Genomic DNA, 57,671 nt, shown 5'->3' with positions numbered 1-57,671 from the left:
TTCAAGCAGGCGCTGCAGTTCCTCAACACGCTGGTGACGGAGAAACTGCTCGACCCGGAGAGCTTCACGCAGCAGGACGACCAGGCGATCCAGAAGCTGGTGTCCGGCAAGTCCTTCGCGATCAGCACCAACGCGCAGACGCTGGTCAACGAATACCGTCCGCCGTTGAAGAAGGCGGACCCGAAAGCCAGGCTGATCAAGATCCCGGTGCCCATCGGGCCGCTCGGCCCGATCAAGGCGGGGTCCAACACCACCCGCCTGGAGAACGGCGTCATGATCTCCAAGAAGGCCCGGGACAGCAAGAACTTCGTCGCGATGATGCAGTTCATCGACTGGCTCTGGTACTCCGACGAGGGCCAGGTGTTCGCCAAGTGGGGTGTCGAGGGGACGACGTACACCAAGGACTCCTCCGGCAAGTTCCAGTTGGCGAAGGACGTCGACTTCGTCGGGCTCAACCCCGGCGCGCCCAAGCACCTGCAGAAGGACTTCGGCTTCTCCAACGGCGTGTTCGCCTACGGCGGCAGCACCGAACTGCTCCAGTCGACCTTCTCCGACGAGGAGATCGAGTTCCAGAAGACGATGAACGCCAGGAAGGCGTTGCCGGTGGCGCCTCCCCATCCGCTCACCGACGAGGAGCGCGAGCAGGCCTCGCTGTATGAGACGCCGCTCAAGGACCACGTCAGCCAGAACATGCTCAACTTCATCCTCGGCAAGCGGAGCTTCGACGAGTGGGACGCGTACGTCAAGGAGCTCGAGGCGAAGAACGTGTCGTCCTACATGAACCTCGTGAACGGCGCGTACGAGCGCTACAAGAAGGAGCACGGCTGACCGGCCCGGGCCGGCCGTGCCTGTCCCACGGCCGGCGCGCGCTGTCGGCAACGGTGAGTGAAGGATGACGATGCGCGATCCTGTCCCCGATGTTCCGGACGAGACCCCCAACCGGCTCACGGACGCCTGGCGGTTCTGCGTGGGCACCGGCCGCTTCGACCTGGCCCTGCGGCGCGACTACCAGGAGTCGCTGGCGCTGGTGCAGCGGGAGATCGGCTTCCGGCACATCCGGGGGCACGGGCTGCTGAGCGACGGGGTGGGCGTCCACCGGCCGTACGAGTATCGGGGGACCCGGCACGTGCGGCACGTGTTCACCTACGTGGACCAGGTGATCGACGCCTACCTCGGCCTCGGGATCAAGCCGTTCGTCGAGTTGGGCTTCATGCCGTCCGGGCTCGCGTCCGGCGACCAGACCGTGTTCTGGTGGCGCGGCAACATCACCCCGCCCCGCGACTGGCAGGAGTGGGCCGCGCTGGTGCGGGCCACGGTGACGCACCTGGTCGACCGGTACGGCCTTGAGCAGGTGCGCACCTGGCCGATCGAGGTGTGGAACGAACCCAATCTCAAGGAGTTCTGGCTCGACGCGGACCGGGACGCCTACCACCGTCTGTACGAGGTGACCGCGAACACCGTCAAGGACGTGGACGCCTCGCTCCAGGTGGGCGGGCCTGCCATCTCTCCCGGCTCCGACGACTGGCTGGTGCGCTTCGCCGACTTCGTCGTCGAACGGTCCCTGCCGATCGACTTCGTCAGCCGGCACGCCTACACCTCCGGCCCGGCCCAGCACGTGCCGTTCGGCGTGCACCAGACGCTGGCCCCGCCGTCGCGGCTGCTGGAGCAGTTCGCCACACCCCGGCGGCAGCTCCGGGGCGGTCCGCTGGCGGACCTGCCCGTGCACATCACCGAGTTCAACTCCTCCTACCGGCCCGACAACCCGATCCACGACACGGCCTTTCACGCCGCGTACCTCGCGCCGGTGCTGGCCGCCGGGGGAGACCTGGCCGACTCCTTCTCCTACTGGACGTTCTGCGACGTGTTCGAGGAGGCAGGGGTGCCGACGTCGCTGTTCCACGGCGGCTTCGGGCTGCTGACCCACCGCCAGATCAAGAAGCCGACCTACCACCTGTACGCCTTCATGGCCCGCATGGGCGAGGAGATCCTGGCGCGCGGACCGGACCACCTGGTCACGCGGGACGACTCCGGCCGGGTCACCGCGCTGGCATGGGCGCCGGTGGACGTCACCGGCGGCCCGCCCGTCGACGGGCACAACGTGCGGCTGTCGATCCCGGTCGGCTCCCTCTCCGGGTCACGGCCCGGCCGCGCCTTCCTGCTGCGCTCGTCGGTGAGCGAGGAGAAGGGCAACGCCTGGAGGGCGTGGTGCGAGATGGGCCGCCCCGCGTCCCCCCGGCCCCGGCAGCTCGACGCGCTGCGGGAGGCGGCCGAGCCGGTCCGCAGCCATCGCAGCCTGCCGGTCGAAGGCGGGCGCGTTGGTCTGGACATCACCCTCGACCGCCACGAGGTCACCCTGCTGGAGATCACGCCCGTCGTGGACGAGACCCCGCCCTGGGGGGACGGATGGGACGACGGCCGCCTGCTGGGCCTGGACGCGCTCGCTTCGAATGGGGAAGCCGCGCCATGACCGAGACGACGATGCGGCGGTTCGGCCAGGGACCGCTCTCCCGCGCCTCCGCGCTGGTCTACACGCTGCTCGTGGTCGAGCTCCTGGTCCTGGCCACCACCGTGCCCGGCCTGGCCGGGCTCGTCCTGCTCGGCCACGACGCCGCCAACGTCCCGCTGGCCGCGGCCTGCGCGCTCCCGGCCGGCCCGGCGCTGTCCGCCGCGCTGTACGCGGTGCACCACCGCCGGCTCGACCTGACGGACCTCCATCCGGCGGCGGCGTTCTGGCGCGGCTACCGGATGAACGTCCGCGGGGTGATGAAGCTCTGGATCCCGTGGCTGGCGTGGCTGACCGTCGTCGGATCGACGCTCGCGAACTTCGGCGCCGCCGGGGTCCCGGGGTGGTGGGCGATCCTGCTGGTCCTCATCGCGCTGGCGGCGGCCCTCTGGGGCGCGAACGCACTTGTGATCACATCGCTGTTCGCCTTCCGGGCGAGGGACGTCGCCCGCCTGGCCGCCTACTTCCTCTTCTCCTCGCCCCGGGTCGCGCTGGCCAACGCCTGCCTGCTGGTCGTCGCGGCCGGCGTCACGCTGGTCGCCACCGAGGCCGCGCTGGCGCTGCTGGCCTCGGTGTTCGCGTCGGCGCTGCTGCTGAACAGCCGCCCGATGATCACCGAGGTCACCGAGCGGTTCACCGTCGAGGGGGCCTCGTGACGACTCCTGATGCCGTCCACCCGGCGTGGCTGCCGCCGGAGGCGTTCCGGGCGATCGGCTCGCGCCGCACGCTCGTGCTCGGCGACGGGCTCCTCGTCGAGACCGTGCGCGACGAGGTGGCGCGGGCCTGCGCGCAGTACGGCGGACGCGTGCGCCGCGGCGCCGACGGCGGGGCATATGATTTCGTGCTCGCGCTCACGACGGCGGAGCCTCAGGCGGCGATCGGGGTCCGGCCCGATTCCGCGATCGGCACCGAGGGATACCTGCTCGCGCGGCACGACGGCGTCACGGTGGTCCTTGCCGACGATCCCGCCGGGCTGCTCTACGGCCTGTTCCACGTCGTACGGCTCGGGGAGTCGGCGTTCACGGGCGAGCGGCAGGCCGAGCACCACCGGCCCGCGACGCGGCGGCGCACGCTCGACCACTGGGACAACGTCGATGTGCACCCGGTGATGGGCCAGGTCGAACGCGGCTACGCGGGCGGGTCGATCTTCTGGCACGACGGCGGGCCGCGCGGCGACCTGACCCGGGTGCGCGCCTACGGGCGGCTGCTGGCCGCCTGCGGGATCAACGCGGTCGCGGTCAACAACGTCAACGTGCACGCCACCGAGGCCCGCCTGCTGACCGACCGGCTCGGCGACGTCGCCGTGATCGCGGACGTGTTGCGGCCGTACGGGATTCGGGTCCACCTGTCGGTGAGCTTCGCCTCGCCCGTCGTCCTCGGGGGGCTGCCGACCGCCGACCCCCTCGACGAGGACGTGCGCAAGTGGTGGACGGACGTCACCGATCGGGTCCACGACGCGATCCCCGACTTCGGCGGCTACGTGGTGAAGGCCGACTCGGAGGGTCAGCCCGGCCCGTTCGCGTACGGGCGCGACCACGCCGACGGCGCGAACGTGCTCGCCGAGGCGCTGGCGCCGTACGACGGGGTCGTGCACTGGCGCGCCTTCGTCTACAACCACCGGCAGGACTGGCGCGACCGGACGACCGACCGGGCCCGCGCCGCGTACGACCACTTCGCCCCGCTCGACGGGCGGTTCCGCGACAACGTGATCCTGCAGGTGAAGCACGGCCCGATCGACTTCCAGGTGCGCGAGCCGGTGTCGCCGGTGATCGCGGCCATGCCCGCCACCCGCCTGGCCGTCGAACTCCAGGTGACGCAGGAGTACACCGGCCAGCAGCGGCACGTCTGCTACCTCGCCCCAATGTGGCGCGAGGTGCTCGGCTTCCGCCCTTGGGGACCGGACGGAACCGCCGTGGCCGACGTCGCCGGGGGAGCCGACGGAAACGGCGGCGGGCTCGTCGGGGTCTCCAACGTGGGCGACGACCCCTACTGGACCGGTCATCCGCTCGCCCAGGCCAACCTGTACGCCTTCGGCAGGCTCGCCTGGGACCCGTGGTCGGACCCGGCGGCGATCCTCGACGAGTGGATCGACCTCACCTTCGTGCCCGTGAGCGAGTCCGGGACGAGCGCAGACGTCGAGCGTTTGCGCCGCACCGTGCATTCGATCATGGACGACTCCTGGCGCACTTATGAGCGGTACACCGCGCCGCTGGGCGTCGGGTTCATGGTCCGTCCCGGCCACCACTACGGGCCCGACGTGGACGGATACGAGTACACGCCGTGGGGCACCTATCACTTCGCCGACCGGGACGGCGTCGGCGTGGACCGCACCCGCGCCACCGGGACCGGCTTCACCGGCCAGTACCCGCCGCCGTGGTCGGAGGTGTACGAGTCGCTCGACCGGTGCCCCGACGAACTGCTGCTGTTCTTCCATCACGTCCCGTACGGGCACGTGCTGCACAGCGGATCGACCGTCATCCAGCACATCTACGACACCCACTTCGCCGGGGCCGAGCAGGTGGAACAGGCCCGGCGACGATGGGAGGAGGCCGCCGGACTGTTCGACCCGTCCCTGCACGCCCGGGTCAAAGAGCTTCTCGACGAGCAGGTCCGCTGCGCGGAGGAGTGGCGGGACCAGATCAACGCCTACTTCTTCCGCAAGTCGGGCATACCCGACGTTCGCGGCCGCCACATCCCATGACGGAACCACGACGCGACGGCGTCTTCAGGGCAGAAGGACGCTGGGTCGCGACCTGGACGGCGATGCCGCAGCTGACGGAGCCGGACAACATGCCGCCTTGGCCGTTCGCCCGGGACGACCTCGTTCTCGCCGATGCCACGCTGCGGCAGACGGTCCGGGTCTCGGTGGGCGGGCGGCGGACACGGCTGCGGTTCTCCAACGCCTTCGGCGGCGCCGCGCTGCCCATCACGAAGGTCACCGTCGCGCTGCCGGTCGGCGGGCGGGCCGGGGTGAGCGCGATCCGGCCGGAGACGGTGCGGCCGGTGACCTTCCACGGCCGCCCGTCGGTGACCGTCCCGGTCGGGGCACAGGCGGTCTCCGACCCGCTGACCGTCGAGCCGGCGCCTGGGTCGAACCTGACGGTGACGGTCCATCTGGCCGACGGCCAGCGCTCGGCGAGCATCACCTCGCATCCGGGCTCGCGAACCACCTCGTTCCTGCTGGCCGGCGACCACGCCGACGCCGCGGACCTGCCCGGCGCGACCGCGGTGGACCACTGGTACTTCCTCAGCGGGGTGGAGGTGTGGGCCGAGCCGCCGGTCGCCGCGGTGGCGGTGGTGGGCGACTCGCTCACCGACGGCCGGGGCTCGACCACCAACGGCAACGACCGCTGGCCGGACCGGTTGTTCGACCGCCTCCAGTCCCGGCGCGCCACCTCCGGTGTGGCGGTGGTCAACCAGGGGGCGGGCGGCAACCGGGTGCTCAACGACGGACTGGGCCCCAACGTGCTGGCCCGGCTGGACCGCGACGTGCTCGCCCAGAGCGGCGTGGCCTGGCTGGTCCTGTTCGAGGGGGTCAACGACATCGGCACCGCCGAGGCGAGCCCGGCCGCGCAGAAGCAGGTGACCGACGAACTGATCTTCGCCTACGACCAGATCGTCACGCGGGCGCACGCGCGGGGCGTCCGCGTCTACGGCGCCACGCTGACGCCGTTCGGCGGCAACGCCTCCTACGACGACGCGCGGGGCTACCGGGAGGCGGCCCGGCAGGCGGTCAACCGGTGGATCCGCACCGGCCGCCGGTTCGACGCGGTGATCGACTTCGACCGCGCCGCCCGTGACCCGGCCGATCCCCGCCGGCTGCTCGCGGCGTACGACGTGGGCGACCACCTGCACCTGAACCCGGCGGGCTACCATGCCCTCGCCGACGCCGTGCCCGCCCATCTGTTCCGGCGGGAGCCGCTGCCCCCGGGCTTCGGATTCGACTGACGCGGTGGCTAGAGTGACGTCCTGCTGTGGGTTCCCCGGCCACCGATCACCGAGCACCCTGGATGAGCGAGCGCGATGAGAATCGTCGAGGACGACCTGTCCGGCCCGCAGATCGCCGAGTTCCTGCGGGAACACGTGCGGGAGATGCGGTCCATCACGCCCCTGGAGAGCAAGCACGCCCTCGACCTCGACGGCCTGCGCACGCCCGATGTCACGTTCTGGTCGGTGATGGACGGCGACACGATCGTGGGCTGCGGTGCGATCAAGAGGCTCGACCCGGCGCACGCCGAGTTGAAGTCGATGCGCACCTCGGCGGCGCGCAAGCGCAGCGGGATCGCGTCCCTGCTGCTGGCGCACATCATCGCCGAGGCCGGGCGGATGGGCTTCACGCGGCTGAGCCTGGAGACCGGCTCGGCCGACTTCTTCCTGCCCGCCAGGAGGCTGTACGAGAAGTTCGGGTTCGGCTACTGCGAGCCCTTCGCCGACTACCGGCCCGATCCGCACAGCGTGTTCATGACCAGGCTGCTCTGACGACCTCGTCAGTACGCGTCGGGGCGTAGGGCCCGCGCGCACACGGTGAGGCCCTCCCTGAGGGTCTCATGGGTCGCGTCGTCGACCTTCTCGAGCATGACCGCTTCGATGTCGTCGAGCGAATCGTCGCACCGCCGCAGCACGGCCACCCCTTCGGGAGTGAGGCGGGCGCACAGCGTGCGGCCGCCGTCCGGGTGCGGGTCGCGGCGGATCAGGCCGCGCCGTTCCAGGTCGCGGATGACGAGGTTCATCGCCTGCGGCGTGACGAAGGCGATGCGGGCCAGCTCCGCCGACGACACCCCGTCGCGCGTGCGCAGTTCGCTGAGCGCCATGTATTCGGTCGTGGTGACGCCGTGCCGGGCGAGCGCGTCGTCCAGGCGGGCGCGGATGCGGCGTTCCAGGCGGAACACCAGGTAGCTCAAGCGTGCCGCGGGCGCGGACGGCTGGGCGGCGGGACGGGAGCGGCGGGCGGTCACCGGACGACCATACCGCGCGATCTCCGGAATGTAAGTTTCGCGATTTGCTATCAAGTCACTTGATAGCAAGTACCTTGATAAGCAGGAGAAACGCCTGTTTGATCGCCGGAGCCCTTGGGGCCGTGTCTTGACCGCCGGGCGCCTCCGCTCCTATACCGGCTGACGTCACTACCTGCGAGTGAGCGGCGGTTCCGCGAACGTGCGTGGAAAAGGCGCGAAAAGAGGGAACCGCCGCCGATCGGAAAAGGAGGAGCGGATGAAGCGATTACTCACGGCGCTCGCCGGCGCGGTCACCGCGGTGCTGTGCGCCGCCGCGGTCCTGGTGTCGGCGCTGGTGTCCGCGCATCCCGCCGCCGCTGCGACGCTGACCGAGGTGACGAACTTCGGCGCCAACCCCGGCAACCTGCGCATGTACGTGTACGTCCCGAACAGCGCCCAGCAGAACCCGGCGATCGTGCTGGCCATGCACACCTGCGGCGGCTCGGGGCCGGGCTTCTACTCGTCCACGGAGTTCGCGTCGCTGGCCGACCGGTACGGCTTCATCGTGATCTATCCGTCGGCGTCGAAGAAGATGAACTGCTTCGACAACTGGTCCGACGCGTCCAAGGTGCGCGGCGGCCAGACCGACCCGGTGTCGCTCATGTCGATGGTGACCTATGTCGAGCAGCAGTATCACGGCGACCCGAACCGGGTGTTCGCGACCGGCGCCTCCTCGGGCGCCATGATGACCAACGCCATGCTCGCCCTGTATCCCGAGGTGTTCAAGGCGGGCGCGGCGTTCATGGGCGTGCCGTTCACGTGCTTCCCCAACGAGGCGGCCTACAGCCCGGGGGGCAACTCCTCCCCGTGCGTGGGCAAGACCGCGCAGCAGTGGGGCGACGCGGTCCGCAACGCGAACCCCAATTATCGGGGGCCGTGGCCGCGGATGCAGCTGTGGCACGGCACCAGCGACACGGTGGTCTCCTACGCCGAACTGGAGGAGGAGATCAAGCAGTGGACGAACGTGCACGGCCTGAGCCAGACGCCGACCTCCACGGACACGCCGCAGTCCGGGTGGAGCCGCCGCCGCTACGCCGACGCCTCGGGGACGGTGCGGGTCGAGGCGTACACCATCCAGGGCGCGGGCCACAGTCTCCCCATGAGCGGCATGGCCGCGGTCGCCATCCAGTTCTTCGGCCTCACCGGTAGCAGCCCGAGCCCGAGCGCCACCGTCAGTCCGTCCCCCAGCCCGTCCGCCAGTCCGTCCGCGAGCCCGTCGCCGAGCCCCTCGCCGTCCGCGAGCCCGTCGAATCCGCAGCAGGGCGGCGCGTGCCGGATCACCTACAGGGCCAATTCCTGGAACAACGGCTTCACGGCGGACGTCACGATCACGAACACCGGCACCGCTCCCGTCAACGGCTGGACCGTCACCTGGACGTGGCCGGGCAACCAGCAGATCACCAACGCGTGGAACGCCGGCGTGACCCAGTCCGGCGCCCAGGTCACCGCGCGCAACGTCTCCTACAACCCCGCCATCCCCGCCGGAGGCAGCACGAGCTTCGGCTTCCAGGCCTCCTACAGCGGCAGCAACACCGCACCGGCCGGTTTCGCCCTCAACGGCGCGGCCTGCACCGTCGCCTGACCGGGCCTCGGCCCCACCCTGTCCCCTGCCGTCCCCTGCCGCGCCGCGAGCCGTCAGGGGGCGGCGCGGCCGGGTGTCAGACGGCCAGCGTGTCCAGGACGGTGGCGGCCAGCTCGGCGGCGGGCGGCTCGTACCGCTGGGCGAGCGCCTGGAAGGTCTGCTCGGCCTGGATCGCCGGCCAGTCCCGGGGCAGGTGCTCGGCCGGCAGGTGCGGGTCCTGGCGGACGAGCTGCAGCCAGTCGGTGTGCAGCAGCAACTGCCGCGCGAGGTCGTCGGCGCCGGGGAGCGGCCGGGAGACGTCCCACTGGGCAAGGAACGCCCGGTAGCGCGCGGCGATCTGCTCGATGTCGAACGCCTTCCCGACGAGGTCGGCCGCCTCGGTCGGCTTGAACGCCCTGGCGGTCAGCACGGTGACGTGGTCGCCCAGATCCAGAGAGGCAAGGACGTCGCTGACGTCCTTGACGCCCGGCGCGATCCACAGCCCGCTCTGCAGCAGGCCGAACCCGTGCCAGATGAGCCGGGACCGCAGGTCGTGCCGGGTGCTGCGGCGGCTGTCCGGAATGGAGAAGCCGACGAGCGTCCAGGTGCCGTCCCAGTCGCGGTTCACCGCGCCGGTCTCCCACACCCGCCTGCGCCCGTCCTCCAGGACTTCGACGGCACGCGGGGTGAGCCCGAAATACACCTTCCGTCCCTGCCGGTGCCGCGCCAGCAGGTTCCGCTTCACCATCCGCGCGAGCGTCGACCGTACGGCCTCCTCGGAGACGCCGAGGCGGGCGAAGACGTCGATGACGCTCCCGGAGTAGACGGCGATGTCGCGATGCAGCACGTAGATGCCGAGGAAGCTGAACATCAGGGACTGCGGGCGCAGGGATGGCGCCGTCTGGTCGTCTTCGCCGCCAAGGGTCACAGCAGAAGGGTAGACCGTCTCCGACGTCATGCAAATCTTTGACGACCGTCACATAGTTGCCATACATTCGACGAAGTCACGCTGCCGAGCGAAGGGCGCAACTATGGATCTTTCCGGCAAGGTGGCCGTCGTCACCGGCGCGGGCCGCGGCCTCGGCCGCGCGTACGCCGAGGCGCTGGCGGCGGCGGGGGCGGCGGTCGTCGTGAACGACGTGGACGGCGACGCGGCCACGGGGGTCGCCGGCGGGATCACCGCGAAGGGAGGCAGGGCCGCGGCCGTCGTGGCCCCGGTCGGCTCCGCCGAGGTCGCCGAGCGGCTGGTCGACACGGCCGTCAAGGAGTTCGGCCGGCTCGACGTGATGGTCACGAACGCCGGCATCCTGCGCGACCGCGTGCTGTGGAAGATGACGGACGACGACTTCGACGCGGTGATCGGCGTGCACCTGCGCGGCACGTTCACCTGCGCCCGGGCGGCGGCGGTGCGCATGCGCGAGCAGGGGAGCGGAGGACGACTGATCCTCGTCTCCTCACCGGCGGGCCAGCGCGGGAACTTCGGCCAGACGAACTACGCCGCCGCCAAGGCGGGCGTGGTCGCCATGGCCAGGACCTGGGCGATGGAGCTGGCCAGGGCGAACATCACGGTGAACGCGGTGGTCCCGGTGGCGGCCACGGAGATGACCAAGACCATTCCCGCGTTCGCCCCGGTCATCGAGGAGGCCGAGCGGACCGGCCGCCCGTTCCCCGACTGGCTGCGCAGGGACGAGGGGTTGGGCACGGTCGAGGACGTCGCCCCGCTCGTCGTCTTCCTCGCATCCGACGCCTCCGCGGGTGTGACCGGCCAGGCGATCGGCATCGGGGGCGACCGTCTGGCGCTGTGGGCCCACCCGAAGGAGAAGGCCGTGGCGTTCGCCGACGGCGGGTGGACGGCCGAGGCCATCGCCGCCGCCTGGGAGGCGGGTGTCGGCGCCGACCCCGAGACGTACGGCATCCCCGCACCCGGGAACCCCGTGCCGGAGGCGCCGAAGACGACGGAGGCCCGGTGAACATCGAGGACCTGGTCGCGATCGACGTGCACACGCACGCCGAGGTCTCGGCCGCCGGGCACGCCTCGCTGAGCGCCGAGCTGTTCGGCGCCTCCGAGAAGTACTTCAAGGAGCACCCGAGACCGACCATCCCCGAGATCGCCGCCTACTACCGCGAGCGGAGGATGGCCGCGGTGGTGTTCACCGTCGACGCGGAGCACGCCACCGGGCACCCCCGCATCTCCAACGAGGAGGTGGCCGAGAGCTGCGCCGAGCATCCGGACGTGCTGATCCCGTTCGGCAGCGTCGATCCCTGGAAGGGCCGGGCGGGGGTCCGGGAGGTGCGCAGGCTCGTCGAGGAGTACGGCGTGCGCGGCTTCAAGTTCCACCCCAGCATCCAGGGATTCGCGCCCGACGACAGGATGGCCTACCCCCTCTACGAGGCGATCCAGGAGCTCGGGGCGGTCGCCCTGTTCCACACCGGCCAGACGGGCATCGGCGCGGGAGTCCCCGGCGGGGGCGGGATCCGGCTGAAGTACTCCAACCCAATGCTGGTGGACGACGTCGCCGTGGACTTCCCCGAGCTGCGGATCATCCTGGCCCACCCGTCGTTCCCCTGGCAGGACGAGGCGCTGGCCGTGGCCACGCACAAGCCGTACGTCTACATCGACCTGTCGGGGTGGTCGCCCAAGTACTTCCCGCCGCAGCTCGTCCGGTACGCCAACACGCTGCTCAAGGACAAGGTGCTGTTCGGGTCCGACTACCCGGTGATCAGCCCGGACCGCTGGCTGGCCGACTTCGACAAGCTCGAGATCAAGCCCGAGGTCCGGCCCAAGATCCTCAAGGACAACGCCGTACGCCTGCTCGGGCTCGGGACGGGAGAAGGCGCACAGGACGGCTCCACGGAAGGGACGGCAGGCACATGACCATCACGGTGAACGGGCTCGACGAGATCAAGGCGCTGGCTGGTAAGGATCTCGGCCACAGCGGCTGGCTGCAGATCACCCAGGACCGGGTGAACACCTTCGCCGACGCCACCGACGACCACCAATGGATCCACGTCGACCCCGGCAGGGCCAAGGACGGGCCGTTCGGCGGCCCGATCGCCCACGGTTATCTGACGTTGTCCCTGGTCATCCCGCTCTTCACCGAACTGCTGGAGATCCGGGGCGTGAAGATGAGCGTCAACTACGGCCTGGAGAAGGTGCGCTTCCCCAGCCCCGTGAAGGTCGGCGGCAAGATCCGCCTCGCGGCCGTCGTCGTCTCCGTCGAGGATGTCCCCGGCGACGGCGTCCAGATGCTGCTCGACTTCACCGTCGAGACCGACGGCTCCGCCAAGCCCGCCTGCGTGGCACGGGTGATCTACCGGCACTACGCCTGACGCCTGACGCCTGAGACCCGGTGGCCATCCCGGCCGCCGGGTCGTCCGCGTTTGTTCTCATCCACAAACCTGCCCCCGACTCTCCGTTGCTGCACCAATTGCCGGTTTAGTCCGTTTGCGTGCAGACTTGCCCATCCATAAGCCCCTGACCTGGGGCTTCGCGGCGGAGAGAAAGGATCAGGTATGAGCGTGCCCCGGGGGCCCGTCGACTCCTCACGGGTTCCGCGATTCGCCGGGCCGGCGACCTTCGCGCGGCTGCCGCGGCTGGACGAGGTCGGGCACGCCGACGTGGCGGTGGTGGGCGTGCCGTTCGACAGCGGGGTCTCCTATCGCCCCGGCGCCCGGTTCGGCCCCTCGGCCGTCCGCGAGGCCAGCCGCCTGCTCCGGCCGTACCACCCGGGCCTGGACGTCTCGCCGTTCGCGGCGATGCAGGTGGCGGACGCGGGCGACATCGCGTGCAACCCGTTCGACATCCGCGAGGCGGTCGAGACCGTCGAGGAGGCCGCCTCCGGGCTGATGGAGGCCGGCACCCGGCTCGTCACGATCGGCGGCGACCACACGATCGCGCTGCCGCTGCTGCGGGCGGCCGCCCGGCGGCACGGCCCGGTCGCGCTGCTGCACTTCGACGCGCACCTCGACACCTGGGACACCTACTTCGGGGCCGAGTACACGCACGGCACGCCGTTTCGCCGGGCGGTCGAGGAGGGCATCCTCGACACCGAGGCGGTGTGCCACGTCGGCACCCGCGGCCCGCTGTACGGCAAGAAGGACCTCGACGACGACCGCCGGCTGGGCTTCGGCATCGTGACCAGCGCCGACGTGATGCGCCGGGGCGTGGACGAGGTCGCCGACGCGCTGCGGCAGCGGATCGGGAACCGGCCGCTCTACCTCTCGATCGACATCGACGTGCTCGACCCGGCGCACGCGCCCGGCACCGGCACCCCCGAGGCCGGGGGGCTGACCAGCCGGGAACTGCTGGAGATCCTGCGCGGCCTCGCGGGCGCCGACCTGGTCGGCGCCGACGTCGTGGAGGTCGCGCCCGCCTACGACCACGCCGAGATCACCTCCGTCGCGGCCTCCCACGTGGCCTACGACCTGATCAGCCTGCTCGCACTCAAGGAGGAGAAGTGAGCGACACGAACGCGACGAAGGGGCTGCCCGCCGCCTTCGCCTGGTCCCCGAAGGGCTGGCCCTCGGAGCGTGCCTTCAGCACCCCGGACGCGGCCGAGGTGTGGTGTTACACCGACCGGTTCTCGTACTTCCCCGGGGAGACCGTCCGCTTCCATCTCAGCACGAGCGTCCCGTCCTTCGACCTCGAGGTGGTGCGCGACGGGCTGGAGCCGCGCGTCGTCTGGTCGCGCGAGGGGCTGTCGGCCGGCCGGTTCGAGGCGCCGGCCGACGCCCACGCCGTCGGCTGCGGCTGGCCGGTCGGGCTGGAGCTGGAGATCCCGGACGACTGGCGGAGCGGCTTCTACATCGTCACCGTGCGCGCGGTCACGCCGTCCGGAGAATTGTGGGAGCGCGAGCACTTCTTCGTCGTCAAGGCACCGGCCGGGCGGCGCGCCCCCGCCGCGCTCGTGCTGACCACGGGCACGATGCTGGCCTACAACGACTGGGGCGGCGCCAACCACTACCGTGGCCTGGGCGACGACCCGCGTTCCGACAACGGATCGCCGCTGGCCTCGACGCAACGCCCGATCGCCCGCGGAATGATCCGCAAGCCGGCGGGCGCGCCCCGGGAGGCCAACCCCGGCACGCTGCCGATCAACGGCGCCCCCCGCTACCCCTCGTACGAGTGGGCGCGCCTGTTCGGGTACAGCCGCCACCACGCCGACGCGTTCTGGGCGACCTACGAGCGGCACTTCGTGGTGTGGGCCGAGCGCAACGGCTACGAGATCGACTACCTGACCCAGCACGACCTGCACTTCGACCCTCACGCGCTGGACGGGTACTCCTGCGCGATCGTCGTCGGGCACGACGAGTACTGGTCGTGGCGGATGCGCGACACGGTCGACGCGTTCGTCGACGCCGGCGGCAACCTGGCCAGGTTCGGCGGCAACTACCAGTGGCAGGTGCGCCTCAGCGACGACGGGACCACGCAGTACTGCTACCGGCTGCCGTCGCTGGACCCCGAGGCGGCCACGACGCCGCACCTGGCCACCACGGTGTGGGAGGCGAAGTCGGTCGGACGGCCCGGTGCCACCACCATCGGGCTCAACGGCCTCGGCGGGATCTACAACCGCTACGGCGTCGCCACGCCCCGCTCGTCGGGAGGCTTCACGGTCTACCGGCCGCACCACTGGGCCTTCGAGGGGACCGACCTCTACTACGGCGACCTGCTCGGCGGGCCCCCGTACTTCCTGGCGGCCTTCGAGCTCGACTCGGTCGAATACACCTTCCGGCGCGGCCTGCCGTACCCGACGTTCGAGGACGGCGCCCCGGAGACGCTGGAGATCCTGGCCCTCGCGCCGGCCGTACGCGGGGAGGAGGACCGCTTCGGCGGCCGGGTGCCGATCGGCGGGCCGGAGGAGGAGGTCTACAACTACAACGCGGACCTCGGCGACGACCTGCCCGACTACGTGCACGAGGGCGAGATGCGGGGCGCCGGGATGATCGCGGCGTTCACCCGCGGCGACGGCGAGGTCTTCAACGGCGGCACCACCGAGTGGTCCCACGTGCTCGGCCTCGGCGACCCCTTCGTGGAGCGCATCACCCACAACGTCCTGCGCCGCTTCGGCCTGCGCGGCCGCGTTGAGAACAGCCACGTGAAGAACCAGGGAGGAACCGCATCGTGAGCGACCCGCAGAGCCGGACGGGCATCGACGCCGTCCGCGCGATCACGGCCGGGAACGGCGAGCGCTTCGTGCCCCCGCTGAGCGACTACCATCTGCTGTCCGCCGAGTGGACGGAGGCGGAGTTCCGGGTCTTCGGCGGCACCGCGAGCTCGTTCACCGGCGGTTTCTGGACCGGCGAGCCCGGCGCCGTACGGTTCGACTCCTGGCCCTATGACGAGATCTGCTTCATCCTCAAGGGCCGCGTCGCCGTACAGGACGAGTCCGGGCGGCGCAAGGAGTTCGGCCCGGGGGAGTCGTTCCACATCCCGCAGGGCTTCCGCGGCGACTGGATCACCCTGGAGCCGAGCGAGAAGGTCTTCGTCGCGGTCAGCCGCTGAGCTCCCCCCTTCCTGCCTTCGGGCCCCACCCGCCTTCAGCCCCGAGCCGACCCGCAGTAAGGAGCACACACACCATGCCAGGTCATCCCCCCGGGAGCTCCGCGAACGCGCCCGACTCCCTGGCCAGCAACGCCATGGGCACCAAGGACCTCGTCTTCACGGTCCTGGCCGCGCTGGCCCCGCTGACGCTCATCGTCGCGGTCGCCCCCCTGCACTTCCTCAAGGGCGGTGCCGCCGTCCCCGGCGGCTACCTGGTCGCCGGGGTGGTCATGGCGCTGTTCGCCGTCGGTTTCATGACCATGAGCCGCTACGTCCGCAACGCGGGCGCGTTCTACGCCACCATCTCGCGCGGCCTGGGCAAGCCGGCGGGCTCGGGCGCGGCGATGCTCGCCGTCGTCGCCTACAACGCCCTGCAGATCAGCACGTACGGCGCGCTCGGTGTGTACGCCAACGAGACGTTCAAGAACTACTTCCACCGCGACGTGCCGTGGTGGGTGTTCGCGATCGTCGGCCTGGTCTTCGTGGGGTGGCTCGGATATCGGGGCATCCACACCAGCGCCCGGATCCTCGGGGCCCTGCTCGTGCTGGAGACGGCCGTGCTCGTCGTGCTGGCGGTCTACGTCCTGGCGAAGGGCGGCGCCGGTGACTGGTCCGCCGAGTCGTTCGCGCCCAGCAGGGTCTTCGACCCGGGTAACGGTGCGATGTTCGCCCTGGTCGCCGGGGCGTTCATGGGCTTCGAGGCCACCGCGATCTTCAGCGAGGAGGCGCGGGGCGGCATCCGTACGGTCCGCCGGGCGACCTACATCGCGGTCGCCTTCATCGCCGTCTTCTACGCCTTCGTCACCTGGGTCATCGTCATGGCCTACGGCGTCGACAAGATCGGACCCGCGGCCGAGGCCGACCCGGTCAACCTCGTCGTCGCCGTCTTCGACAGGTACGTGCCCGCCCCGATCACCGAGGTGATGCACATCCTGCTGCTGACCAGCGCGTTCGCCGCGCTGCTCGCGCTGCACAACGCGGCCAACCGCTACTTCTACGCGATGGGCCGCGAGGGCCTGCTGCCCCGCGCGCTCGGCCGCACCCACCCGCGGACCAAGGCCCCCTGGACGGCCGGCCTCGTGCAGACCGTGCTGGCGGCCGTGGCCGTCGTCGTGTTCGCGGTCTTCGGGATCGACCCCTACCTGGGACTGCTGCTGTGGGGCAGCGCGCTCGGGTTCCTCGGGATCATCTGCCTGTGGGCGTTCTGCTCCCTGGCGATCATCCGCTTCCTGCGCAGGCAGGCGCCCCAGGCCGGGATCTTCCGGACCACGATCGCTCCCGGGCTCAGCTTCGCCGCCCTGGCCGTCGTGCTCTTCCTCGTCCTGAGCAACCTGCCGCTGCTGACCGGCGCCGGCACCACCACCAACATCCTGATCGTCGGTCTCGGCGTGGCCGCCGTCGTCGCCGGCGTGGCAAGGGCCCTGTATCTGCGGGCCCGCGCACCCCGGCTCTACGCCGGGCTGGCCCAGACGTCCGTCGACGAACCGCCCGCGGGGCGGAGAGAGCCCGCCATCGGAAATGCCTGATCACGACACGTCATCGCCCGGCGGCTGCCGGGGCTACCTGCCGCTCGACCTGGCCGGCGTGCTGAACGCGCCGCGCTCGGTACTCGACGACGGCGACTCCTATCCGCTCGGGCCGCGTACGCTCTACGGCCTGCCGTTCCTGTTCGGCGACGAGGGGAACGCGGGCGCGGCGCTGCTGCGCGTGGGCGGCCCGGACCCGGCGACCGTCACGGTCGAGGTGGACCGCGCGTTCACGTGGATGGTGGTCGCCCACGCCCTGGAGTCCCCGGACCTGTTCGACGGGCAGATGGCCGGTCAGCTCTGCGGGCACTACACCCTCGTCTACGACGACGGGACCACCGAGCGGCTGCCGGTGCGCCAGCGCCTGGAGATCGGGCCCACGCCCCGGCTGTGGAGCGACCGCGCCATCCCGCTCGACTGGGGGCAGACCCCGTTCCTGGCCGTCCCCGACGCCCAGCACCGGCTCATGCCGCGCACCCACGGGCGGTTCGACGCCGCCGGGGCGCGGTTCGTGGACATCGACGACCCGCAGGCCCGGTCGCCGTACGTCCTGCCCTACCGGTTCTACCTGTGGCCCTGCCGCAACCCCCGGCCCGAGAAGACGGTCCGCGTCCTGGAGATCCACTCGGCGGGCCCGGCCATCCTCGTCGGCGCGCTCACCGTCAGCGAGCTCGACGAGGACCCCTTCGGGCGTACGGTGTGGCGCGACGTCCTGCTCGACCTCGGCCCGTCGGCGGGGCCGATCTCGGAGGACCTGGCGGTGACCGTCGACCGGGGATCGGCGACCTACGTCTACCGCACGGTCGGCTCCGGCGACGTGGCCCCAGGAGAGACGCCGGCCTGGGGGACGCCGGCGGGGGAGCACCACCAGGGCTACGTACGCGTCACCGCCACCCCGTCGGCGCGGCTGACGCTCACCCGCGGGGAGACGGTGATCAGCGCCTGCGGCTGGGAGGAACTGCTCACCGCCGGGCGGCACAGCGACGGCGGGGTCACCTGGCGCGTCCCCGACGCCGGGCGGGCCTGGGTGCGCACCACGGTCAGGGACGCGGCCACCGGTGAGCCGGTCCCGTGCCGCATCCACTTCCGTTCCGCCGACGGGGTGCCCTACCCGCCGCACGGCCACCACGGGCACATCAACTCCGACGGCAACACCTGGAACCTCGACATCGGCGGCGACGTCCGCCTCGGCACCACGACCTACTCCTACGTCGACGGCACCTGCGAGGGCTGGCTGCCGCTGGGCGAGGTCACGGTCGAGGCGGCTCGCGGGTTCGAGTACGAGCCGCTGCGCACCACGGTCACGATCCGGCCGGGCCAGACCGAGCTCGAGCTGACCCTGGCCAGAGTGACGGACCTGGCCGCCGACGGCTGGTACAGCGGCGACACCCACGTGCACTTCGTCTCGACCCTCGGCGCGGAGCTGGAGGCCCGCGGCGAGGACGTCCGGGTCACCAACCTGCTGCTCAGCCAGTGGGGGCATCTGTTCACCAACACCGAGGAGTTCACCGGACGCCCGCACACCTCTCATGACGGCCACACGCACGTGTTCGCCGGCCAGGAGAACCGCAGCGGCATGCTCGGCCACATCAACCTGCTCGGCCTGCGCCGCCCGATCATGCCGTGGTGCACCGGCGGCGCCGAGGAGTCGGAGCTCGGCGGCGGCCTGGAGACCACGCTGTCCCACTGGGCCGACGAATGCCACGAACAGGGCGGCACCGTCGTGCTGGCGCACTTCCCCGTGCCCAACGGCGAGGCCGCGGCCCTGCTCGCCACCGGCAGGCTCGACGCCGTCGAGATGATCGCCTACGACCAGTACAACATCCAGGAGTACTACCGCTACCTCAACGCCGGTTACCGGATCACCCTGGTGGGCGGCACCGACAAGATGAGCAGCGAGGTGCCGATCGGCCTCATCCGCACCTACGCGCACGTGCCCGCGGACGAGGAGTTCGACTACTGGGCCTGGTGCCGGGCCGTCCGTGCGGGCGCGACCTTCGTCACCAGCGGCCCGCTCCTGTGGCTCGACGTGGACGGCCGCCGGCCGGGCCAGGACGCCCGCGTGCCCGCGAGCGGAACCGTACGCGTCGAGGCCCGCGTTCAGTCGATCTTCGACGTCGACCGGCTCGAGATCGTGGTCAACGGCCACGTCGTCGCCGAGCGCCGGATCGACACTCCCGGCCGCGTGCTCGAACTGACCGCGGACGTGCCCGTGACCGAGGACAGCTGGATCGCCGCGCGCTGCTATGGGCCGGGCGCCGACGTCGCCCGGCACCACGACGTGTGGGCCAGGCCGATCATGGCGCACACGTCTCCGGTCTACCTGCGCACGGGCGAGGAGTACGCCCGCTTCGACGCGGCCACGGTCGACCACATGCTGAACCTCGTCGACGGCTCCCTCGCGTACATCGACGAGCGCAGCCGGCGTCTGTGGCCCGGCCAGGTCTGCCACCGGCACGGGCAGGAGGACCACTTGGCCTTCCTGCGGGCGCCGTTCCTGCAGGCGCGCGAACTGCTGCGCGAGCGCAAGGCGGCCGGCTGAGGCCGCGCGCCGGCACGATCAGGTACGGCCGCCGCCCAATCGCCTCGACGGGCGGGCGGCGGCCGTCCTGGTCCACGTCGCCACCGGCGTTCACCGAAAGGGGGAGCGGGGTCTCGGCTCGTCACCGATCTTCTTGATCGAGCTTGCCCTGAGCCTCCCTCGAAAGATCCTGCCAGTCGGCCCAGGTCTTGAGCCGGTCGGCGTAGACCTGCTGGAGCATCGGGTAGAAGCCCTGGCCGAAGAGCACCCGCAGCGGCGGGTTGTCGGAGTCGACGATCTTGAGAAGTGCCCGGGCCGCGGCGGCCGGGTCGCCGGCGGGCTGCTTTCCCGCGAACGCGGCGAGGCGACGGCGGAGACCGTCGTAGATCGGGTCGGGCTCGGCCACGTGGCCGTTGTCGAGGGGATCGGGGTTCTTGCCTGACCGGGTGGCGAAGCCGCCGGGCTCGATCACGGTCACCTTGACGCCGAAGTCCGCCACCTCGTGGGCGAGGGTCTCGCCCAGGGCTTCCAGAGCCCACCTGGAGGCCTGGTACGCGCCGCCGAGCGGCATCGCGATGAGCCCGGCGGCCGAGGACATCTGGATGACGTGTCCCGATCCCTGCTCGCGCAGGTAGGGCAGCGCGGCCTGGATCACCCACACCGCGCCGAACAGGTTGGTCTCGAACTGGTCGCGCAGGTGCTGCTCGGTCAGCTCCTCGAGCGCGCCGATCTGGGCGTAGCCGGCGTTGTTCACGATGACGTCGAGACGGCCGAAGTGCTCCTTGGCCCGCTTCACGCTCTCGAAGACGGCCGCCTTGTCGGTCACGTCCAGTTCGAGTGCGAGCACCGCGTCGCCATAGGCGGCGACGAGCTCGTCAAGGCTCGCGGTGTTCCGCGCGGTCGCGGCCACCTTGTCGCCGCGGGACAGCGCAGCCTCGACGAAGTTGCGGCCCAGACCGCGAGACGAGCCGGTGACGAACCAGACCTTGCTCATGATGTCTTTCCGTTCTTTCTGCGGTTGTCTGCTGTTCCACCCCCTAGACAGACGACCCGGCGCGGATATGACAGCGGGCGAGTGTGACCTGCGTCTCTCCGGTAGTCGCGGCACGGCGCGCCTGTGGCCCGTGGGCACCGCGGCCGGGCGGGGTAGGCCGGAATGGAGGCCGAGGCCCGTGGCCCGGACCGGCCCGAGGGCATCCATATTGGGCAAAGTCTTGACCTCCGTTAGAAATCTGCCTAACCTCCGGACGAGAAGGCGAGAGTCTCAGCTCGCTCCCGGACGAGGAGCTCGGTCATGCCGAACCTGTCAGTCGCACCCCCCAGCCCGATTCAGCTCCGCCGCGCGGTGGCCTCCAGCTTCCTGGGCAGCGTCATCGAGTACTACGACTTCCTGCTGTACGCCACGGCCTCGGCCGTGGTCTTCAACAAGGTCTTCTTCTCCTCCCTCGACTCGCTCACGGCGACGGTCGCCAGTTTCGGCACCTTCGCCACCGGCTACCTGGCGCGACCGCTCGGCGGCGTCGTCTTCGGTCACTACGGCGACCGGCTGGGACGCAAGCGCATGCTCGTGCTGACCATGACCCTGATGGGCGTCGCCAGCTTCCTCATCGGCCTGCTCCCCACCTACGCGCAGATCGGCAGCCTCGCGCCCATCGCGCTCGTCGTGCTCCGGGTCCTGCAGGGCGTCGCCGTCGGCGGCGAGTGGGGCGGCGCGGTGCTGATGTCCGCCGAGCACGCGACCGGCAGGCGCGGCCTGTGGGCGAGCTTCACCAACGCCGGAGCCCCTTTCGGCATGGTGCTGTCCACGGCGGTGCTCAGCGGCACGGCCGCCGTCATGGGCGAGCAGGCGTTCCTGAGCTGGGGGTGGCGGGTGCCGTTCCTGATCAGCATCGTGCTGCTGGCGGTCGGCCTGTTCGTCCGGCTGCGGGTGGAGGAGACCCCGGTGTTCGAAGCCGCCAGGGAGCGGGTGTCCCGGGTGCCGCTGCTGGACGTGTTCCGCGACCACCCGAAGGCCCTCCTGCTCGGGGTCGGCGTCGGACTGTCCGCGTTCGTGGCCCAGGGCACCCTCACCACCTATCTCATCGCATACGGCGTGCGCGCCGGCTTCGCCCGGCAGGCGGTGCTGAACGCGCTCACGCTCTCGTCCGCGCTGGCCGTGCTGGGCATCGTCGGCTGGTCGGCGCTGTCCGACCGGGTCGGGCGCCGGCCGGTGGTGCTCGCCGGCGCGGTGCTCATGGCGGCGTACGGCTTCGCGCTCTTCCCGATGGTGGACTCCGGGAGCACCGCCGTGCTCGCCGTCGCGCTCGTGCTCGGCCAGTCGCTCGTCCATCCGCTGATGTACGGCCCGCTCGCGGCGCTGTACACCGAGCTGTTCGCCACCGGGAGCCGCTACACGGGAGCCTCGCTCGGCTACCAGATCGCCGGTCTCGGCGCCGGTCTCGCGCCGCTGCTGTTCGCCCAGCTCGACGCGTCGACCGGGGGCGGGACGACGACGATCTCGGTGATCATCGCCGCCTGCTGCCTGCTGACCGTGGTCTGCGTGTTGGCGCTGCGCGAGACCAGCCGCCACGACCTGGCCTCGGTCACCACCGCCGTGCCCGCGTCCGGCCGCGTCGCGGACACGGCGAAACCGTCCTCCGCCTGACGAGGGGTGCCATCGATGCGCAACGCCGGACTGGGAGGCTGGCCGGCCCGCCGGGCCCAGATGAGCCCGAACCGCACCGCGTTCGTGTACGAGGACCGGCCGCTCAGCTACGCGGAGGTCCACGAGCGGACGACGAGGCTCGCGTCGCGGTTGCGTGACGCGGGGGTGCGGGCGGGGGACCGGGTCGCCTACCTCGGTCCCAACCACGTCGCCTTCGCCGAGACGATGTTCGCCACCCACGTGCTCGGCGGGATCTTCGTGCCGCTGAACTTCCGGCTGGCCGCGCCCGAGATCGCGTACATGCTCGAGCACTCGGGCGCGTCGGTCCTCGTCTACGCGCCGGAATGCGCGGAACAGTGTGCGGCGGCGGTCCGCGATCTCCCCGGGTTCCCGGGCCTGCGCACGGTCGTGGCGCTCGGGTCCCCGGCGGAGGGGGAGCGGCACTACGAGACCTGGCTGTCGCAGGGCGACCCCACACCGATCGACACCCCGGTGGCGCTCGACGACATCGCCCTCATCCTCTACACCTCAGGCACCACCGGACGGCCCAAGGGCGCCATGCTCAGCCACGCCAACCTGGCGTGGAACTGCTTCCACGTCCTGATCGGCGTGGACGTGGCGAGCACCGAGGTCACGCTGATCAGCGCGCCGCTGTTCCACGTGGCGGCCCTGAACCAGACCCTGCTGCCGACCTTCCTCAAGGGCGGGACCTCGGTCATCATGCCGTCGTGGGACGTCGAGCGGTGTTACGACCTCATCGAGAAGCACCGGGTCACCTGGATGTTCGGGGTCACCGCGATGTTCGCCGCGTTCGCGCGGTCGCCCCGGTGGCCCGGCGCCGACCTGTCCTCGCTGCGCACCCTCATGTCCGGAGGCGCGGCCATCCCGGTCGCGTTGATCCGCACCTACCAGGAACGGGGCCTGGTCTTCTGCCAGGGCTACGGGATGACCGAGACCTCCCCGGGCGCGACCTTCCTGGAGGCGGGCGAGAGCGTGCGAAAGGTGGGCTCCGCCGGGGTCCCGGTGTTCTTCGCGAACGTGCGCGTCGTCCGGCCCGACCTCACCCCCGTGGCGCCCGGCGAGCCGGGCGAGGTGCTCGTGCAGGGGCCGAACGTCACCCCCGGCTACTGGCGCGATCCGGAGGCGACCGCCGCCGCGCTGGCCGAGGGCGGCTGGTTCCACTCCGGCGACATCGCCACCCTGGACGACGAGGGCCACCTCCACGTCGTGGACCGGGTGAAGGACATGTACATCTCCGGCGGCGAGAACGTCTACCCGGCGGAGATCGAGGCCGCGATCTTCGAGCACCCGGCGGTGGCGGAGGCCGCCGTGGTCGGGGTGCCCGACGACAAATGGGGCGAGGTCGGCCGCGCCTTCGTCGTGCCGCGCTCCGGCGCCGCCGTCACCCCCGGCGAACTGCGCGACTTCCTCCGCCCCCGGCTCGCGAAGTACAAGATCCCGGTCTACGTCGACGTCGTCGACGCGCTGCCGAAGACCGGTTCCGGCAAGATCCGCAAACCCGACCTGCGCAGGCGGCCTCTGCCCGCCGACCCCGAGGAGTGACCTGTGATCGTCACCGAGTTCGCGCGCAACCAGTGGTACGTGGCCGCCTACGGCCACGAGGTGGGCCGCCGTCAGCTCGGCCGCACCATCCTGAACGAGCCGATCCTGCTCTACCGCACCGAGGACGGGCGGGCGGTGGCGATGGCCGACCGCTGCGTGCACCGCCGGTTCCCCCTGTCGGAATCCCCCAGCCACCTGGTCGGCGACCGCGTGGTCTGCGGCTACCACGGCTTCACCTACGGCCCGGACGGCGTCTGCGTCGCCGTGCCCGCGCAGCAGCGCATTCCGCGCACCGCGCGGCTGCGCACCTATCCGGTGGTCGAGCAGGACTCGTTCGTCTGGGTGTGGATCGGCGACCGCGAGCCGGGCGGCACGCTGCCGCCGCGCGCGCCCTGGCTCGTCTCGCCCGAGTACGCCACGGTGTGCGGGATGGAGCCGCTGAACGCGCGCTACGGCCTGCTCGTGGACAACCTCCTCGACCTGTCCCACGAGACGTACCTGCACGGCGGGTACATCGGCACTCCGGAGGTGGCCGAGACCCCGATCACGACGGAGGTGGACGAGGACGCGGGCGTCGTCTACGTCAGCCGCCACATGGACGACGCGGCCTGCCCGCCGTTCTACGCCGAGTCGACCGGCATCAAGGGCCGGATCACCCGCTGGCAGGACATCGAGTATCACCCGCCGTGCCTGTACCTGCTGCACAGCCGGGTCGCCCCGGTCGGGTCGCCCCCGCCCGCCGACGACGGCACGGACCCGCACGCCTTCCACGTCGAGGTCGTGTACGCGATCACCCCGTCCACGGAGAACACCACGTACGACTTCTGGGCGGTGGCACGCGACTTCGCGCTCGACGACGAGAAGGTCTCGGACTTCCTGCGGGACAGCAACCGCACCGTCGTGCTGCAGGACGTGGCCGCGCTCAACACGCTGGAGCAGGTCCTCGCCGCGGAGCCGGACCGATACCAGGAGCTGTCGGTGAACATCGACACCGGCGGGCTGGCCGCCCGCCGCCTCCTCGCCCGGATGGCCGCGGCCGGCGCCGTACGACCGGAGGCCGCCGCCCGATGAGCGCGGACGACGCCGGCGCGCGGGCCGGCCGCACCGTCTACCGCATCCGCTGGCTGCCGGGTACGGACCGGCTGCACGCCTCCTGCTTCTGCGGGGCGGAGCGCGAGTTCGAGGACCCGGTGGCCTTGTGGGACTGGTTGCTCGGCCACCCCGAGGGCCACCGGCCCCGCCCCGTGGAGGCACACGACTCCCCGGCCCCGGCCGCCGCGCTCGTCTGAGACGACCACCCACCGGAAAGGAAGCCTCGGCGACCATGCCCGTCACCGAACCGGAGTTCGACGTGAAGGTGGCGGGCAAGGTGCCCGTCGCCGAGGGAGTCGTCCTCCTGAGCCTCGTCCGCCCCGACGGCGGCCCGCTGCCCGCCTGGACGCCGGGCGCCCACGTCGACCTGCTGCTCGGCCCGGGACTGGTCAGGCAGTACTCGCTGTGCGGCGACCCCGGCGATCCCTCGGTCTTCCAGGTGGCGGTGCTCAGGGAGCCCGGCGGGCGGGGCGGCTCCGCGTACGTGCACGACCGGCTCGCCGAGGGCGACACGATCCGGGTGCGCGGTCCCCGCAACCGCTTCGGCCTCGCCGAGTCATCGCGCTACCTGTTCGTGGCCGGCGGCATCGGTATCACCCCGATCCTGCCCATGATCGAGGAGGCGGCGCGGCGCGGATCCGACTGGCGGCTGGTGTACGGCGGGCGCACCCGGGCCTCGATGGCGTTCGCCGACCGGCTCGTCCGGAAGCACCCGGGCCGGGTGGAACTGTGCCCGCAGGACGAGACGGGCCTGCTCGACCTCGACGCGCTGCTCGGCGTCCCGCGTGCGGACACCCTCGTCTACTGCTGCGGACCGGAGCCGCTGCTGGCGGCGGCCCAGCAGCGGTGCGCCTCCTGGCCGAAGGGAGCGCTGCGCGTGGAACGCTTCGTGCCCGCGGCCCGGAACGGCGCGGGCACGGCGGAGAGTACGGCGGAGGGCGCCTTCGAGGTGGAGCTGGTCCTGACCGGAACGACGCTGACCGTGCCGGCGGGACGCTCGATCCTGGAGGTGGTCGAGGAGGCGGGGGTCGCGGTGCTGTCGTCCTGCCGCGAGGGCACCTGCGGCACCTGTGAGACGGCGGTCCTCGGCGGGGTCCCCGACCACCGCGACCACCTGCTCACCGAGGAGGAGCGCGAGGCCGGGGACGTCATGTTCATCTGCGTGTCGCGGGCCCGGTCCGGCCGCCTCGTCCTCGAACTCTGACCCGCTCCGGAGCGGCGTCGACGGCGATGCGGGTGATCTTCCCGCCGCTGACGGCGAACGTGAAGACGGCCTTCGGCCGGCCGCGGTGCGACCAGACGGCCGCCGGAACGCCGTCGACCAGAGCGAGCCGGGCGGCCTGAGCTCGTCCGGAGAAGAAGGCCGCCACCGCCTCGGCGCCGCGGATCTCGCCGGCCACGGCGTCCGGATCGAGCAGATCGAGCAGGGCGGCGAAATCCCCCTTCCGGGAGGCGGCCCCCGCTTAGTGGGGCGGGTACTTCGGCTACTTCAGCGACCCGGACGGCTATCTGTGGAAGGTCACCACCTACGCCTCCTGACCAGGTAGAACCTCACACGGAATCCCCGGACGCGCCACACCCGGCGAGGCCGGGGATTCGCCTGTCAGCCACCCCAGGTGCCGACGGTCTCGCCCGAGGCGATCGCCGCGTCCTTGATCCGCTGGTGCACCGCTGTCGCGTCGCCGCCCGGCGTGATCGGGCCGCGCAGCGCGTACACGATGAAGTGGTAGTGATGCACTCCACTCGGCGGGCAGGGCCCCGCGTAGGCGGCCTTGCCGTCGCTGCCCGGCAGGACCTTCCCCGGGGCGCGGCCCTCGGGCACGCTCGTCACGGTGACGGGGATGCCGGTCACGATCCAGTGGATGTACGTCCCGCCGGGAGCGTCCGGGTCGTCCACCACGATCGCCAGCTCGCGAGCGGAGGCGGGAACACCGCTCCAGGTGAGCGGGGGCGAGACGTCCTGACCTCCCTGCCGCGCGCACACGTGTTTCCTGGGGATCCTGGCGCCCTCGGCGAAGGCCGGGGTGCTCACCTTCAGAGCGTCCGTGGGCGATGCGCCCTCGGCCGAGCATCCCGGGAGGAGGACCGCCAGGAGGACACCGCCGACCAGCTTGCCGATCTTCATTGGGCCAGGATAGGCGGCCGGAGCCCGCCAACCCCGTCATCGCGTCCGGCGTGTGCGACACCGGACCGCCGGGATCGGAGCGACGCGAGCCGTCCCGCTCCCGGCCGGGAGCGGGACGCCCGGTGAACTCAGCCGTCGATGCGGTGGGTGGTCCAGAACGACGACAGGTCGACGGAGGTGGCGGCCTGGGCGGCGGCCTTGAACTCCGCGGTGGTCGAGACCCCGTACCAGTGGGCCGCGGCGTAGTTCTTCAGCAGGTTCTGCATCGCCGTCGTGCCGATCGTGCGCCGCAGGTCGTGCAGGGCGCACTTGCCGTAGGTGTAGACGACGGTGCCGTACCGGCTCGAATGGGCGTCCCAGTAGGCCATCGAGTTGCTGATCTTCTCGGCCGACGACTGCCAGGAGACGCTGTTCCAGCAGTTGGTGCCCGAGAGGCCGTTGTAGAGGTCGGTGGCGTAGTCGGTGAACGACTCGTCCAGCCACGGGCTGGCGTACTCGTCGTCGCCGACGATCCCGTACCACCACTGGTGGGCCAGTTCGTGGGCGAGCGCGGTGGAGCTGACCACGTCGAGCACGAAGCCCGGGTACTCCATGCCGCCGAACCAGAAGTTGTTGTCCAGCACCACGTCCGCCTCGCCGTACGGGTAGGCGCCGAACCGTCCCGCGTGTGCGACGAGCGCGTTCTTCGCGGTGGTCATCATCGAGCTCGCGCTGCCGGAGCTGATCGAGCTCACCCGGTAGACGTTCACGACGACGCCCGTCGTGGTGGTGCTCGTGGTCTTGACGAACGGCCCGGCCGCCCATGCGAACTCGCGGACCTTCTGCGCGGTCGCCGTGGTGATCGTACGACCGGACGCTCCCGGCGTGTCGACGGAGGTGCCGGTCGCGGGCACGAGCAGCGACGTCGGGTGGTCGAGCGTCACCGAGTAGTCGCTGGTCAGCGCGTAGAAGGACTCGCCGTTGTTGCTGTAGGGGTCGAGGTGCCAGCCGCTCGCGTCGCGGACCGCCAGGACCGGCAGCGCGTTGCCGATGAAGTTGTAGGACCCGTCGCGCCCGAACCGGTCGGCGCCGCTGGGCACGACGATGCTGAGGTCGAACCCGATCGAGGCGCTCTGGTTCTGGGCGAGCGGGGCAGGCAGGGCGATCTTCATCGCGGTGCAGGAGACTGAGAGCGGGGACGGCGTGCCCCCGGTCACGTTGGTCACGGTGACCGGCGTGGACGGGCATGCCCCGTGGTAGTTGTCCCACAGGCGGAGGTAGACCTCCGTCAGGGGGTCCGCCGACGGGTTGGCGAAGGTGACGCTCTCGTGTCCCGTCCACGTGCTGCCCGAGGCGTTGCTGGTCAAGGTGACCGTGTAGGAGGGCGATCCGGGCGTCCTGGTCCCGTCCACCGCGTGGGCGGCCGGCGGAACGCCCCAGACGAGGACGAGCACGGCCGCCGCCGTGGTGATCAGGAATCGTCGCACCATGAGGAGGGTCTCCCTTCGAGCGCCCGAACCCCCGATCTGCCGACGTAATGTAACTTTTTGTCAAATGCCGGTCAATGATTGCTTTTTGGCCGTTCTAGTGCCTGTATCCGCAAGATTTGCCCCGACCGGCGCTGATTGTTCGTTCACCTAATGCGATTGCATGGACACGGACCGTCATCGATACTCGTCCGGGTGGCAGCCGTACTCGGGGGAGGTCCAGGGTGATTCGAACCAGGCATGGCAGGACCACCACGGCGATCGTCGCCGCGGCCGTGCTCCTGGCCGTCCCTTCCGGCGCGGCCTCCGCCGGCCCCGCCGGTGATCGGCCGATCGACTGCCGCGCCTGGCCGTGGCCGAGCCCCGAGATGGTGAAGAACGTCAGGCCCGTGTACTCACTGACGAGCGGGAAGTGGGGCGACGAGGTGGACGTCACGCTCTGGCGCGGCGACGCGGGCCCGCGCGGGGAATGGCACTACTGGGCGACCCTCACCGGCCGCACGCGCCCGGGTGACGAGGTCTGGCTGAACGTCTGGCCGCCGGGTGGCGGCCCGTGGCATCGGTGCGGCCCCTTCCCGGTGAGCCGCGACGGCCAGGCGGTCTCCTCGCCGATGGCCGTCTGGCGTGATTTCACCCTCGTCAGAGCCTGCGGCCGGCACGACGGCGTCAGCGCGTGCGGACGCGACAAGGGCGCGATGGTGGACTGACCCCCGGCGGTGCCGGCCGGGGAAGGCCGGCACCGGGACGGGTGGGTCAGCTCGTCGCGCAGGGCGAGCCGTTGAGCGTGAACTGCTGGGGTGCGGGGTTGGCGCCGTTGTCCCAGCGGCCGAGGAAGCCGAAGGTCACGCTGCCGCCGTTCGCCGCGATCGTGGCGTTGTAGCCGGCGTTGGTCACCGTGACCTTCGATCCGCTCTGGGTGTACGAGCCGTCCCACAGCTGGGTCACGGTCTGCCCGTTGCCGTACGTCCAGCCGAGCTGCCAGCCCTTCACGGCCGCGGTCCCCCGGTTGACGATCCGGACCCCGGCCTGGAAACCGCCGGGCCACTGGTTGGTGACCGCGTACGTCACCGTGCAGGTGGCGGCCGGCGTCGGCGAGGAACTGGGAGAGGGGCTGGGGCTCGCGGAGGGCGACGGGGAGGGCGACGGGCCGGTGCCGGCGGGGATCACGATGGTGCTGATCGAGTTGGCCGGGAACGTGCCGGTGAAGCCGCCTGCCCCGACCTGCACGTCGGCGTCGCGCCTGATGGCAGACGTGTCGGCCGCCCCGTAGCGGTAGACCTGGGCGGTCGCTCCGCCGTCGCGTCCCTTGACGGCGACCTCGCTGGTCAGGTCGTCGCCGGTCTTGTTCACCACGACGAGCGTGAGCGCCTTGTCGGAGGCGCGCTCGGCGGCGTACACCGCCAGCTTGCCCTGGTCGGCGCTGGTCGCGCCGACCGCCGTCTCGCCGAACCGGCCGCCCTCGCCGTCGTAGTTGAGGTACATCCGGAAGGCGTACGCGCCGGGCTGGGAGGCCGTGGGCGGCCCCCACAGGGTGGCGAGGTCGAGGCCCTCGCGGCCGAAGATGCCGAGGATGTCGGCCTGGGCCAGGGCGCCGTTGATGTGGTCGAGGGCGCCCCAGTTGTACTCGGTGATCGCGGTCTTGGTGCCCGGATACTCGGCGGCCACCAGTTCCTTCATCCGGGGGATGAGCCGCACCTGCGTGTTGATCCAGCTCTCGTCCGTGTACGACGGGTCCCACAGCGCCCGAGTGGAGCGCAGCCGCAGGGCGTCGGTGGCCGGGTCGCCGCCGGAGCCGAAGGCGACGCCGGACGCCTGCGGGTAGAAGTGCTCGTCGAAGTAGTCGAGGACGCGCAGGCCGTGCTCGTCCTCGTACTTCTTCATCTGCCGGAGGTACCAGGTGGTGAACGGAAGGCCGCCGCGGGCCTCCTTGTCCGGGGGGTTCGACCAGCAGTTCGTCCGGCCGCAGGTCTCCTGGTCGAGGCCGGAGTAGTCCCAGGAGGACCAGCCCCAGCCGACCGGACCGAGCGTCTTCGCCCCGGGGTCGGCGGCCTTCACGGCGGCGCCGATGAGGTAGGCCTTGTCGCGCAGTTCGACCGAGCTCGCGCCCTCGGGGTGGACGTCCCGATGTGTGCTGTGCCAGATGTCGGGCTCGTTGTCGAGGTTGTAGAACTTCACGCCGCCGCCCGAGGCTGTGCCGTACCTGCCGGTGAGGTGGCCGATCCAGTCCTTCACGTACGCCGCCCCGGCTTCGACGCTCGTGTCGTGGGGGTCGTTGCCGGTGATCTTCGTGCCGTCGGGCTTCACGCCGTTGCCGCAGTCGGGACGCCACTGGTCGGTCTGCTGCTGGGGGCCGTACTTGGCGACGGAGAACCCGCAGGAGGCGTCGCGGCCCTTGGGGACCCAGCCGATCAGCGGGACGGTGAGGATGGTGTCGGTGCCGGTGCGCCGGTCCTGCTCGACGAACCGGTCGGTCGTCGAGCCGTCCGGCAGTTTGGACGGGTCGGCGTTGTCCTCGGCGATGTTCTCGAAGTACCAGTCGGAGGCGCGGTTGCTGGTGTCGTACAGGTAGTTGTAGCGGGTCGTCGCGTTGCCGCCCCACCGGCGTACGGGGAGGCGCAGTTCCTTGGTCAGCGCCTCGTCGGCGAAGTTCATGCCGTAGATGTACGGGCTGATGGGGTGCCGCCCGGTGGTGGTGTCCACCGTCAGCGCCGGGCCGTCGGCGGCCGCGAGGGCGGGCACCTGTCCGGCCGCGGCGATCGACAGGGCGATCGCCGCGGTGAGGGCGATCGGGAGCGTTCGCGTTCGCACGGGTCTCCTCTCGAGTCCCTGGGGGTCGTGGAAGTCCTGGGGCCGCCGGATGCGAGGGGAGCACCCGTCGCGCGGCCAGGCCATCACGCTGGCCAAGACCCGGGCGGGGGAACAAGAACGCGGTTCGCCGGAGTACGGCGGATAGGCGTTGAGCAGCCACACCCTCTCACCTGCTGGTGGAAGTTTCACGAGGACACGGGAGACCGGGCGGCCCGACGCGGGCAGGGCACGGAGGTCCCGCTTCCGCGTCGGGCCCACGAGGGCGTCAGGCGGCCACGAGGTCGAACGACTCCCATGGGCCGATCGCGTCGCGGTTGGCGATCAGGGGCTGGGCGCCTCCGCTCTCGGCACAGACGTACCTGCCGTTCGCCTGCGCCCTGAGGCTGATCGTGCCGTCCGGGTTGGCGACCTGCCGGAAGGTCTCCCAGGGGCCGATCGCGTCGCGGTTGGCGACCAGGGGCTGCGCCCCGGCGCTCTCGGCCGTCACGTACTTGCCGTTCGACCGGGCGCGCAGCGCGATGTCGCCACCGCCGAGGTCGATCCGGTCGAACTGCTCGTTCACGCCGACGCCGGACCTGCTCGCGACAAGCGGTGACCCGGTGACGGCGGTGACGTACAGGTTGTTGGCCCGGGAACGCAGGCTGACGGCGGGGGAGCCGCCCTGCTGCGTGCGGATCCGGAGGGCGTCCACCATGCCGACCGAGGTGGTTCTGTTCACGATCTTGATGGTGTGCTGTCCGTTCGCCAGGCCGGTCTTGCTGTAGACGACCTGCTGGACCTGCCTGGCGCCCGGCACGTACAGGTTCACGTTGGCTTGGAAGACGTCGTCGATGTAGACGTCCACGTTGCCCATGTCGCCGTTGCGCTCGGACAGGTAGTCGACGCCGGTGCCGGTGAAGGTGTATCGCGCGGTCGCCCCCGCCGTGGTCGTGTGGTGGGTGTCGTCGTTGTGGTCGCCGTAACCGCGGGACGTCGTGTGGTGCCAGTTCGCGTCGTAGGTGAGCTCGGTGTCGTTCACCAGTCCGCTCTGCGTGGCCCCCAGGCCCAGTGTGGACGCGGTGCCGCTCAGGGTCTTCACGCCCTGGTTCGCCGTGCCGGTCAGCCGGGCCTGCGCGTACGAGCTCAGCGGCTTGGCCGTGCGCTCGACCACGTACACCGCGCCGGGGGCCGTCGCGAACGTGATCTCGGTCCCGGAGCCCGTGGTCAGTATCGCGCCGTCGGACACCCGCCGGACCCGCGCCTGCTGGCCGTTCCACGGGTTCACGACCGTGGCCTGCTTGCCGTACAGGCTCTTCAGACCGACGTACTTGACCTCACCGGCCTCCCGCTCGGAGCTGACGAGGAAGCCGTCCTTGGCGAGGAGCGTGAACTTCCCGGCGAACGACGCGTCGCCGGGCACGGCCGGGAACACCCGGATCCTGTCGTTGTAGCTCTGCATGAGCGACTCGTTCAGCGCCGTCAGGTGCACCCCCAGATACTCGAAGACGCCGTTGGTGTTGTTCGTCATGCCGTTCGGATAGTTCTGGTACTTCTGCAGCATGGTCTTCATGCCCTGGTAGGCCTGGTCGCCGAGGCCCAGCCGGGCGGCCTGCACGGCGTCGTTGGACCACACGTTGCCGTAGGGGAAGGGCCGCTGGTTCCAGGTGTTCAGGGCCGTCTGGTAGTCGGGGGAGCCGATGCCGGTCACCTCGTACGGCCAGATCAGCTCGGCCGCCACGTTCTCGTTGTTGCGGGTCTGGGAGAGGGGCGGCTGGTGTGGCTGGTAGGCGCCGTTGGAGACGGCGTACGGCGTCAGGTGGTCGAGCACGTCCTGCCACGTCGACCGCAGGCCGGAGTCGGCCCCGAGCTGCGCGCTGACCCGTATCGCCAGCGGGAACAGGCTGCGCACGGCCGCCAGGTCGGTGATCGCGTTGCGTACGTTCCAGTACGTCTCGTGGGAGTTGGAGTTCGCCATGAAGTAGGTGCCGGTGGCCGTGTCGCGGGACAGCATGGCCGAGTAGAACTTCGCGGTCTCCCGCATGAAGGGATAGGCCACGTTCCGCAGGTAGTCCGCGTCGTCGGTGTAGCGGTACCGCATGTACATGCTGTAGGCGGCCTCGTAGCCGGTGGACAGGATGTTCTTGGTGTAGTCGCTGCCGACCGTGCCTCGCGCGTTGCCGTCCCAGCCCATGGTCTCCGGCACCCACAGGCCGTCCACACCGTACCTCGTCCGGGTGTACGCCTTCAGGGCGGCGTAGTTCCGGCTGTACAGGTTGTCGTGCCGGTCGATGAGATCGGTGTGGTTGGAGGCGAGAAAGGACAGATAGACGTCGCGCTGGTTCCAGTACCAGTACGCGTTGCTCCACTTCGTCTCGTCCCGCGTCGCCCGGAAGACGCCGTTGATGAAATGGAAGGGGTAGTTCCCGTGGCCGCCGGCCGCGATCATGTAGGTGGACAGGTAGTACACGTTCTCCAGGTAGTCGGCGTCGCCGCCCAGGCCGGAGTACTGCACGAACGACCTGGCCCAGAACGCGTGCCACCAGTTCTTGTAGCCGGTGAACGTGGTGGCGTACCCGGCCGACCTGACCGAGCTCAGCTGGGTGCGGGCCTGCGCCACGGAGTCGCGGCCGGGGGCGTTGATCCGGCTCGCCGCGGTGAACCAGATCGTGTAGCTGGAGGCCGGCGTGACGGTCAGCCGGACCGTCCGCGAGTCGACCACCTGGGTGGAGAAGCTCGCGCCCTCGACCGTGGCCGCCAGCGTGTAGCCGAAGCCGTTCGGATCGGACTGCCCCCGGCTCAGCCCGGCGACGCCGGCGTCCGCGAACGTGGAGATCGTCCTCCATGTGTTCAGATCGGGCACGTCGCCGCTGTTGGTGACGGTGGCGGGGTCCCACATGCTCAGCGTGAGGGTCACACCGGACACGCCGCCACGCGCGTCGTCCACATGGATGCCCATCACCTCGGAGTTCGGCGACCCCATGACGGTGACGGTCCGGTCGTCGTCGTACTTCGTGACCAGAGTGCCGTCATAGAGGGACAGCCGCTGCTGGTAGGTGGAGTAGCCCGAGTCCATCGCCGGGGTGGTCGCCAGGTTCACCAGGCCGGCGGCGTACGCGGACTGCTCGGACAGGTCGACCCCTGACGTCTGCATCGTCAGCCCGTTCTGGCTCCACACCATGGCGCCGGTGCGGCCGTTGCCCACGGTCAGGCCGTACAGAGGGTTGGTGTTGGGCCGGTTGTAGACGACGTCGTGCTTGGACAGGTAGCTCGCGTAGTCGACGTTCAGCGTGCCGCTCGCCTGGTCGAAGGCGGCGTCGGCAGCCGAGGCGCGCGCCGGGGCGGCGACCCCGCCGGTCAGCAACCCCGCGAGGAGCGCGGGCAGCGGCAGGAGCCGCAGGAGCCTCATCACATGGCTCACCCTTTCGTGATGGTGGCCGCCCCCTGACGGGTGGACGCGTCGCGGCATGGCGGATCCGCCTCCCGCGGTCCGGCGGGAGACGGGGAGTCGGTGCGGCGGTGAGTGAGGACGGGAATCACGGGGTGGAGAGGCCGCGCGGTGCCGTGCCGGCTGTCGGCGACCGGATCGGCGCCGCGCGGGCCTCTCCCCGTGTGTCACAGCCCGGGGGCTTCGCGCGCCGCCTCCGGCACGAGGTGGCGCACAACCGCGGTCTCCGGACTGTCAGCCGCAGTTAACATCGGATGTTTCTGTCCGTCAAGGGCCTGTGATGTCCCGATTTGTTGTGATCGTTCACAATGTGGAAAACAGAGAGGTCGGATGTAAGCAGCGATCGACGGTCGGCGATTATCGCCTTGACTCCCGTCGCCGGGCGCACGCATGCTGCTCTCACGGTACACAAAACGTTTTGCGGGTCAACGGACAGAAGTGGGGGGCACATGGCGGAACTGCCGCGCCGGGTCCTGGTGACGGGCGCCGCCGGGCGGGTGGGCCGTGCGACGCTCGACCTGCTCGCCCGGGAGGGCGTGCCGGCCAGCGCACTGGACCTGCGCGATCCCGGCGACCTGAGGGCGGACCGCGTCGTCGCCGGGCGCGCCGACGACCCGGAGGCGGTGCGCGAGGCGCTCGACGGCGTCGACGCCGTGATCCACCTCGCGGCGATCCCCGCACCCACCCTCGGCACCCCGGAGGAGGTGTTCCTGGGCAACGTGGGGGCGACGTTCGTCGTGCTGGAGGAGGCGGGCGCGGCCGGCGTCCGCCGGGCCGTCGTCGCGAGCAGCTTCAGCGCCCTCGGCCTGCCGTGGGCGGCGCGGCCGCTCCACCCGGCGTACGTGCCGGTGGACGAGGCCCTGCCGTTGCAGGTGGAGGATCCGTACGGGCTGTCGAAGCAGGTGGACGAGACGACCGCCGCCATGATGGCCCGCCGCCACGACATGACGGTCGTCGCGCTGCGCTACCCGCTGCTCGGCGGTCCCGGGGACAAGCTGGACGAGAGGGCGGCCGGATACGCCGAGGACCCGGGGCGCGGCGCGAGCGAGCTGTGGACCTACCTGGACACTCGCGACGCGGCACGGGCCGCCTGGCTGTCGCTGGTCCGGCCGGTCGAGGGCTTCCGGGTCGTCTTCGTGACCGCCCCCGTGACGCTCGCCCCGCAGCGGACGGAGGACCTGCTGGCCCGCTTCCACCCGGCCGTGGAACGGCGCGCCCCGCTGCCCGGCAGGACCGCGCCGGTGGACCTGACGGCGGCCGAGACCCTGCTCGGCTTCACCGCCGAGCACCTGTACGAGCCCGTTCCGGCCGGGGAGGCGTCGTGACCCGCCCCCTCGACGGCGCGGCGGTCATGCCGGAGACGCAGGCCCCCTGGCCGGCCCGCGACGGCCTGCGGATCACCGCGGTCCGGTCGATCGTGACGGCCCCCGAAGGAGTGCCGCTGGTCGTCGTCCGCGTCGACACCAACGACCCCGGTCTGTACGGCCTGGGCTGCGCCACCTTCACCCAGCGCTTCCACGCCGTGGCGGCCGCGGTGGACCGGCACGTCGGGCCGATGCTGACCGGCAGGCACCCCGCCGACATCGAGGACATCACCCGGATGGTCCACCTGTCCTCCTACTGGCGCGGCGGGCCGGTGCTCAACAGCGCGCTGTCAGGGGTGGACCAGGCGCTGTGGGACATCGCCGGCAAGCGGGCCGGCATGCCGGTGTACGAGCTGCTCGGCGGCAGGGTGCGCGCGGCGGCCGACACCTACCTGCACGCGGGCGGGGCGACCGTGGAGGAGACGATCGAGCACGCGGCCGCGATCCTGGCGGAGGGCTACCGCCATGTCCGGCTGCAGACGGGGGCGCCCGGGCTCGGGAACTACGGCGCGCCCGGATCTCCGGGCGGCTATCCCGCCTCGCCGTACCCGGACGGCTGGGACGTGCAGCGTTACCTGCGGGAGACCCCGAAGCTGTTCGAGCGGGCCCGGGCCGAGCTGGGGGAGGATCCCGGCCTGATGCACGACGTGCACTCCCGGCTCACCGTCAAACAGGCCGTGGCGCTGGCGCGGGCTCTCGAGCCGTACCGCCTGTTCTTCCTGGAGGATCCGATCCCGCCGGAGCTGTACGACCGGCTGCCGGAGGTGCGCGAGGCGGCGCCGATGCCGATCGCGGCGGGGGAACAGGTCGCCTCGGTCGCCGACGCGGCCCGCCTGGTCAGGGACGGTGGGGTCGACCTGCTGCGCCTGCACGTCTCCGCGGTCGGCGGCCTCACCCCGGCGCGCAAGCTGGTGGCGTTGTGCGAGCTGACCGGGGTGGGCACGGCCTGGCACGCGCCCGCGGACGTGTCACCGATCGGCGCGGCGGCCAACGTGGCCCTCGACGTCACGTCCCCGGCGTTCCAGATCCAGGAGGGGCACGTCTACCCCGAGGCGGTGCACGAGGTCTTCCCCGGGACCATCAGTCCGGTGAACGGCTACCTCTACCCCAGCGAGCGGCCCGGATGGGGCATCGACGTCGACGAGGCCGCGGCCGCCCGGCATCCCCCGCTCACCCACCTGCACGAGCGGTGGGCGGCGCGGGTGAGGCGGCCGGACGGCGGGATCGAGGCCCCGTGACTCCCGCAGGGGAAACCCCCGCAGAGCCCGCCCCCGGCTCTCCGGCGGTGAGGGGGCAGCGGCCGAGCATCCGGGGCGTGGCGCGGCTCGCCGGGGTGAGCGCGACGACCGTCTCCCACGCGCTCAACGGCCGCCGCCCGGTCGCCGAGGACACCCGGCGGCGGGTGCTCGAGGCGATCGAGCAGCTCGGCTACCGGCCGAACGCGCTCGCCCGCGGCCTGCGCACCAGCAGGAGCCAGACGATCGGGCTGGCCATCCCCGACATCACCAACCCGTTCTATCCGGCGCTCGCCCGCGGCATGCAGGACGTGCTCGGCGCCGCGGGCTACGAGCAGATCATCAGCAACACCGACGGCGACCGGCGCAGGGAGCGGGCCGCGATCGAGCGGATGATCGCCCGGCAGGTCGACGGGCTGGCGTTCGCCGTGTTCCATACCCACGCCGAGGACCTGGCGCCCGCCATCGAGGCCGGTATCCCCGTCGTACGGCTCGGCGGCAGGCTCGCGCAGCACGGCGTCGACGTCGTGCGCAGCGACGACGAGGGCGCGGCGGGCGAGGCGGCCCGCCACCTCCTGGAGTGGGGATACCGGCGAATCGGCTTCGTCAGCGGGCCTGCGGCCGAGGGGCCGGCCGCAGAGCGCGTCGCCGGCTACCGGGCCGCTCTCGCGGCGGCCGGGACGCCCCCCGACCCGAGCCTGGTCGTGCACACCGACTTCGACCGTGCGGGCGGCGCCCGGGGCGCCGCCGCGCTGCTCGACCTGCCGGACCCGCCGGACGCCGTGCTGTGCGCCAACGACGTCATGGCCATCGGCGCGCTGGACACCGCCCGCGCCCGCGGCCTGCGCGTCCCGCAGGACCTCGCCGTCATGGGGTTCGACGACATCGAGGCGGCCGCCATGGTCGTGCCCGGCCTCACGACCATGGCCAACCCCGCCAGGGAGATCGGCCGGGCGTGCGCGCGGCGGCTGCTCGACCGGCTGTCGGGCGGCGCCGGGCCGTCCGCGGAGGTGGTCATCCCCGCCCGCCTCGTGCGACGTGGCTCCGCCTGATCCGGCCCTTGACACCCGGATGGTCCCGTGCGACTTTCGGGATCAGTCTTAACGATTTGCACGACGCTCTCGACGACGAGAACCAGGCGTGACGTGCACCTCCGGCGGCACCCGGAGACGACGTCGCCCACCCGGACACCATCCCCGCGGATCGCGGGGAGCCCCTGTCCGCCGGCCCGGAAGCGGCACCGGGCGGGCCGGGCGGCGGGCCCGGGCGGGGACGGACAGGCCGACGGAGAGAGGAAGATCCATGGACGTGGCACGCGGGCGGCTCCGCCGCCTGCTCGCACCCGCGCTCGTGCTCGCGGCGGCGGCGGTCGCTGCGGCGGGCTGCACGGGCGACACCGGCGAGCCGACCCGGGGAGGTGACCGGACGCTGACGATGTGGACGTTCAAGAAGTCCCACGCGGAGGCCCTGACGACGGCGGCCGCGCAGTTCACCAAGGAGACCGGGATCGCCGTCAAGGTCGAGGCGGTGACCCCCGACGACGTCTTTGTGAGCAAGGTGCAGAGCGCCGCGCAGACGGGCGGGCTGCCCGACGTGCTCGAGGTGCACTCCGGCGGCGAAGACCTCGAGATGGGCGCTTCCGGCCTGCTGCAGGACATCCGGGACGACGTCACCGAGGCATGGAAGCAGCGGCTCCTGCCGACCACCCGGGAGAGCGGCGTGCTGACCCGGCAGCGCATCGACCAGGCGGCCGCCGACTCCCCGTTCAAGAACGCCGCGGCCGGGCAGCGGTTCAGCGTGCCGTTCACGGCCGGCGCCTTCGGCATCGTCTATGCCCACAAGGACAAGCTCAAGGCGGCCGGGCTCGCCCCCGGCACGCCGCCGAAGACCTGGGAGGACTTCCTCGACGCGCTGAAGGCCACCACGGCCCGCGATCCGCGGCAGGGCGGCCTGGCCCTCGGTCTGAAGGTCAGTCAGACCGGCTTCAACTGGATCTACCAGCCGCTCGCACACTCCTACCTCGGACGGGACCGATTCCACGCACTGTGGGCCAAGGGCGCGGCCCGGGGCTTCGCCTCGCCGGAAGGGGTCGAGACGCTGGAGCTCTACAGCAGGCTGACGCCGTACTGGATGCCCGGCGCGACCACCCTGGGCATCGACGAGGCCGACATCGCCTTCGCCCAGGGCAAGGCCGCCTTCGACGTCGGCGGGACCTTCACCCTGGCGTTCCTCGCGCAGAACGGCGTGTCCCCCGCCGAGCTGCTCACCTTCCCCGTCCCGCCTTCGGCCGGGGGAGTGAACAAGGAGATCTCGATGTCGCCGCTCGCGCTGACCGGGCTCGGCCTGACGGCGACCGCGAAGGACCGCGGGGCCGCCGTCCGGTGGATCGACTGGCTCACCTCGCCGGCCGGCGCCGGCGCCGTCGCCAGGAAGTCCCTCGACCTGCCCGCCACCGACCTCGGGGCGCAGGCCGAGTCGCTGGTCGGCCCCGACCTCGCGGCCATGCAGAAGTTCTTCAGCGGGCCGCCGGCCGGCGCGTACGACGCCGCGGACGTGAGCTTCCAGCCGTCCGACTACGACCAGGTCAAGCCGGGGGACGTCATGGTGCGGCTGAGCCCGCTCGGGGAACTGACACCCGGGCAGGCGGGGGCCGAGCTCGACAAGGCCATGGCCTCGATGTGGAAGGCCACCGGATGAGCGTCCTCACGCTGAGGGAGCGCACCCGGAAGACCGCGGCGGGCGCGTCCGGCGGCGCCCGCCGGTGGTCGTCCCGGCTGACCGGCGTGGCCTTCGTCCTGCCCGCCGTCGCGCTGTTCCTGCTGATGGGGGTCTACACCATCGCGAGCGGGCTCGCGCTCAGCTTCGCCAAGTGGAACGGGTTCACCCCTCGCTGGATCTGGGTCGGTGTGCGTAACTACCTCGACCTGCTCTACGCCGACCCCGTCCTCGCGGCCGAGCTGCGCCGGGCCGCCGGACACACGCTGCAGGTCATGGTGGCCGTGCCCCTGCTGACGGTCGCGATCGCGCTGCCGCTGGCGGTCGCGCTGAACTCCGTGGGGCGCCTACGCGCCGTGTTCCGCACGGTCTACTTCCTGCCGTACGTGACCACGGGCATCGCCGTCTACTTCGCCTGGCGCTACGTCCTGGAGCCCGACGGGGCGGTGAACCTCCTGCTGCGGGCCACCGGCCTGGGATCGCTCGCGCAGCCGCAGGGCTTCCTCGGCAACCCCTCGACCGCGCTGCCGACCCTGATCGTCGTCCTCGTCTGGTCGAGCGTGCCGGTCGCGACCCTGCTCTACCTGAGCGGCCTGCAGGCGATCGACCCGAACCTGCCCGAGGCGGCGCAACTCGACGGGGCCGCGCCGCGTCATGTGCTGCGCCACGTGACCTGGCCGCTGCTGCGGCCGATCACGGCCGCGATCGTGCTGCTCGGCATCCGCGACGCGCTGCACGGCTTCCAGGTCTTCCTGGTCATGACGCGCGGCGGGCCGGGCGGGCACAGCGACGTCCTCGGACTGATGGCCTACCGGCTGTCGTTCTTCAAGGGTCTGGCCCAGACCCTGGGACTGGCCAGTGCGCTCGGCTGGCTGCTGTTCGCGGCGGCGCTGCTGCTGACGCTCGTGAACGCGCGGCTGCTCAGGGCGGTGCGATGATCAGGGCGGTGCGATGAGCGGCTCCCGCACGGCCCGGCTCCTGGCGTACGCCGGGCTGGCCGGCTACGCCCTGGTCAGCCTCTACCCGTTCCTGTGGATGGTGTCGGGTGCCTTCAAGGACCGGCTGGAGATCCTGCGCGGCGGCGGGCTGATCCCCGAGGCGCCGACCCTCGCCACCTTGACGTCCACGTGGAGCCGGCTGCACTTCTTCGACTACTTCCTCAACAGCCTGAAGGTCACCGGGCTGACGGTCGCGGGCGTGCTCGTGGTCTACAGCCTGGCCTCCTACGCCTTCGCCGTGCTCGACTTCCCGGGGCGGCGGGCGCTGTTCTGGATGTTCGTCTCGCTGCTGTTCGTCCCCGGCATCACGATGCTGCTGCCGGTGGTCGTGCTGGAGAAGCATCTTGGCATCCTCGGCACGCACCTCGGGCTGGTCCTGCCGTTCGTGAACGGCACGGCGCCGCTCACGGTGCTGCTGCTGACCAACTCCTTCCGTGCCGTGCCGGGGGAGCTGCGCGACGCAGCGCGCTGCGACGGGGCGGGCGACCTGCGCATCTACCTGTCCGTCTACCTGCCCCTCGCCAGGCCGGCGCACGTCACCGTCGCCGTGCTCACGGCCGTGCCGACGTGGAACGAGTACCTGCTGTCGCGCGTGTCGCTGTCCGACCCCTCCCGCTACACCCTGCCGATCGGCTTGGAGTCGCTGATATCGAGCGAGGTGCCTCGCTACAACGAGGTGATGGCGGCGTCCCTGATCATCGTCCTGCCCGTCGTCGCGCTGTTCCTGTTCCTGCAGCGCTACTTCGTCAACGGCCTCGTCGGCGCGCTCAAGGGCTGACGACCGGATGCCCGGACGCGAGGGGGTGACAGACGGATACCACCTGTGTTAGAAACCGGTAAATTCCTCTACGGTTCTCCGCAAGAACTGGACAGAACAGCGGAGGAGAGAAACAGGGGCGGCACCCCTCACCGGCACAAGGGCAACAGCGCGGCGGCGCGCGCCTTGCCTGACATGAGTCTTCAGGTCAGGAAGGAAGAGTCCCCATGTCCCGACGTCCGTGGCTGACGAAACTGGCCACGCTGGCGCTGATCACCCCGGGAGCCGTCGCGTTGACCGCTCCCGAGGCGAACGCGCTGACCATCCCGGCCTCCGACTACCAGCAGGTCGCCCTCGCGGCAGGGGGAGCGGAGCTCGGCGAGGCCATGTCGCTGGCGGTCCTCCCGAACCGGTCGGTCGTGCACACGGCCCGCGACGGGACGGTGCGCGTGACCGACGCGAACGGCACCACCAAGGTGGCGGGCAAGCTCAACGTCTACACCCACGACGAGGAGGGCCTGCAGGGTGTGGCGGCAGACCCGGGCTTCGCCGCCAACCGCTACATCTGGCTGTACTACTCGCCCCGGCTCACCACTCCGGACGGCGACGCGCCGACGAACGGCACCCAGGCGCAGTTCGACCAGTGGAAGGGCGAGCTGCACCTGTCCCGGTTCACCCTGAAGGCGGACGACACGCTCGACATGGCCAGCGAGAAGGTCGTCCTCGTCGTCCCCAACGACCGCGGACAGTGCTGCCACGTCGGCGGCGACATCGACTTCGACGCGGCCGGCAACCTCTACCTGACCACCGGCGACGACACCAACCCCTTCGAGTCGAACGCCTACTCCCCGCTGGACGAGCGCACCGACCGCAACCCGCAGTTCGACGCGCAGCGCTCGTCGGGCAACACCAACGACCTGCGCGGCAAGGTCCTGCGCATCAAGCCGCAGCCCGACGGCACGTACACGATCCCCAGCGGCAACCTCTTCCCGCCGGGTACGGCGAAGACGCGGCCCGAGATCTACGCGATGGGCTTCCGCAACCCCTTCCGGATGTCCGTCGACAAGGCCACCGGCATCGTCTACCTGGGCGACTACGGGCCGGACGCGGGGGTGAGCGACCCCAACCGCGGGCCGGGCGGGCAGGTGGAGTTCGACCGGATCACCGGTCCGGGCAACTACGGCTGGCCGTACTGCACGGGGACGAACACCACCGCGGAGACCTACAACGAGTACACCTTCCCGAGCGGCCCCTCCGGCGCCAAGTACGACTGTGTCGGCGGCCCCACCAACGACTCCTTCCGCAACACCGGCCTCGCCAAGCTGCCCCCGGCCAAGCCGAGCTGGATCAGGTACGGCGGCGACGCCGGATCGCCGCCGGAGTTCGGCAGCGGGTCGGAGTCGCCGATGGGCGGCCCGGTCTACCGCTACGACCCGAACCTGAACTCCAGCGTGAAGTTCCCGCAGGCGCTCGACGGCCGGTTCTTCGCCGGTGAGTACGGCAGGAAGTGGATCAAGGCGATCGAGGTCAAGAGCGATGGCTCCTACGGGGAGATCTCGGCGTTCCCCTGGACCGGCACGCAGGTCATGGACATGGCCTTCGGCCCCGACGGCGCGTTGTACGTCCTCGACTACGGCACGGGAAGCAACAATCAGGCGCTCTACCGGGTCGAGTACATCGGCGGTGCCAACCGCAACCCGATCGCCAAGGCGTCGGCCGACAAGACCTCCGGGCCGACGCCGCTGGCGGTGACGTTCTCCGCGGCCGGTAGCTCCGACCCCGAGGGCGGCGCGCTGACGTACTCGTGGAACTTCGGCGACGGCGGCACCTCCACCGCGGCCAACCCGAGCCACACGTACACGGCCAAGGGCACCTTCACCGCCACGCTCACCGTGAGGGACCCGCAGGGACTCACCGGGACGGCGAGCGTCCTGATCACCGCGGGCAACACCGCCCCTTCGGTGACGCTGACCACCCCGGCCGACGGCCAGCTGTTCTCCTTCGGCGACACCGTGCCGTTCCAGGTGCAGGTGAGCGACCCCGAGGACGGCACGATCGACTGCACCAAGGTCACGGTCACCTACCTGCTGGGACACGACAGCCACGAGCACCAGATCACGTCCACGACCGGCTGCTCCGGGTCGATCGCCGTACCGAGGGACGGCGAGCACGACGCCGCCGCGAACATCTACGGCGTGTTCGACGCCGCCTACACCGACAAGGGCGGGCTCACCTCCCACAGCAAGCGGATCCTGCAGCCGCGGCACCGGCAGGCCGAGCACTTCGGCGCCCAGCAGGGCATCCAGACGGCCGGTCATGCGGGGGCCGAGGGTGGCACGACCGTCGGCTTCACCGACGACGGCGACTGGATCTCCTTCCGGCCGTATGTCCTGAGCAACGCGACGAAGATCACGGCACGGGTGTCGTCCGGCGGCCCGGGCGGCCGGGTCGAGGTGCGGGCGGGCTCGGCGACGGGCACCCTACTGGGCACGCTCAACGTCGCGAACACCGGCGGCTGGGACACCTTCACCGACGTCTCGGCGAACCTCAGCGGCGCCCCCACCGGCACGACGACGCTCTACCTCGTCTTCCGCGGGGTGACCGGCCAGGGCAACCTGCTCGACGTCGACGCCTTCACCTTCGACACCTCGGCCCCCACCAGCCAGACCGTCGAGGGCGAGGCGTACACCTCGCAGTCGGGCGTCCAGCCGGCCGATCACGCCGGGGCGAGCGGCGGCAAGACCGTGGGGTACATCAACAACGGCGACTGGGCGGCGTACGCGGGTGTCGGCACCGCGGGTCTCAAGTCGTTCAGCGCCCGGGTGTCCTCGGCGGGGTCGGGCGGCACGATCCAGGTCCGCTCGGGTTCGGCCACCGGGACGCTGCTCGGCTCGGTGACCGTGCCGGTGACCGGGAGCTGGGACACCTTCCAGACCGTGTCGGCCACGCTGACCGGCTCGGCCTCCGGCCCGCTGCACCTGGTCTTCACCGGCACCGGCACCGACTACCTGTTCGACATCGACACCTTCACCATCACCAAGTGACCCGGCGGAAGGACCCCCCATGCTGCGACGTCTGACGCTCACCGCGGCGGCGCTCATCACCGCTGCCGCCACCGCCATCCCCGCCGTGCCCGCCGAGGCCGCCGCCTTCAAGGTGCTCGTCTTCTCCAAGACGGCCGGGTTCCGGCACGACTCCATCCCCGCGGGCGTCCAGGCCATCCGCGACCTGGGCGCAGCCAACGACTTCGCGGTGGACGCGACCGAGGACGCCGGCGCGTTCACCGCGAGCAACCTCGCCCAGTACAAGGCCGTGGTGTTCCTCAGCACCACCGGCGACGTGCTCGACGCCGCCCAGCAGGCCGCCTTCCAGTCGTACGTCGACGGCGGGGGCGGCTACGCGGGCGTGCACGCCGCCGCCGACACCGAGTACGACTGGCCTTACTACGGCCAGTTGGTGGGCGCCTGGTTCGCCAGCCATCCCTCCATCCAGCAGGCCAACGTCAAGACCGAGGACGCCGCACATCCCGCGACCTCCGGCCTGCCGGCGACGTGGACGCGGACCGATGAGTGGTACAACTACCGCACCAACCCGCGGCCCAACGTGCACGTGCTGCAGAGCCTGGACGAGTCCAGCTACAGCGGCGGCACCATGGGCGACCACCCGATCACCTGGTGCCACCCGCAGGCGTCCGGCCGCGCGTTCTACACCGGTCTCGGCCACACCGCCGAGTCCTACGCGGAGCCGAACTTCCGCAGCCTGCTGCTCGGCGGCATCAGGTACGCGGCCGGAGCGGTGCAGGCCGACTGCGCTCCCCCCAGCGGCGGTCCGGGCGGCGGGACGATCGAAGCGGAGTCCTACACTTCCCAGTCGGGCGTCCAGCCCGCCTCTCACGGCACCGCCAGCGGCGGCACGACCGTCGGGTTCATCGACAACGGCGACTGGGTCGGCTACGCCTCGGTCGGCACGGCGGGCGCGACCGGGTTCACCGCCCGGGTGTCCTCCGCAGGAGCGGGCGGCACCATCCAGGTCCGGTCAGGCTCCCCGACCGGCACCCTGCTCGGCTCGGTCGCCGTCCCGGTGACCGGCGGCTGGGACACCTTCACGACCGTCTCGACCACGCTGACCGGATCGGCCTCCGGACCGCTGTACCTGGTCTTCACCGGCGGATCCGGTTCCCTGTTCGACGTGGACACGTTCTCGCTCACCACGTCGGCCACGACGACCGTCGAGGGGGAGGCGTACACCTCGCAGTCCGGCGTCCAACCCGCCGACCACGCCGGGGCGAGCGGCGGCAGGACGGTGGGGTACATCAACAACGGCGACTGGGCCGCGTACTCGGGCGTGAGCACCTCGGGCCTGAAGTCGTTCGGCGCGCGGGTGTCCTCGGCGGGCTCCGGTGGGACGATTCAGGTCCGTTCGGGTTCGGCGACGGGGACGCTGCTGGGGTCAGTGAACGTGCCGGTGACCGGGAGCTGGGACACCTTCCGGACGGTCTCGGGGACGCTGACCGGCTCGGCCTCGGGCCCGCTGTACCTCGTCTTCACGGGAAGCGGCGGCAACTACCTGTTCGATCTCGACTCCTTCACGGTCACGAGGTGACGGCGTGACGAGACGCATCGTCCTGGCACTCCTGCTCGCCGCCGGCCTGCTGGGCCTGCCTGTCTCGCCCGCCCGGGCGGCGGCCCCCGACCTGTCGGCGAACACTCACATCTTCTACTACCCCTGGTACGGCTCGCCCTCGGTGAACGGAAGCTGGCGGCACTGGCAGCAGGGCGGCCACACCCCGCCCGCCGACATCGGCTCCGACCTGTACCCCGCGCTGGGCGCGTACGACTCGGGCGACGTCGCAGGGACGGTCGCCCAGCACATGAAGTGGATCCGGCAGGCCGGAGTGGGTGTGCTGGTCTACAGCTGGTGGGGGAGGGGCAGCTACGAGGACACCCTGGTCAGGCGGGTCCTGGACGCCGCCCAGGCGCAGGGACTCAAGGTGGCCTGGCACCTCGAGCCGTACGAGGGCCGCACCGCCGACTCGACCGTCGCCGACATCCGCTACATCGACGCGACGTACGGCGGCCACCCGGCCTTCTACCGGGCCGCCGACCAGGGGAACCGGCCGGCGTTCTACGTCTTCGAGAGCCTGCGCGTCGCCGACTGGTCCGCGCTCGACCAGGTGAACCGGGACAACATCGTCCTGGCGCAGACCACCGACACCACGAAGATCGCGCACTTTTCCGGCATGTACACCTACGACGCCATCGCGGGCGCCACGGCTCCCGGCTGGAAGAACGCCTCCGACTACGCCAAGCAGCACGGGCTCGTCTGGGCGCCGTCGATCGGCCCCGGGTACGTCGACGACCGGGCCGTACCCGGCAACACCACGCCCACCCTCGGCCGGGCGAACGGCGCGACATACGACAAGGAATGGGCGAACGCGCTCGACCCCGCGACGGGCGGGCTGCCGACGTGGGTCTCCATCACCTCGTTCAACGAGTGGCACGAGGGCAGCGTGATCGAGCCGGCGTCCGGCACGCCGCCCGCCGGGTACGGCTACCAGACCTACGAGGGCGCGTACGGCAGGACCGGCGCGGCGGCCGAGACGGCCTACCTCGACCGGACGAAGTACTGGACGACGGAGTTCGAGAACCGGCGGGCCGGGTCGCCGGCCAACCTCGCGCTCAACCGGCCCGCCACGGCGGACAGCGCCTGCGCGCCGTCCGAGGGCCCCGCGAAGGCGGTCAACGGAAGCTGGACCGGCGGCATCGGCGACAAGTGGTGCTCGCTCGGCGCCGCCAAGTGGCTGCGCCTCGACCTGGGCTCCGCCGTGACCGTGGGCCGCCTCGTCGTCCGGCACGCCGGCGCGGGCGGGGAGAAGGCGAGCTGGAACACCCGCGACTTCGACCTGCGGACGAGCATCGACGGCACCACCTGGACGACCGTTGCGTCGGTCCGTGACAACACCGCCGACGTGACCACCCACGCGATCACGCCGGTGACGGCGCGGTACGTCCGGCTCGACGTCCTGACCCCGACCGGCGACGGCGACCGGGCCGCCCGGGTGTACGAACTGGAGGTGTACGGCCGCTGACCGAAGGCCGGTCGCGCGGAACGGGCTCCGGGGCGGCGCGCCCCGGAGCCCGTTCAGCGGCGGGAGGTGTCAGAAGGCCGGGTGTCAGAATGCGAGGTCTCGCCAGGTCTTCACCTGCTCCGGTGGCAGCCTCGTGGCGAAGATCGCCATTCGGTCGACCGCGCCGGACAGTCGCTGGCCGCCGCCCTGGTCCGCCGCGAAGCGCAGCGGGCGGGACGTGCAGCCGGTGATGCCGTCGCCGGTCGCCTGGCCTCCGGCCACCCGTACGCCGTCGACGTAGACGTCGATGGCCCCGCCCTTGGCCAGGGTGACGACCAGGTCGATCCAGCGGCCGGTGGGGATGGTCGTGTTGATCCCCACGTTCAGGCCGGCTCCGATGAACCGCAGCGTGTTCGACGGCGTCAGGTCGACGATGATCCCGTCGGTGCCGGGGTTGCCGGAGGGCTGGGAGTCGAACAGCCGCCGGTAGCCGCTGCCCGCCACCTTGACCTCGGCGGCGAAGGTGGCCTCGGGCAGGTAGCCGAGGGTCGTGTTCCCCGTGGTCAGGTAGGTCGAGCCGGACAGGACCAGCCCGCTGCCGCTCGGCGCGCCGGCGTCGTAGGCCGCACCGCCCACGATCCGCGCGTCGCGCCCGTTGCCCGACGCGTCGGTCACGGTGTCGCCGGAGGAGGGGTCCCAGGCCACCAGCGGCCGGTCCGGGGAGGGGGTGGCGCAGGGGTTCAGCGCCAGGGTGGCGGCGGCGCTGCCGGTCCAGTCGTCCCCGGTCGCCGTGGCGGTGATCCGCGCGCTTCTGGTGCCGTCGGCGGGTCCGCTGGTGACCGTGAACGTCGCGGTCCGCGTCCGCCCCGGAGCGGACGCCGGCAGGTGGACCGTGGCGGGGGCCGCCGTCCAGCCCTTGGGCAGGGTCAGCGTCACGTCGGACGCCGGCACCGACCGCTTCCGGGTGGCGGTCACGGCGACCTCGACGGGGAAGGAGGCGTCCGGCCCCGTCGCCGCGGGCGCGGTGAGGATGATCGCGGTCTCGTTCTGGATGGTGTACGCCGTGCCGGCCGTGGCGTTCCACGTCAGCGTGTCGCCGTCGCGGTGCGGGCCGACCTCGTGACCGCGTCCGTCGTGGACGCGGTAGCGGCCGGCGATGAAGCCGGACTTCACCGTGATCGGCCCGGTCTTCCCGGGGTGCACGGTGATCGTGTCGGCGGCGCCGTTCTTCCAGGTCGCGTCCACGGTGACGTCGCCGCGGGCGCGCAGGCCGGAGAACGAGCCGTTCTTCCACGCCGACGGGAGCGCCGGGAGCACGTGTACGTAGTCGTGCTGGCTCTGCACCAGCATCTCCGCCATGCCGGAGGTGGCGCCGAAGTTGCCGTCGATCTGGAACGGCGGGTGGGTGTCCCAGAGGTTGTCGAGGGTGGAGGTCTTGATCTGCTCGCTGAGCATCTTCAGCGCGTGGTCGCCGTCGAGCAGCCGGGCCCAGAAGTTGATCTTCCAGGCCTTGCTCCAGCCGGTGCCGCCGTCGCCGCGGGCCGCGAGCGACACCTTGGCGGCCTCGGCCTCGGGCGTTCCGGCGACGATCTGGTTGCCGGGGTGCAGCGCGTACAGGTGCGAGACGTGCCGGTGGTCGTCGGTCTTCGAGTCCCAGTCGCTCTTCCACTCCTGGAGCTGGCCCCAGGAGCCGACGCGGATGCCCGGGTCGAGCGTGGCGAGCTTCGCCTTCACCTCGGCCTGGAAGTTCTCGTCCACGCCGAGCTTCTTCGCGGCGGCGAGCGCGTTGGTGAGGACCTCGCGGACGATCTGCTGGGACATCGAGGCGCCCGCGGAGAAGTCGCCGTGCTCGGGGGAGTAGCTCGGCGACACGACCAGCGTGCCGTCGCGCGGATCGGTGTGCAGGAAGTCGAGCCAGAACTCGGCGGCACCCTTGATCACCGGGTAGGCGGTGTCGCGCAGGTAGGCCACGTCACCGGTGAACCGGTATCTGTCGTACAGCTGCTGGGTGGTCCAGGCCGCCGCCTCGGGGAACCAGAACGCCGTGGCCCAGTCGTGCACGCCGGTGAAGCCGAACGGGTTGGTCTCGTTGTTGACCACCCAGCCCCGGGCGCCGTACATCTCCCGGGCGGTCTTCGCGCCGGGCGCGACCATCGCCGAGACATACCGGTCGTACGGACGGGTGGTCTCGTCGAGGTTCGTCTGCTCGGCGAGCCAGTAGTTCATCTGCAGGTTGATGTTGACGTGGTAGTCGGCCGACCAGGGCGGGCTGGTGGAGTTGTTCCACACGCCCTGCAGGTTGGCGGGCAGCAGGTCGTCCTCCCGGGAGGAGGAGATCAGCAGGTAGCGGCCGTAGGCGAACATCAGCGCCTCCAGCGCCCGGTCGTCGGCCGAGCCGCCGCCCGTGTAGGCGCGGCGCAGCTGGTCGGTCGGGACGGCCGGGGTGCTCTGGCCGATGTCCAGCTTCACCCGGTCGAACAGGCCGCGGTAGTCGGCCAGGTGTGCCTGCTTGAGCTGGTCGTAGCTCTTGCCGGCCGCGGCGTCCACGGCCGCGGTCACCTTCGCATGCGGGTCGGGGCCGCGGTAGGCGGGGTAGTCGCCGGCGTAGTCGGTGCCGGCCGACAGCACGAACATCGCGCTGTCGGCGCCGGTGACGGTGACCTTGTCCCCGTCGTCGGTGCGGGTGCCACCCTGGTTGATCACCTGCACCTGGGCCTCGAACTTCATTTTGTTGTCCGACAGGGCGCCGCGGATGGTGAGCCGGCCACCCGACGCCGTGACCGTCTTGTCGCTGCGCGGCGAGGTGTGCCGCAGCGTGAAGGAGACCTTGCCGTCCTGGTCGGCGGAGAGCCGGCCGACGATCACGTTGCCGGGGTGGCTGGCGAAGTACTCGCGGGAGTACGTGACGCCGTCGGCCGCGTAGCTCACCCGGGCCACGGCGTCGCGCAGGCTCAGCTCGCGCCGGTACGCGGTGGGGTTCCGGGGCGCGCCGGCGAAGTCGAGATACAGGTCGCCGAAGGTCTGGTAGGCGCCGAAGCCCGTCTTGGGCTGGCCCAGCTTGGCAGCCACGGCGTCCGGCGCCATCCTGCCGTCGCGGTCGATCTGCCGCTGGACCTCGGCGATGGCGTCCGGCCGGGGGGTCTTCCAGTTGCCGAAGTCGTAGCCGGGCGAGCCGGGACCACCGGTCCACAGGGTCTTCTCGTTGAACTGGAGCTGCTCGGTCGCCACGCCGCCGAAGATCTTGGCCCCCAGCGGGCCGTTGCCGATCGGCAGCGCCTGGGTCTCCCAGTCGGTGGCGGGCCTGTCGTACCAGAGGGTCAGGTTGTCGGGAGCGCCCGCCTGCTGGGCGGGTTCGGCGGCCGCCTGCTCGGGCGGTGCGAGACCCGCGGCCAGCGCGAGGACGGCCGCGAGGACGGCGGGGAGTCGTAACGAGGGGTGAGGCACACATTCCTCCGATCACAGGCTGACCTTGAGACAATGAGATAGCACCGAAACCCTTATGTAACAAGGCACTGATCCGATGTATCTGGCACCCATGAGCGGACTCAGCACGTATTTGCCCGGGAATTCTCGACATCGTGCGCATAGCAGATCGGATGTATTGGCCGAGAGGTGTGGGGTGAAGCTGCGGTGCGCAGGGCATGAGAAAGGCGGCCCGGAGTGACCTCCGGGCCGCCTCCGTCCCGCGCTATCCGCCGTTGATCACGAAGCTCGTGCCCTGCTCGCGGACGATGTCGCCCTTGGCCGAGCCGGTGATCGTGACGCCGGTGAGCGTCGCGCTGCCGCGGGCGCCGTTCTGGGCCAGGATGCCGGCGCCGTTGTTCGACTTGTCGATCTTCACGTTGGTGATCGCCACGCCCGGTGTCGCGCCGCCGCCCGACTTGAACTGGATGCCGTCGTAGGTCGAGTCGTGGATCTCGGTGTCCCTGATCGTGACGCCGGGGATGTCCCTGGTCGCCGCGAACAGCGTGATGGCGCCGAACTTCTGGTTCTCGCCCCAGAAGGCGCCGCCGGTGCGGTAAAGGGCGTTGTTGGCGATCAGCGTCTGCCCGGAGAAGGGCAGGGGGTCGTGGTCGGTCGCCAGCATGATGCCCGGGTAGTTCATGGTGTCGTAGACGAGGTTGTTCTCGATCGTGTTGCCGTAGCCGCCGTAGATCGCGATGCCGTTCGCACGCCAGGGCAACTGGATGGTGTTGTTGACGAAGCTGTTGTCGTGGGCGATGTCGACCGAGGGGTCCTTGACGTACCGGTTGGCCCAGACCGCCAGCGAGTCGTCGCCGGTCGTACGGAACGAGGAGTTGAACACCCGCGAGTTCCGCGTGCCGTTGGTGAAGTTGATGCCGTCGGCGTAGGTGTCGCGGATGCGCATGCCGCTGAACTGCAGCCCGTCCGCCGGGCCCCACAGGGCGGGGATGTTGTCGTAGTCGCGGCCGACCCACACCCCGACGTTGGCGTGTTCGATCCACACGTTGGTGATCTTCGTGTTCCTGCCGAACCGGCCGTTCAGCCCGACGCCGCCCTCCGCGCCGCCCGGCCCGCCGCGGATGCGGCCGGAGCCGAAGATGGCGATGTCGGAGATCTGGACGTTGTCGTCGATGTCGAAGCCGAAGTTGCCCTCGTGCGGGTGGTTGATGCCGCCCGCCAGGTGCGGCTCGGTCAGGGTGTACAGCTGGGAGTGCCACATGCCCGCGCCGCGGATGGTGACGTCCCTGATGCCCACCTGGTTGTACTGGCCGCGGTTCAGCGGGTCGTCGGTGAGGATCTTCTGCTCCTGCCGCCACTGGCCCGGCGGGATCCAGACGCAGCCGATGACGCCGTTCTGGTCGTCGGTCACCGCCCGCTGGATGGCGGCCGTGTCGTCGACCCCGTCGTTGGGCACCGCGCCGTACGCCGTGATCGAGGTGCAGCCGGCCGGTTGGCTCGCCGGCGGTGCGACCTGCTCCAGGTCGACGAAGTCGATGACGTAGAAGGCCGCGGTGTCGCTCGCGTCGCGCTGCAGCCGGAACTTCGTGCCCGCCGGGTAGGTCTGCGGCAGCAGGGCGTGCGCCTCGTCGAACAGCCGCCGCGCGTCGGTCTGCGGCGTGTTCGTCAGCCCCTCGGGGTCGTCGGTGTTCCCGTACAGCCAGCTGTGCCGGGACGAGAGCGTCAGTTTCTGGACGAAGGCGTCGTCGACGTACAGGCTGATCGTGGCGTCGATGCCGCCGCCGTTCGGCGCGTCGGGGATGGAGTTGCGCACCACGATCGAGTTGGCCTGGTTCGTCGAGGTGAACTCCACGAACTGGCCGGTGCCGTTCAGCCGCACCGACTTCCGGCCCGACGACTCGGTGGCGAAGTTGGTGTGCCCGAACGTCCGCAGCGGGTCGGCCTCCAGCAGGGTGCCCTGGTAGCGGGCGGCCTCGGCCTCGTACTCGACCCACGGCACGGCGGCGCCGCGCCCGACCACGATGGCCTGCGAGAACGTGTTGTTGTTCTCGTTGGTCTCGGCGACGACGCCGGTCGCGTCGGCGGTGGCGGTGATCGTCGCGCCGCCGTCGGCCGCGGTCCAGCTCCCGCCGACGGCGACGGAGACCGTGGCCCCGGCGGCGATCGAGGGAGTGGAGCCGTTGAGCGTCGTGCCGCCCACCACCACGCGGGTGACCGTGGTCGCCCCCGTGGCGGTGGTCCCGCGGTTCTTCACCGACACCGTGAACGTCACCGGGGTCCCGGCCGCCGGATTCTGCGGGTTGGGGGTGAGGCCGAGGACCTGCAGGTCGGGACCGGGAGCCTGCGCGACGACCAGCGACGACGAGGCGTTCAGCAGGTTGTTGTTCTCGTTCTGCTCGAAGACCGTGTTGTCGGCGTCCACCCTGGCGCTGACCGTGTACGTCCCCTCGGCGCGCGTGCCGATGGCATGGGTGACGGTCGCGGTGCCGCCCGGCGGCAGGGCGGGGACGGCCGGGGCGCCGGCCAGCGCGCCGCCGACGTAGAGGTTCACGCTGTCGGCGGCCGAGGCGGCGGTGCCCGCGTTCTTGACCGTGGCCGACAGCGTGATCGTGTCCGTCTCGGTCGGGGAGGCCGGGGTCCACGACAGGTTCGTGACGGTGAGGTCGGGGTTCGGCGCAGGGACGCCGATGACCTGGAACTCGGCGACCTGGCCGCCCGGCGCGCCGGTGTTGCTCGCGAACCTCAGCTGGACGTCGGCGACGGTCGCGGACAGATCGATCGTCACGGAGTTGCCGGAGGCCGGATTGAAGGTGTAGTCGGCCGCCGGCTTGAGGGTCTGGTACGTCGTCGCGCTCTGCTCGCGGCCCAGGATCTGGATGTTCTGCGTGCGCGTCGCCCAGGCCGGGTCGGGATTGAGCTTGAGCACGACCGCGCTGAGGGTGGCGTTGGCGCCGAGCTTGACGGTCAGCGTGTTGGGATACGCCCCCGGGTTGGCCTCCCAGTAGGTGGCCGGGTTGTTGTCGTTGGCGTTGGCCGCGACGAACGTGTACACGTGGCCCGACTCGACCATCTCCTTGCCGATGGCCAGGTTGGAGCCGGGGTCGCCGGTGCCGTCGCGGGTCACCGCGTTGCTGTCGGCCGACTGGTTGCCCGCCGCGTCCCTGGCCCGGACGACGTACGTCACGGTCGCCGACGCCGGCTGGGTGTCGGTGTAGGTGAGCACGTCGCCCGCGACGCTGGCCCGTAGCCGGCTGTTGGCGTAGACGTCGTAGCCGGTCACGGCCACGTCGTCCCTGGAGGCGTTCCAGGTGAGCTTGATCTGGCCGGAGGCGGGCTGCGTGTAGGCGAGGTTGGTGGGGGCGCTCGGCGGCTGGGTGTCGGCCTCGGTGCCGCTCGCCGCGTAGATCTCGAACTCGGAGATCTGCGCGGCGGGCCAGCCGGTGTTGGCGGTGACGTTCACCCGCCAGAACCGGTGCGTCGCGGCGGTGAAGTCGATGGTGACCTTGTTGCCGGTCGCCGGGTCGAAGGTGTAGCCGGCCGAGGCCACGACCGTGCTGAAGGCGGAGCCGTCCGCGCTGCCCTGCACCGAGAGCGTCTGGGTGCGGGTCTGCCAGACGCTCGGCGAGGGCACCTTGAGGACGATCCGGTCCACGCTCCTGGCGGTGCCGAGGTCGACCTGCGCCCACTGCGGGAAACTGTTGTTGGCGCTCTCCCAGTAGGTGTCCTGGTTGCCGTCGTTGAGGGCCGGCACGGGATAGCCGACCGTGGAACTGCTGGCCTGGGTCGCCTTGCCCGGCGACAGGTTGGGCCCTCCCGCGGCGGCGGCCGGGACGACCCACGCCAGGAGGGTGAGCATGCCGGCGACGACCAGGGTCGCGAGCAGCCGTAATGGTCCGTGCGATGTCCTCATTCGCGCTCTTCCATCTCTCGTACGGGGACGGCAGGCCGGTGCGGGAGGACGTGCGGTCTCCACGGCCACCGGTGGCGAATGCACGGACGCGATGCACTCAGGGTGTTGCGGTGAACGGCAAAGGTTTTGACGCGACTTGCACAGTTATTGCAGTAGTTTGGCCAGATGTTACATAGGCGCTACTGCGCCGTCAACGCTCCGAAAAGGCGATGGTGAAGCCGGGGGCGGCGGCGCGCTCGGCGCCGGCCCGCCTGAGCAGGCGCACCCGTCATCGGGCCGCAGGCCGAGGCGCGACCCGGGACTGCGCCGTTTCAGAGCGTGCGGCGGAGCCATTCCTCCACGCCCGCCACGTGGACCGTGGCCCACGCCCTGGCCACCTCCGGCCTCCGGGCCGCGATCGCGTCGCAGATCATGACGTGCTGCTCCCGGGTGTCGTCGAGCGCCCCCTCTTGAGTGAGGCCGCGCCACACCCGGGCCCGCGTCGTGGGCCCGGAGAGGCTGTCGATCAGCGAGCACAGCACGGGATTGCCCGACCCCGCCGCGATGTGCTGGTGGAACCGCAGGTCGTTGGCGACCAGCTCCTCCACGCTGGGATCGGCGGGCAGCGCGTCGAGGATGGCGCGGAGCTCCTTGACGTCCTCGTCCGGCATGTTCATCGCGGCCATCGCGGTGGCGGCGGGCTCCAGGACCCGCCGCACCTCCAGGAACTGCAGCACGGTGTCGTCGCGGTGGAAGTCCACGACGAACGACATCGCCTCAAGGAGCAGGTGGGGCTGGAGGCTGGTGACGTAGGTGCCGTCGCCCTGCCGCACGTCGAGTACGTTGATCAGGGCGAGGGCGCGTACGGCCTCCCGGAGGGAGTTGCGGGACAGACCGAGCCGTTCGGCCAGATCGGCCTCCTTCGGCAGCCGGTCACCCGGAGCGAGCTCGCCCGACGTGATCATCTGCTTGATCTTGTCGATCGCCGCGTCCGTGACCGCCACGGAGCCTCCTCCAGTGTTTCCTCGCGAACGAGGCCGCATACATCGGATGTCTAGCAGTCTAGGGGCCGCGCCGAGCGTGCCGTCCGGGTTGTCGGCCATGCCTCCACTGCCGCCCACCGTCGACCCCGGCAGGAGGAAGCCGCCTTGAGGGGTCGGTCTGGAAATCAGCCAGAACGTGTCACGAGCGGTTCCGGAAATTTTCTCCTCGCCGGGCCGAGTCGGTGCTTGTACGCTGCACTGACGTGTCAACGGCCGGGGTAACTTTCCTGCCTGCATGGCCGGCGGTCCGCCGCCCACCGTGGTCCGGATGAACGTTTCATCCGCACACGGCCACCGGCCCGGGCACCCGCGGCGCGTCGTGGCGGGTGAGACGGGGTGCACGGAGGCGACGGCGGTGCCAGGCGGAGGCCGCCGCCTTGACAGGTGCTCGCCGCCTCGGATTTGCTCCCGCGCACCACCACCTCCCGTCGGCGCGAGAGAGGAGCGAACGTTTCCCGCTCGATGTTAGCGCTAACAACAGCTGCCGAACCGTCCGGCTCGTACTGGGACGAGCGCGTCCTCAGATGACGAGCCGGCTCCGGCCGCGCCGCCGGTGACGCACCGGCTCGTGCCTCACGGCCAAGCCCTGCCGCGGAGCACGGGCGGAGCCTCGCCGGCGCCATCCTCCGGAGACCACTCGCAGGTTCGGACCTGCCAGGAGGCCCGGAGGTCGCTCCACCCGCGGAGAATCCGCACGCGCTCGGAATCCGCCGTCCGAAGGCGGGCATCCACCGCGACGCCGGACGGAACGGCCCGCCGTGTCCCACCTTCACAGGAGAGAAGATGCACTCACCCCCCGCTCGCGTGGCGGGTGGCCGGCGACGCTCGCCGGCCACCCTCGTCACGTGTCTGCTGGCGGCGCTCGCGACCGTCCTCGCCACCGCCCTCACCTGGGTGGCGCCGGCGTCGGCGGCGAGCGTCGACACCAACGCCTGGTACGTCCTGGTCAACCGCAACAGCGGCAAGGCCCTGGACGTCTCCAACTTCTCGACGGCCGACGGCGGGTCGCTCGTGCAGTGGTCCCGCACCGACGCCAACAACCAGCAGTGGCGCTTCGTCGACTCCGGCGGCGGCTACTACCGCGTGCAGTCACGCCACTCGGGCAAGGTCCTGGACGTCTACAACTTCTCCACCGCCGACGCCGCCGATGTCGTGCAGTGGAGCGACCACAACGGCACCAACCAGCAGTTCCAGCTCGCCGACTCGTCCGGCGGCTACGTACGGCTGATCAACCGCAACAGCGGCAAGGCCGTGGAGGTCCAGAACGCCTCCACCGCGGACGGCGGCAGGATCGTGCAGTACTCCGACTGGGGCGGCAACAACCAGCAGTGGCAACTGGTCCGCGTCGGGAGCGTCTCCGACCCCTCGCCCTCTCCGAGTCCTTCAGCGTCGCCGTCGCCGTCGCCGTCGGC

General features: G+C 71.1%; 42 protein-coding genes (1 of these 42 running past the window's edge). 31 read left to right on the top strand and 11 right to left on the bottom strand.

Annotation, left to right across the window (positions count from 1 at the left end; all coding sequences use genetic code 11):
• The 6 genes from Msi02_RS17460 to Msi02_RS17435 form a co-directional block, all read left to right on the top strand.
• On the top strand, positions 1-828 hold the end of the coding sequence (locus Msi02_RS17460; protein ID WP_204049335.1) for an ABC transporter substrate-binding protein. It extends 831 nt beyond the left edge of the window; only the last 828 of its 1,659 coding nucleotides appear in the window; the start codon falls outside the window, past its left edge; its stop codon occupies positions 826-828.
• 70 nt (positions 829-898) lie between these two features.
• Positions 899-2,467 carry a GH39 family glycosyl hydrolase gene (locus Msi02_RS17455; RefSeq protein ID WP_204049334.1) on the top strand — a complete coding sequence of 523 codons (1,569 nt, stop codon included), beginning with the start codon at positions 899-901 and terminating at the stop codon, positions 2,465-2,467.
• Positions 2,464-3,159, top strand: a complete 696-nt coding sequence (locus Msi02_RS17450; protein WP_204049333.1) for a hypothetical protein — start codon at positions 2,464-2,466, stop codon at positions 3,157-3,159. Before Msi02_RS17455 ends, Msi02_RS17450 begins: the two co-directional genes overlap by 4 nt.
• A complete protein-coding gene (locus tag Msi02_RS17445; protein ID WP_204049332.1) occupies positions 3,156-5,204 on the top strand; it encodes an alpha-glucuronidase in 2,049 nt (682 codons plus the stop codon). Before Msi02_RS17450 ends, Msi02_RS17445 begins: the two co-directional genes overlap by 4 nt.
• Positions 5,201-6,451: an SGNH/GDSL hydrolase family protein gene (locus Msi02_RS17440; RefSeq protein WP_204049331.1), complete on the top strand. Its 1,251-nt coding sequence runs from the start codon at positions 5,201-5,203 to the stop codon at positions 6,449-6,451. Before Msi02_RS17445 ends, Msi02_RS17440 begins: the two co-directional genes overlap by 4 nt.
• 75 nt (positions 6,452-6,526) lie before the next feature.
• Positions 6,527-6,982: a GNAT family N-acetyltransferase gene (locus Msi02_RS17435; RefSeq protein WP_204049330.1), complete on the top strand. Its 456-nt coding sequence runs from the start codon at positions 6,527-6,529 to the stop codon at positions 6,980-6,982.
• Between the two features lie 8 nt (positions 6,983-6,990).
• Here the strand turns inward: Msi02_RS17435 and Msi02_RS17430 are convergent, their stop codons facing one another.
• Positions 6,991-7,458: a MarR family winged helix-turn-helix transcriptional regulator gene (locus Msi02_RS17430; RefSeq protein WP_239108474.1), complete on the bottom strand. Its 468-nt coding sequence runs from the start codon at positions 7,456-7,458 to the stop codon at positions 6,991-6,993.
• 256 nt (positions 7,459-7,714) lie between these two features.
• Between Msi02_RS17430 and Msi02_RS17425 the strand changes: the two genes are divergently transcribed.
• Positions 7,715-9,079, top strand: a complete 1,365-nt coding sequence (locus Msi02_RS17425) for an extracellular catalytic domain type 1 short-chain-length polyhydroxyalkanoate depolymerase (RefSeq protein ID WP_204049329.1) — start codon at positions 7,715-7,717, stop codon at positions 9,077-9,079.
• 76 nt (positions 9,080-9,155) lie between these two features.
• On the opposite strand, the gene Msi02_RS17420 is transcribed toward Msi02_RS17425, so the two are convergent.
• Positions 9,156-9,986: a PaaX family transcriptional regulator gene (locus Msi02_RS17420; protein ID WP_204049328.1), complete on the bottom strand. Its 831-nt coding sequence runs from the start codon at positions 9,984-9,986 to the stop codon at positions 9,156-9,158.
• 103 nt (positions 9,987-10,089) lie between these two features.
• Between Msi02_RS17420 and Msi02_RS17415 the strand changes: the two genes are divergently transcribed.
• From Msi02_RS17415 to Msi02_RS17380, 8 genes are all read left to right on the top strand, one after another.
• Positions 10,090-11,028 (top strand): SDR family oxidoreductase, encoded by a 939-nt coding sequence (locus tag Msi02_RS17415; protein ID WP_204049327.1) that lies wholly within the window; start codon positions 10,090-10,092, stop codon positions 11,026-11,028.
• Positions 11,025-11,933 (top strand): amidohydrolase family protein, encoded by a 909-nt coding sequence (locus Msi02_RS17410; protein WP_204049326.1) that lies wholly within the window; start codon positions 11,025-11,027, stop codon positions 11,931-11,933. The genes Msi02_RS17415 and Msi02_RS17410 overlap by 4 nt, the downstream gene beginning before the upstream one ends.
• Positions 11,930-12,388: a MaoC family dehydratase gene (locus tag Msi02_RS17405; RefSeq protein ID WP_204049325.1), complete on the top strand. Its 459-nt coding sequence runs from the start codon at positions 11,930-11,932 to the stop codon at positions 12,386-12,388. Before Msi02_RS17410 ends, Msi02_RS17405 begins: the two co-directional genes overlap by 4 nt.
• 183 nt (positions 12,389-12,571) lie before the next feature.
• Positions 12,572-13,519, top strand: coding sequence for an agmatinase (gene speB / locus Msi02_RS17400; protein WP_204049324.1), 948 nt, complete (start codon positions 12,572-12,574; stop codon positions 13,517-13,519).
• Positions 13,516-15,183, top strand: a complete 1,668-nt coding sequence (locus Msi02_RS17395) for a N,N-dimethylformamidase beta subunit family domain-containing protein (RefSeq protein WP_204049323.1) — start codon at positions 13,516-13,518, stop codon at positions 15,181-15,183. Before speB ends, Msi02_RS17395 begins: the two co-directional genes overlap by 4 nt.
• Positions 15,180-15,560: a cupin domain-containing protein gene (locus tag Msi02_RS17390; protein ID WP_204049322.1), complete on the top strand. Its 381-nt coding sequence runs from the start codon at positions 15,180-15,182 to the stop codon at positions 15,558-15,560. Before Msi02_RS17395 ends, Msi02_RS17390 begins: the two co-directional genes overlap by 4 nt.
• Before the next feature lie 74 nt (positions 15,561-15,634).
• The gene (locus Msi02_RS17385; RefSeq protein WP_204049321.1) at positions 15,635-17,125 is read left to right on the top strand and encodes an APC family permease; all 1,491 of its coding nucleotides are present in this window, start codon (positions 15,635-15,637) and stop codon (positions 17,123-17,125) included.
• Positions 17,118-19,667: a CehA/McbA family metallohydrolase gene (locus Msi02_RS17380; RefSeq protein ID WP_204049320.1), complete on the top strand. Its 2,550-nt coding sequence runs from the start codon at positions 17,118-17,120 to the stop codon at positions 19,665-19,667. Before Msi02_RS17385 ends, Msi02_RS17380 begins: the two co-directional genes overlap by 8 nt.
• A gap of 121 nt (positions 19,668-19,788) precedes the next feature.
• Here the strand turns inward: Msi02_RS17380 and Msi02_RS17375 are convergent, their stop codons facing one another.
• On the bottom strand, positions 19,789-20,640 hold the full coding sequence (locus tag Msi02_RS17375) for an SDR family NAD(P)-dependent oxidoreductase (RefSeq protein ID WP_204049319.1): 852 nt from the start codon (positions 20,638-20,640) through the stop codon (positions 19,789-19,791).
• A 300-nt stretch (positions 20,641-20,940) separates the two neighbouring features.
• On the opposite strand from Msi02_RS17375, the gene Msi02_RS17370 reads away from it, so the two are divergent.
• The 5 genes from Msi02_RS17370 to Msi02_RS17350 are packed head-to-tail and all read left to right on the top strand — an operon-like array spanning position 20,941 to position 26,149.
• The gene (locus Msi02_RS17370) at positions 20,941-22,290 is read left to right on the top strand and encodes an MFS transporter (RefSeq protein ID WP_204049318.1); all 1,350 of its coding nucleotides are present in this window, start codon (positions 20,941-20,943) and stop codon (positions 22,288-22,290) included.
• Positions 22,291-22,305: 15 nt separating this feature from the next.
• Complete coding sequence (locus Msi02_RS17365) at positions 22,306-23,853, top strand: acyl-CoA synthetase (protein ID WP_204049317.1); 1,548 nt, start codon at positions 22,306-22,308, stop codon at positions 23,851-23,853.
• A 3-nt stretch (positions 23,854-23,856) separates the two neighbouring features.
• Entirely contained in the window at positions 23,857-24,924 is a 1,068-nt protein-coding gene (locus Msi02_RS17360; RefSeq protein WP_204049316.1) for an aromatic ring-hydroxylating dioxygenase subunit alpha, read from the top strand.
• Positions 24,921-25,142, top strand: coding sequence for a hypothetical protein (locus Msi02_RS17355; protein ID WP_204049315.1), 222 nt, complete (start codon positions 24,921-24,923; stop codon positions 25,140-25,142). Before Msi02_RS17360 ends, Msi02_RS17355 begins: the two co-directional genes overlap by 4 nt.
• Before the next feature lie 35 nt (positions 25,143-25,177).
• Positions 25,178-26,149, top strand: a complete 972-nt coding sequence (locus tag Msi02_RS17350) for a PDR/VanB family oxidoreductase (RefSeq protein ID WP_204049314.1) — start codon at positions 25,178-25,180, stop codon at positions 26,147-26,149.
• On the opposite strand, the gene Msi02_RS17345 is transcribed toward Msi02_RS17350, so the two are convergent.
• The 3 genes from Msi02_RS17345 to Msi02_RS17335 all read right to left on the bottom strand — a co-directional run bounded on the left by Msi02_RS17345 (position 26,100) and on the right by Msi02_RS17335 (position 28,539).
• Complete coding sequence (locus Msi02_RS17345; RefSeq protein ID WP_239108473.1) at positions 26,100-26,345, bottom strand: sigma-70 family RNA polymerase sigma factor family protein; 246 nt, start codon at positions 26,343-26,345, stop codon at positions 26,100-26,102. The genes Msi02_RS17350 and Msi02_RS17345 overlap by 50 nt on opposite strands.
• A 203-nt stretch (positions 26,346-26,548) precedes the next feature.
• Positions 26,549-27,070, bottom strand: a complete 522-nt coding sequence (locus Msi02_RS17340) for a YbhB/YbcL family Raf kinase inhibitor-like protein (RefSeq protein ID WP_079313106.1) — start codon at positions 27,068-27,070, stop codon at positions 26,549-26,551.
• A gap of 128 nt (positions 27,071-27,198) precedes the next feature.
• Positions 27,199-28,539, bottom strand: a complete 1,341-nt coding sequence (locus tag Msi02_RS17335; protein WP_204049313.1) for a M1 family metallopeptidase — start codon at positions 28,537-28,539, stop codon at positions 27,199-27,201.
• 221 nt (positions 28,540-28,760) lie between these two features.
• Between Msi02_RS17335 and Msi02_RS17330 the strand changes: the two genes are divergently transcribed.
• Positions 28,761-29,243 carry a hypothetical protein gene (locus Msi02_RS17330; RefSeq protein WP_204049312.1) on the top strand — a complete coding sequence of 161 codons (483 nt, stop codon included), beginning with the start codon at positions 28,761-28,763 and terminating at the stop codon, positions 29,241-29,243.
• Positions 29,244-29,289: 46 nt separating this feature from the next.
• On the opposite strand, the gene Msi02_RS17325 is transcribed toward Msi02_RS17330, so the two are convergent.
• Positions 29,290-31,344: a glycoside hydrolase family 44 protein gene (locus tag Msi02_RS17325; protein WP_204049311.1), complete on the bottom strand. Its 2,055-nt coding sequence runs from the start codon at positions 31,342-31,344 to the stop codon at positions 29,290-29,292.
• A 265-nt stretch (positions 31,345-31,609) separates the two neighbouring features.
• The gene (locus tag Msi02_RS17320) at positions 31,610-34,729 is read right to left on the bottom strand and encodes a fascin domain-containing protein (protein WP_204049310.1); all 3,120 of its coding nucleotides are present in this window, start codon (positions 34,727-34,729) and stop codon (positions 31,610-31,612) included.
• 488 nt (positions 34,730-35,217) lie between these two features.
• Between Msi02_RS17320 and Msi02_RS17315 the strand changes: the two genes are divergently transcribed.
• The 9 genes from Msi02_RS17315 to Msi02_RS17275 all read left to right on the top strand — a co-directional run bounded on the left by Msi02_RS17315 (position 35,218) and on the right by Msi02_RS17275 (position 47,925).
• On the top strand, positions 35,218-36,093 hold the full coding sequence (locus Msi02_RS17315; RefSeq protein WP_204049309.1) for an NAD-dependent epimerase/dehydratase family protein: 876 nt from the start codon (positions 35,218-35,220) through the stop codon (positions 36,091-36,093).
• Positions 36,090-37,370, top strand: a complete 1,281-nt coding sequence (locus Msi02_RS17310; protein ID WP_204049308.1) for an enolase C-terminal domain-like protein — start codon at positions 36,090-36,092, stop codon at positions 37,368-37,370. The genes Msi02_RS17315 and Msi02_RS17310 overlap by 4 nt, the downstream gene beginning before the upstream one ends.
• Before the next feature lie 77 nt (positions 37,371-37,447).
• The gene (locus Msi02_RS17305; RefSeq protein WP_204049307.1) at positions 37,448-38,419 is read left to right on the top strand and encodes a LacI family DNA-binding transcriptional regulator; all 972 of its coding nucleotides are present in this window, start codon (positions 37,448-37,450) and stop codon (positions 38,417-38,419) included.
• 250 nt (positions 38,420-38,669) lie between these two features.
• On the top strand, positions 38,670-40,064 hold the full coding sequence (locus Msi02_RS17300) for an extracellular solute-binding protein (RefSeq protein WP_204049306.1): 1,395 nt from the start codon (positions 38,670-38,672) through the stop codon (positions 40,062-40,064).
• A complete protein-coding gene (locus Msi02_RS17295) occupies positions 40,061-41,020 on the top strand; it encodes a carbohydrate ABC transporter permease (protein ID WP_204049305.1) in 960 nt (319 codons plus the stop codon). Before Msi02_RS17300 ends, Msi02_RS17295 begins: the two co-directional genes overlap by 4 nt.
• Positions 41,021-41,033: 13 nt before the next feature.
• The gene (locus Msi02_RS17290; protein WP_079320402.1) at positions 41,034-41,858 is read left to right on the top strand and encodes a carbohydrate ABC transporter permease; all 825 of its coding nucleotides are present in this window, start codon (positions 41,034-41,036) and stop codon (positions 41,856-41,858) included.
• A gap of 206 nt (positions 41,859-42,064) precedes the next feature.
• The gene (locus Msi02_RS17285) at positions 42,065-44,881 is read left to right on the top strand and encodes a carbohydrate-binding protein (RefSeq protein WP_204049304.1); all 2,817 of its coding nucleotides are present in this window, start codon (positions 42,065-42,067) and stop codon (positions 44,879-44,881) included.
• Positions 44,882-44,900: 19 nt separating this feature from the next.
• Entirely contained in the window at positions 44,901-46,439 is a 1,539-nt protein-coding gene (locus Msi02_RS43310; protein WP_239108472.1) for a ThuA domain-containing protein, read from the top strand.
• Between the two features lie 4 nt (positions 46,440-46,443).
• Positions 46,444-47,925: a galactose-binding domain-containing protein gene (locus Msi02_RS17275; RefSeq protein WP_204049303.1), complete on the top strand. Its 1,482-nt coding sequence runs from the start codon at positions 46,444-46,446 to the stop codon at positions 47,923-47,925.
• Positions 47,926-48,009: 84 nt separating this feature from the next.
• Here the strand turns inward: Msi02_RS17275 and Msi02_RS17270 are convergent, their stop codons facing one another.
• From Msi02_RS17270 to Msi02_RS17260, 3 genes are all read right to left on the bottom strand, one after another.
• A complete protein-coding gene (locus Msi02_RS17270) occupies positions 48,010-51,348 on the bottom strand; it encodes a glycosyl hydrolase family 95 catalytic domain-containing protein (RefSeq protein WP_204049302.1) in 3,339 nt (1,112 codons plus the stop codon).
• Between the two features lie 244 nt (positions 51,349-51,592).
• Entirely contained in the window at positions 51,593-55,237 is a 3,645-nt protein-coding gene (locus tag Msi02_RS17265) for a CARDB domain-containing protein (protein WP_204049301.1), read from the bottom strand.
• A 311-nt stretch (positions 55,238-55,548) separates the two neighbouring features.
• The gene (locus Msi02_RS17260; protein WP_204049300.1) at positions 55,549-56,220 is read right to left on the bottom strand and encodes a FadR/GntR family transcriptional regulator; all 672 of its coding nucleotides are present in this window, start codon (positions 56,218-56,220) and stop codon (positions 55,549-55,551) included.
• An 822-nt stretch (positions 56,221-57,042) separates the two neighbouring features.
• Between Msi02_RS17260 and Msi02_RS17255 the strand changes: the two genes are divergently transcribed.
• The coding region (locus Msi02_RS17255; protein WP_204049299.1) for an RICIN domain-containing protein at positions 57,043-57,671 on the top strand (629 nt) is incomplete at its 3' end.

It is taken from the genome of Microbispora siamensis, from assembly GCF_016863095.1.
GTDB lineage: Bacteria > Actinomycetota > Actinomycetes > Streptosporangiales > Streptosporangiaceae > Microbispora > Microbispora siamensis.
Note: the sequence above shows the minus strand (reverse complement) of the source record. Positions and strands in the feature narration are given on the sequence as shown.

Excerpts from the sequence above, each read along its gene's own strand:
- Msi02_RS17290 (WP_079320402.1), top strand. The coding sequence starts at position 41,034 with ATGAGCGGCTCCCGCACGGCCCGGCTCCTGGCGTACGCCGGGCTGGCC.
- Msi02_RS17435 (WP_204049330.1), top strand. The coding sequence starts at position 6,527 with ATGAGAATCGTCGAGGACGACCTGTCCGGCCCGCAGATCGCCGAGTTC.
- Msi02_RS17415 (WP_204049327.1), top strand. The coding sequence starts at position 10,090 with ATGGATCTTTCCGGCAAGGTGGCCGTCGTCACCGGCGCGGGCCGCGGC.
- speB (WP_204049324.1), top strand. The coding sequence starts at position 12,572 with ATGAGCGTGCCCCGGGGGCCCGTCGACTCCTCACGGGTTCCGCGATTC.
- Msi02_RS17320 (WP_204049310.1), bottom strand. The coding sequence starts at position 34,729 with ATGAGGCTCCTGCGGCTCCTGCCGCTGCCCGCGCTCCTCGCGGGGTTG.
- Msi02_RS17300 (WP_204049306.1), top strand. The coding sequence starts at position 38,670 with ATGGACGTGGCACGCGGGCGGCTCCGCCGCCTGCTCGCACCCGCGCTC.
- Msi02_RS17265 (WP_204049301.1), bottom strand. The coding sequence starts at position 55,237 with ATGAGGACATCGCACGGACCATTACGGCTGCTCGCGACCCTGGTCGTC.
- Msi02_RS17295 (WP_204049305.1), top strand. The coding sequence starts at position 40,061 with ATGAGCGTCCTCACGCTGAGGGAGCGCACCCGGAAGACCGCGGCGGGC.
- Msi02_RS17355 (WP_204049315.1), top strand. The coding sequence starts at position 24,921 with ATGAGCGCGGACGACGCCGGCGCGCGGGCCGGCCGCACCGTCTACCGC.
- Msi02_RS17370 (WP_204049318.1), top strand. The coding sequence starts at position 20,941 with ATGCCGAACCTGTCAGTCGCACCCCCCAGCCCGATTCAGCTCCGCCGC.
- Msi02_RS17440 (WP_204049331.1), top strand. The coding sequence starts at position 5,201 with ATGACGGAACCACGACGCGACGGCGTCTTCAGGGCAGAAGGACGCTGG.
- Msi02_RS17405 (WP_204049325.1), top strand. The coding sequence starts at position 11,930 with ATGACCATCACGGTGAACGGGCTCGACGAGATCAAGGCGCTGGCTGGT.
- Msi02_RS17340 (WP_079313106.1), bottom strand. The coding sequence starts at position 27,070 with ATGAAGATCGGCAAGCTGGTCGGCGGTGTCCTCCTGGCGGTCCTCCTC.
- Msi02_RS17335 (WP_204049313.1), bottom strand. The coding sequence starts at position 28,539 with ATGGTGCGACGATTCCTGATCACCACGGCGGCGGCCGTGCTCGTCCTC.
- Msi02_RS17385 (WP_204049321.1), top strand. The coding sequence starts at position 15,635 with ATGCCAGGTCATCCCCCCGGGAGCTCCGCGAACGCGCCCGACTCCCTG.
- Msi02_RS17425 (WP_204049329.1), top strand. The coding sequence starts at position 7,715 with ATGAAGCGATTACTCACGGCGCTCGCCGGCGCGGTCACCGCGGTGCTG.
- Msi02_RS17350 (WP_204049314.1), top strand. The coding sequence starts at position 25,178 with ATGCCCGTCACCGAACCGGAGTTCGACGTGAAGGTGGCGGGCAAGGTG.
- Msi02_RS17375 (WP_204049319.1), bottom strand. The coding sequence starts at position 20,640 with ATGAGCAAGGTCTGGTTCGTCACCGGCTCGTCTCGCGGTCTGGGCCGC.
- Msi02_RS17450 (WP_204049333.1), top strand. The coding sequence starts at position 2,464 with ATGACCGAGACGACGATGCGGCGGTTCGGCCAGGGACCGCTCTCCCGC.
- Msi02_RS43310 (WP_239108472.1), top strand. The coding sequence starts at position 44,901 with ATGCTGCGACGTCTGACGCTCACCGCGGCGGCGCTCATCACCGCTGCC.
- Msi02_RS17455 (WP_204049334.1), top strand. The coding sequence starts at position 899 with ATGCGCGATCCTGTCCCCGATGTTCCGGACGAGACCCCCAACCGGCTC.
- Msi02_RS17285 (WP_204049304.1), top strand. The coding sequence starts at position 42,065 with ATGTCCCGACGTCCGTGGCTGACGAAACTGGCCACGCTGGCGCTGATC.
- Msi02_RS17380 (WP_204049320.1), top strand. The coding sequence starts at position 17,118 with ATGCCTGATCACGACACGTCATCGCCCGGCGGCTGCCGGGGCTACCTG.
- Msi02_RS17365 (WP_204049317.1), top strand. The coding sequence starts at position 22,306 with ATGCGCAACGCCGGACTGGGAGGCTGGCCGGCCCGCCGGGCCCAGATG.
- Msi02_RS17315 (WP_204049309.1), top strand. The coding sequence starts at position 35,218 with ATGGCGGAACTGCCGCGCCGGGTCCTGGTGACGGGCGCCGCCGGGCGG.